At 70.7% G+C, this 56582-nt stretch carries 49 protein-coding genes and 2 pseudogenes (1 of these 51 running past the window's edge); 29 read left to right on the forward strand and 22 right to left on the reverse strand.

The window, feature by feature from the left end; translation table 11 throughout:
* From ABD810_RS22060 to ABD810_RS22085, 6 genes and pseudogenes are all read left to right on the forward strand, one after another.
* Window positions 1–245 (forward strand): annotated as a pseudogene (locus ABD810_RS22060) (ArsR family transcriptional regulator); the annotation flags it as partial.
* Between the two features lie 70 nt (window positions 246–315).
* Entirely contained in the window at window positions 316–882 is a 567-nt protein-coding gene (locus ABD810_RS22065) for a GNAT family N-acetyltransferase (RefSeq protein ID WP_344943437.1), read from the forward strand.
* On the forward strand, window positions 852–1250 hold the full coding sequence (locus ABD810_RS22070) for a hypothetical protein (RefSeq protein ID WP_344943440.1): 399 nt from the start codon (window positions 852–854) through the stop codon (window positions 1248–1250). Before ABD810_RS22065 ends, ABD810_RS22070 begins: the two co-directional genes overlap by 31 nt.
* Window position 1251: 1 nt before the next feature.
* Complete coding sequence (locus ABD810_RS22075) at window positions 1252–1659, forward strand: hypothetical protein (protein WP_344943444.1); 408 nt, start codon at window positions 1252–1254, stop codon at window positions 1657–1659.
* Window positions 1660–1743: 84 nt separating this feature from the next.
* Entirely contained in the window at window positions 1744–2184 is a 441-nt protein-coding gene (locus ABD810_RS22080; RefSeq protein ID WP_344943447.1) for a hypothetical protein, read from the forward strand.
* Between the two features lie 608 nt (window positions 2185–2792).
* Entirely contained in the window at window positions 2793–2987 is a 195-nt protein-coding gene (locus ABD810_RS22085) for a hypothetical protein (RefSeq protein ID WP_344943450.1), read from the forward strand.
* A gap of 106 nt (window positions 2988–3093) precedes the next feature.
* Here the strand turns inward: ABD810_RS22085 and ABD810_RS22090 are convergent, their stop codons facing one another.
* Both ABD810_RS22090 and ABD810_RS22095 read right to left on the reverse strand, forming a co-directional pair.
* A complete protein-coding gene (locus ABD810_RS22090; protein ID WP_344943452.1) occupies window positions 3094–3270 on the reverse strand; it encodes a hypothetical protein in 177 nt (58 codons plus the stop codon).
* A 183-nt stretch (window positions 3271–3453) separates the two neighbouring features.
* Window positions 3454–4539: an exo-alpha-sialidase gene (locus ABD810_RS22095; protein WP_344943455.1), complete on the reverse strand. Its 1086-nt coding sequence runs from the start codon at window positions 4537–4539 to the stop codon at window positions 3454–3456.
* 499 nt (window positions 4540–5038) lie between these two features.
* Here ABD810_RS22095 and ABD810_RS22100 point away from each other — a divergent pair, with 499 nt between their 5' ends.
* On the forward strand, window positions 5039–8239 hold the full coding sequence (locus tag ABD810_RS22100; protein ID WP_344943458.1) for a glycosyl hydrolase 115 family protein: 3201 nt from the start codon (window positions 5039–5041) through the stop codon (window positions 8237–8239).
* A gap of 135 nt (window positions 8240–8374) precedes the next feature.
* On the opposite strand, the gene ABD810_RS22105 is transcribed toward ABD810_RS22100, so the two are convergent.
* The 3 genes from ABD810_RS22105 to ABD810_RS22115 all read right to left on the reverse strand — a co-directional run bounded on the left by ABD810_RS22105 (window position 8375) and on the right by ABD810_RS22115 (window position 12943).
* Window positions 8375–9466, reverse strand: a complete 1092-nt coding sequence (locus ABD810_RS22105; protein WP_344943461.1) for a WD40/YVTN/BNR-like repeat-containing protein — start codon at window positions 9464–9466, stop codon at window positions 8375–8377.
* A gap of 204 nt (window positions 9467–9670) precedes the next feature.
* The gene (locus ABD810_RS22110; protein WP_425566934.1) at window positions 9671–10177 is read right to left on the reverse strand and encodes a lytic polysaccharide monooxygenase; all 507 of its coding nucleotides are present in this window, start codon (window positions 10175–10177) and stop codon (window positions 9671–9673) included.
* 153 nt (window positions 10178–10330) lie between these two features.
* Window positions 10331–12943: a helix-turn-helix transcriptional regulator gene (locus tag ABD810_RS22115; protein WP_344943463.1), complete on the reverse strand. Its 2613-nt coding sequence runs from the start codon at window positions 12941–12943 to the stop codon at window positions 10331–10333.
* A gap of 142 nt (window positions 12944–13085) precedes the next feature.
* Here ABD810_RS22115 and ABD810_RS22120 point away from each other — a divergent pair, with 142 nt between their 5' ends.
* A complete protein-coding gene (locus ABD810_RS22120) occupies window positions 13086–14264 on the forward strand; it encodes a DUF6777 domain-containing protein (protein WP_344943466.1) in 1179 nt (392 codons plus the stop codon).
* A 204-nt stretch (window positions 14265–14468) separates the two neighbouring features.
* Window positions 14469–16304 (forward strand): 3-oxosteroid 1-dehydrogenase, encoded by a 1836-nt coding sequence (gene kstD, locus ABD810_RS22125; RefSeq protein ID WP_344943468.1) that lies wholly within the window; start codon window positions 14469–14471, stop codon window positions 16302–16304.
* Window positions 16305–16365: 61 nt separating this feature from the next.
* On the opposite strand, the gene ABD810_RS22130 is transcribed toward kstD, so the two are convergent.
* Window positions 16366–18081, reverse strand: coding sequence for an IlvD/Edd family dehydratase (locus tag ABD810_RS22130; protein ID WP_344943472.1), 1716 nt, complete (start codon window positions 18079–18081; stop codon window positions 16366–16368).
* A 181-nt stretch (window positions 18082–18262) separates the two neighbouring features.
* Between ABD810_RS22130 and ABD810_RS22135 the strand changes: the two genes are divergently transcribed.
* The 5 genes and pseudogenes from ABD810_RS22135 (at window position 18263) to ABD810_RS22155 (ending at window position 22046) form a co-directional block, all read left to right on the forward strand.
* A complete protein-coding gene (locus tag ABD810_RS22135; protein WP_344943475.1) occupies window positions 18263–19270 on the forward strand; it encodes a zinc-dependent alcohol dehydrogenase in 1008 nt (335 codons plus the stop codon).
* Window positions 19271–19390: 120 nt separating this feature from the next.
* Window positions 19391–19999: a TetR/AcrR family transcriptional regulator gene (locus ABD810_RS22140; protein ID WP_344943478.1), complete on the forward strand. Its 609-nt coding sequence runs from the start codon at window positions 19391–19393 to the stop codon at window positions 19997–19999.
* Between the two features lie 166 nt (window positions 20000–20165).
* Window positions 20166–21335, forward strand: coding sequence for an acyl-CoA dehydrogenase family protein (locus tag ABD810_RS22145; RefSeq protein ID WP_344943481.1), 1170 nt, complete (start codon window positions 20166–20168; stop codon window positions 21333–21335).
* A 2-nt stretch (window positions 21336–21337) separates the two neighbouring features.
* Window positions 21338–21823: pseudogene (locus ABD810_RS22150) on the forward strand (CoA-binding protein); the annotation flags it as partial.
* The gene (locus ABD810_RS22155; protein WP_344943592.1) at window positions 21816–22046 is read left to right on the forward strand and encodes a hypothetical protein; all 231 of its coding nucleotides are present in this window, start codon (window positions 21816–21818) and stop codon (window positions 22044–22046) included. The pseudogene ABD810_RS22150 and the gene ABD810_RS22155, both read left to right, overlap by 8 nt.
* A 26-nt stretch (window positions 22047–22072) precedes the next feature.
* On the opposite strand, the gene ABD810_RS22160 is transcribed toward ABD810_RS22155, so the two are convergent.
* On the reverse strand, window positions 22073–24520 hold the full coding sequence (locus ABD810_RS22160) for a M14 family zinc carboxypeptidase (RefSeq protein WP_344943485.1): 2448 nt from the start codon (window positions 24518–24520) through the stop codon (window positions 22073–22075).
* Between the two features lie 287 nt (window positions 24521–24807).
* Here ABD810_RS22160 and ABD810_RS22165 point away from each other — a divergent pair, with 287 nt between their 5' ends.
* The 4 genes from ABD810_RS22165 to ABD810_RS22180 all read left to right on the forward strand — a co-directional run bounded on the left by ABD810_RS22165 (window position 24808) and on the right by ABD810_RS22180 (window position 33380).
* Window positions 24808–25542 (forward strand): hypothetical protein, encoded by a 735-nt coding sequence (locus ABD810_RS22165; RefSeq protein WP_344943488.1) that lies wholly within the window; start codon window positions 24808–24810, stop codon window positions 25540–25542.
* A gap of 331 nt (window positions 25543–25873) precedes the next feature.
* Window positions 25874–27496, forward strand: a complete 1623-nt coding sequence (locus ABD810_RS22170; RefSeq protein WP_344943491.1) for a TIGR02677 family protein — start codon at window positions 25874–25876, stop codon at window positions 27494–27496.
* Entirely contained in the window at window positions 27493–28932 is a 1440-nt protein-coding gene (locus tag ABD810_RS22175; RefSeq protein WP_344943494.1) for a DUF2398 family protein, read from the forward strand. Before ABD810_RS22170 ends, ABD810_RS22175 begins: the two co-directional genes overlap by 4 nt.
* Entirely contained in the window at window positions 28929–33380 is a 4452-nt protein-coding gene (locus tag ABD810_RS22180; RefSeq protein ID WP_344943496.1) for an SbcC/MukB-like Walker B domain-containing protein, read from the forward strand. The genes ABD810_RS22175 and ABD810_RS22180 overlap by 4 nt, the downstream gene beginning before the upstream one ends.
* A gap of 243 nt (window positions 33381–33623) precedes the next feature.
* On the opposite strand, the gene ABD810_RS22185 is transcribed toward ABD810_RS22180, so the two are convergent.
* From ABD810_RS22185 to ABD810_RS22195, 3 genes are all read right to left on the reverse strand, one after another.
* A complete protein-coding gene (locus ABD810_RS22185) occupies window positions 33624–34559 on the reverse strand; it encodes a CHRD domain-containing protein (RefSeq protein WP_344943499.1) in 936 nt (311 codons plus the stop codon).
* Window positions 34560–34713: 154 nt separating this feature from the next.
* Window positions 34714–35433 (reverse strand): anti-sigma factor family protein, encoded by a 720-nt coding sequence (locus tag ABD810_RS22190; protein WP_344943502.1) that lies wholly within the window; start codon window positions 35431–35433, stop codon window positions 34714–34716.
* Window positions 35430–35999, reverse strand: a complete 570-nt coding sequence (locus tag ABD810_RS22195; protein ID WP_425566935.1) for a sigma-70 family RNA polymerase sigma factor — start codon at window positions 35997–35999, stop codon at window positions 35430–35432. Before ABD810_RS22195 ends, ABD810_RS22190 begins: the two co-directional genes overlap by 4 nt.
* A gap of 335 nt (window positions 36000–36334) precedes the next feature.
* Between ABD810_RS22195 and ABD810_RS22200 the strand changes: the two genes are divergently transcribed.
* On the forward strand, window positions 36335–36586 hold the full coding sequence (locus ABD810_RS22200) for a WhiB family transcriptional regulator (RefSeq protein ID WP_425566936.1): 252 nt from the start codon (window positions 36335–36337) through the stop codon (window positions 36584–36586).
* A gap of 10 nt (window positions 36587–36596) precedes the next feature.
* The gene (locus ABD810_RS22205; RefSeq protein ID WP_344943509.1) at window positions 36597–36998 is read left to right on the forward strand and encodes a hypothetical protein; all 402 of its coding nucleotides are present in this window, start codon (window positions 36597–36599) and stop codon (window positions 36996–36998) included.
* Window positions 36999–37012: 14 nt separating this feature from the next.
* Here the strand turns inward: ABD810_RS22205 and ABD810_RS22210 are convergent, their stop codons facing one another.
* The 6 genes from ABD810_RS22210 to ABD810_RS22235 form a co-directional block, all read right to left on the reverse strand.
* A complete protein-coding gene (locus ABD810_RS22210; protein ID WP_344943512.1) occupies window positions 37013–37939 on the reverse strand; it encodes a carbohydrate ABC transporter permease in 927 nt (308 codons plus the stop codon).
* Between the two features lie 10 nt (window positions 37940–37949).
* Window positions 37950–38894: a carbohydrate ABC transporter permease gene (locus tag ABD810_RS22215; protein ID WP_344943589.1), complete on the reverse strand. Its 945-nt coding sequence runs from the start codon at window positions 38892–38894 to the stop codon at window positions 37950–37952.
* 231 nt (window positions 38895–39125) lie between these two features.
* Window positions 39126–40553, reverse strand: a complete 1428-nt coding sequence (ngcE, locus tag ABD810_RS22220) for an N-acetylglucosamine/diacetylchitobiose ABC transporter substrate-binding protein (protein WP_344943515.1) — start codon at window positions 40551–40553, stop codon at window positions 39126–39128.
* Window positions 40554–40699: 146 nt separating this feature from the next.
* Complete coding sequence (locus ABD810_RS22225; protein WP_344943518.1) at window positions 40700–41452, reverse strand: sugar isomerase domain-containing protein; 753 nt, start codon at window positions 41450–41452, stop codon at window positions 40700–40702.
* Between the two features lie 5 nt (window positions 41453–41457).
* Window positions 41458–42333, reverse strand: a complete 876-nt coding sequence (locus ABD810_RS22230) for a MurR/RpiR family transcriptional regulator (protein WP_344943521.1) — start codon at window positions 42331–42333, stop codon at window positions 41458–41460.
* 88 nt (window positions 42334–42421) lie between these two features.
* The gene (locus ABD810_RS22235; protein WP_344943524.1) at window positions 42422–43552 is read right to left on the reverse strand and encodes an FAD-dependent oxidoreductase; all 1131 of its coding nucleotides are present in this window, start codon (window positions 43550–43552) and stop codon (window positions 42422–42424) included.
* A gap of 70 nt (window positions 43553–43622) precedes the next feature.
* Here ABD810_RS22235 and ABD810_RS22240 point away from each other — a divergent pair, with 70 nt between their 5' ends.
* From ABD810_RS22240 to ABD810_RS22250, 3 genes are all read left to right on the forward strand, one after another.
* On the forward strand, window positions 43623–44270 hold the full coding sequence (locus ABD810_RS22240; RefSeq protein WP_344943527.1) for a TetR/AcrR family transcriptional regulator: 648 nt from the start codon (window positions 43623–43625) through the stop codon (window positions 44268–44270).
* Between the two features lie 234 nt (window positions 44271–44504).
* Window positions 44505–44927 (forward strand): cupin domain-containing protein, encoded by a 423-nt coding sequence (locus tag ABD810_RS22245; protein WP_344943530.1) that lies wholly within the window; start codon window positions 44505–44507, stop codon window positions 44925–44927.
* Window positions 44928–45178: 251 nt separating this feature from the next.
* Entirely contained in the window at window positions 45179–45691 is a 513-nt protein-coding gene (locus ABD810_RS22250; RefSeq protein WP_344943532.1) for a DUF2087 domain-containing protein, read from the forward strand.
* A gap of 16 nt (window positions 45692–45707) precedes the next feature.
* Here the strand turns inward: ABD810_RS22250 and ABD810_RS22255 are convergent, their stop codons facing one another.
* The 5 genes from ABD810_RS22255 to ABD810_RS22275 form a co-directional block, all read right to left on the reverse strand.
* Window positions 45708–46424: a GntR family transcriptional regulator gene (locus ABD810_RS22255; RefSeq protein ID WP_344943535.1), complete on the reverse strand. Its 717-nt coding sequence runs from the start codon at window positions 46422–46424 to the stop codon at window positions 45708–45710.
* Window positions 46421–47938: a purine-cytosine permease family protein gene (locus ABD810_RS22260; RefSeq protein ID WP_344943537.1), complete on the reverse strand. Its 1518-nt coding sequence runs from the start codon at window positions 47936–47938 to the stop codon at window positions 46421–46423. The genes ABD810_RS22255 and ABD810_RS22260 overlap by 4 nt, the downstream gene beginning before the upstream one ends.
* Complete coding sequence (locus ABD810_RS22265; RefSeq protein ID WP_344943540.1) at window positions 47928–48926, reverse strand: DUF72 domain-containing protein; 999 nt, start codon at window positions 48924–48926, stop codon at window positions 47928–47930. The genes ABD810_RS22260 and ABD810_RS22265 overlap by 11 nt, the downstream gene beginning before the upstream one ends.
* 84 nt (window positions 48927–49010) lie before the next feature.
* Window positions 49011–50321, reverse strand: coding sequence for an NAD(P)/FAD-dependent oxidoreductase (locus ABD810_RS22270; RefSeq protein WP_344943543.1), 1311 nt, complete (start codon window positions 50319–50321; stop codon window positions 49011–49013).
* 327 nt (window positions 50322–50648) lie between these two features.
* Complete coding sequence (locus tag ABD810_RS22275; protein ID WP_344943546.1) at window positions 50649–50807, reverse strand: hypothetical protein; 159 nt, start codon at window positions 50805–50807, stop codon at window positions 50649–50651.
* 288 nt (window positions 50808–51095) lie between these two features.
* Here ABD810_RS22275 and ABD810_RS22280 point away from each other — a divergent pair, with 288 nt between their 5' ends.
* The 3 genes from ABD810_RS22280 to ABD810_RS22290 are packed head-to-tail and all read left to right on the forward strand — an operon-like array spanning window position 51096 to window position 54089.
* Window positions 51096–52400 (forward strand): extracellular solute-binding protein, encoded by a 1305-nt coding sequence (locus tag ABD810_RS22280; protein ID WP_344943549.1) that lies wholly within the window; start codon window positions 51096–51098, stop codon window positions 52398–52400.
* Window positions 52400–53275, forward strand: coding sequence for a carbohydrate ABC transporter permease (locus ABD810_RS22285; RefSeq protein WP_344943552.1), 876 nt, complete (start codon window positions 52400–52402; stop codon window positions 53273–53275). Before ABD810_RS22280 ends, ABD810_RS22285 begins: the two co-directional genes overlap by 1 nt.
* Window positions 53265–54089 (forward strand): carbohydrate ABC transporter permease, encoded by an 825-nt coding sequence (locus tag ABD810_RS22290; protein WP_344943555.1) that lies wholly within the window; start codon window positions 53265–53267, stop codon window positions 54087–54089. The genes ABD810_RS22285 and ABD810_RS22290 overlap by 11 nt, the downstream gene beginning before the upstream one ends.
* Window positions 54090–54140: 51 nt before the next feature.
* Here the strand turns inward: ABD810_RS22290 and ABD810_RS22295 are convergent, their stop codons facing one another.
* Window positions 54141–54998: an SDR family oxidoreductase gene (locus tag ABD810_RS22295; protein ID WP_344943557.1), complete on the reverse strand. Its 858-nt coding sequence runs from the start codon at window positions 54996–54998 to the stop codon at window positions 54141–54143.
* A gap of 117 nt (window positions 54999–55115) precedes the next feature.
* Between ABD810_RS22295 and ABD810_RS22300 the strand changes: the two genes are divergently transcribed.
* The 3 genes from ABD810_RS22300 to ABD810_RS22310 form a co-directional block, all read left to right on the forward strand.
* Complete coding sequence (locus ABD810_RS22300; protein WP_344943559.1) at window positions 55116–55523, forward strand: winged helix-turn-helix transcriptional regulator; 408 nt, start codon at window positions 55116–55118, stop codon at window positions 55521–55523.
* A 96-nt stretch (window positions 55524–55619) separates the two neighbouring features.
* Entirely contained in the window at window positions 55620–56159 is a 540-nt protein-coding gene (locus tag ABD810_RS22305) for a hypothetical protein (RefSeq protein ID WP_344943562.1), read from the forward strand.
* A gap of 131 nt (window positions 56160–56290) precedes the next feature.
* Window positions 56291–56582, forward strand: the 5' portion of a protein-coding gene (locus ABD810_RS22310; RefSeq protein WP_344943565.1) for a toxin-antitoxin system YwqK family antitoxin. It continues 92 nt past the right edge of the window; 292 of the gene's 384 nt are visible here — the first part of the coding sequence; the start codon lies at window positions 56291–56293; its stop codon lies beyond the right edge, outside the window.

The following is a 56582-nucleotide window of genomic DNA, read 5'->3' on the forward strand; positions in this document are numbered from 1 at the left end:
TTGGCTACCTGCTCGATCTGATGGAAGAGGTGCAGGCCGACATCGCCGCGCTGGACCGCACCGCTCCCGAGTTGCCCTCGGTGGGGGTGTCGGGGGAGATCCGGGTGCCGCCCGAGCGCCGCCAGGAGTTCCTCAACGATCTGCAGTCGGTGCTGCAGGACCTGTTCACCCGCTACGGCGGAGCCGAGGGCGATGCCTTCAAGCTCACCGTGGCCTGCTATCCCAAGGCGGCACCCCGTGAGTGAGCCGATGACGCCCCACTCGCCCGCCCCGAGCCCACCGTCGAGGAGCCGGGGAGACAGGAGAGGAGAAGAGGTGTTCCTGGAGACCGACCGGTTGGTGCTCCGTCCGTTGACCGAAGCGGACGCGGACGACCTGTTCCACCTCGACAACGATCCCGATGTCATGCGCTTCATCAACGGCGGCAAGGCGACCTCCCATGAGGAGTTCCGCCGCGAGAGCCTTCCCCGGCTCCTTCACTTCTACGAGAGCCTCGGCAGACACGGCTTCTGGGCCGCCGTCGGGAAGCCGGACGGTGACTTCCTCGGATGGTTCGAGCTGCGGCCGCTGAAGGACGACGATCCCGGCGAGGTCGAGCTCGGGTACCGCCTGCGCAAGGCGGCCTGGGGCCGGGGCTACGCCACCGAAGGGGCGCGGGCGCTGATCCGCAAGGGCTTCACCGAGCTCGGCGCGCTCCGGGTGGTCTCATCGACGATGACGGTCAACACCGCCTCCCGGCGCGTGATGGAGAAGGCGGGGCTGACCCACGTACGGACCTTCCACCAGTGGTGGCCCGACATCATCGAGGGCTCGGAGGAGGGGGACGTGGACTACGCGCTGGACAAGGCCGGATGGGAACGCGGCCGGTCCGCCGAGGAGTGATCTTCCTGATCCCCCTGGTCGCCCTGGCCGCGATGGCGCCCGGCCCCGCCCACTCGCCGGACCAGCTGTCGGCTCGCTGGCTGCTGGCGGTCGCCTCCCGGATGGTGCGCGATGTCGGCGAGCTGGTCGGCGCCGCCGCCAAGGCGCGCCGCAAGGTCGCCACGTTCGCCATCGACGGCCAGGTCCGGTTCGCCTCGGCCGCCGACCGCGCCGCCTTCGCCGAAAGGCTCACCAAGGTCGTCACCGAGCTCGCCGGTGAATACCACGACGAGACCGCCGAAGGCGGGCGCGTCCACCGCATCATCGTCGCTCTTCACCCGCACGTGAAAACCGAGACCTCCGAAATATCAGAGAACAAGGAGTTGTGAGATGAGTCATCGATTCGAGCTGGACCGGGGCTGGGACATGTACCTGCACACTCTGGATAAGTATCTGACGCATTTCCCCGGGCAGTTCGCGCTGGTGGTGTTCGAGACCGGGCCGCGTGAGGGCGGTGAGCCGGTGTGGCAGGCGCTGCGGGCGGGGCTGGGGCTGCGCGGTGAGGTGGTGCAGGGCGATCGGGTGCGGCTGACCCCCGAGGGCATGGACCCGATCGAGGGCGTGGCCGACTACGTCGCGCCGGGGTTCCTGGGCGTGCGCACCGGTGAGGGGTTGTACCGGTTCATCGAGGGCCTGCACAACACGGTGGTGGTGGGACACCACATCTTCACCGACGGGGCCGAGCCCCTGGAAAGCGAACAGGCCTGGCAGGACTGGCTGTCCAAGCTGTTCGCCTGACGGCACCTGTGTCCACACAACGAGGACGGCGGCCCGCCGACCGGTCAGAACCACCGCGAAACCGCCACGAAGGTCACCAAAGCAATGGATGAGATCACGAACCCCGGACACGCCGACGAGGATGAGCCCGCCGGCAACGACTCCCAGGCGGCCGAGCCGCGCGGCCGCCTGGGCCGACACGAGGGCGAGAGCCGCACCGCAGAGGACCACCCCGGCGGCGCCGATGACCGCGCCGCCACCGAGGGCCACGACGACGCCGGTGACGGCCCGGCGGAAAGGGACGACCGCGTCACCGTCGAAGACCACCGCGACGACGCCGGTGACGGTCCGGCAGAGGGCCACCGCGCTGATGCGGGTGAGGATCCGGCTGAGGGCCACCGTGATGACGCGGGTGGACAGGACGACCGCGCCGGCCGGTCCGGTGACGACGACCCGGACGACGAGCGGCCGCCGGATGACGACGCCGGCGCGGACGCCCAGGGCTCCGGCAGGTCGTTCCTCCTTGGCCTGGCCTGGTGGCCGTGATGCCACAGCCCTTCCCCGTGGTCACGCCGTGACGCCACAGCCCTTTCCCGTGGTCACGCCGTGACGCCGCCGCCCTTTCCCGTGGTCACGCCGTGACGCCGCCGCCCTTTCCCGTGGTCACGCCCGTGACGCCGCCGCACTTTCCCACGGTCACGCCGTGACGCCACCGCACTTTCCCGCGGCCGCGCCTGGAGGGCGGCCGCGGGGAACTAGACGCGACCGGGGATGACCCGGCCGCATCCGCACCGACGAGCCGGTGCCCGCCACATGGTGCGGTTGGTGGGTACCCGGCTCGTCGGTCTGATCGGTGCCGGTCCCCCCGGTGGCGGCCCGGCGCCGGGGATCACCAGGCGAGCGAAAACCCAGGGAAACGTATTTGTCTTAGGTTTACCGACGATCGGGGAAACCACCCCGGTCCCCATGTCCCCGCCTTATCCGGCCGCCGGCACGACAAAATAGTGAAACGGTGAATCCCCAGCTCAGGACGGCTTAGCGAATCAGAAGCCAGTCGATAACAACTGGATAGCGACCCCTCATACCTTCGTAATCAAGCGAGCAAGGAAATGAAGCGGATGCGAGCCGCCGCCACAAATGAGGGGTCAACCGAAATGACGAACATCAAGTTCACCGCCGCCCGGATCATCGTCCTTACCGTCATCGCCGCAGGCGGTTTCACCGCCGTCGGCACCATGGCGGCCGCCGAGGCCACGTCCACGGCCACGGTTTCGACCCCCACGATCACCCCGAGCCCGACCCCGACCCCGACCCCCCCGGGTACGGACGGCCACACGCCTTGGGGCTGAGCCCTCGGCGAGCGGGCTTGCGCACGGCCGGAGCTGTACGGCTCCGGCCGTTTTCATGTTCCGGATGGCGGGAGGAGCGCGCGCTCGCGATCGGCACGCGTCTCACTCAGTCCCAGGTGGTGCCCATGGCAGCGGCGCGGGATGCCGGACCTCCGGTGCCACCGGCGGTGAGGTTGAGGTGGCGGCGTACCGCGCCACCAGAGGCGATGGCGGCCGAGACGATCGCGGCGGACACTTTCGCGCCGACGGTGAGGCCCACCGGGGAGACGGTCGGGTGCGTCATCGCGTTTCTCTTTTCCGAGTACTGCGCCTGCGCGCCGGGCGCTGTGGCGGCGCAGGGGATACCCCGCCGTCACCTCGCCGGCGGGACACCAACTGCCCCTCTCTGACCCCGCGAATCCTCTCGCGCCACAGATCGGACATTCAGCGCTATCTCAAAGAAACGCGCGCCCGAATGCGCCTCGGTTCACACCATCGCGGCGCGGACGCACAGCACATCGGGAAGGTGGGCGGCCACCTGCGCCCACGAGTCGCCCTCGTCGCGGCTGGCGTAGACCTCTCCTGACCGGGTGCCGAAGTAGACGCCCGCCGGGTCGGCGTCGTCGGTGCACATCGCGTCGCGCAGCACGGCGGGGTAGAACGGCTCGGCGGGCAGCCCTTCGGACAGGCCCTCCCAGGTCTTGCCCGCGTCCTGCGAGCGGTAGACCCGGCAGCGCTGGTCGGGTGGGAACCGCATCGAGTCGGCGATCAGGGGGAAGTTGTAGATCACGTCAGGGCGTCGCGGGTGGGCGATGATGGCGAAGCCGAAGTCGCTCGGCAGGCCGTCCGCGATCGACTCCCAGTGGGCGCCGTCGTCGTCGGAGCGGTAGACGCCGTGGTGGTTCTGCGCGTACAGCCGGTCGGGGTTCACGGGGTCGCGGGCGACCTTGTGGACGCACTGCCCGAACTCGGGGAACCGGTCCGGCAGGAAGGGGGCCTGGATGCCGACGTTGCCGGGATTCCAGGAGGCGCCGCCGTCGGCGCTGCGGTAGACGCCTCCGGCCGACATGGCGACCAGCAGCGTCTCCGGATCCCGCGGGTGAGGCAGGACGGTGTGGATCGCCTGCCCGCCGAACCCCGCCTCCCACTGGGTGCGGTGAGGATGGTCCCACAGGGCGCGGACGAGCTCGAAGCTGACGCCGCCGTCGTCGGAGACGAACAGCGCCGACGGCTCGGTGCCGGCGTAGACGCGCTCGGGGTGCCCCGCCGGGTCGGGGGTGAGCTGCCAGACCCGCTCCAGCGCCGTCTCGGTGTCCTGCGGGAACGCGACCGGCGGCCGGGGCGGCTCCTGCCAGGAGGCGCCGAGGTCGTCGCTGAAGGCCACGCTCGGCCCGAAGTGCGAGCTGGTGACCCCCGCGAGCAGGCGGGGCGAGGCCCCGCGCTTGTCGATGCACAGGCCGTAGACGCCGGTCATCGGAAAGTGCGGGCCGCTGATGTCCCATGACTTGCGGTCATCGTCGCTGCGGGCCAGGAAGAGCCCTTTAGCGGTTCCCAGGGCCAGGAGGACGGTCATCGCGATCCTTTCCGATTCGGTGGCATGGCGACTGCGTGGTCAGTATCCATGCGCCGGCCACCGTTCTGGAAGTGCCGACGTGTCATCACCTTATAGAACGAGTGTTTGGATCGGAAGGAGGAATCGCACGTCGGCGACCTCCGGCCGGCGACGTCCTCGCCTCGCCCCGGCCGGCGCCCTCACTCGGCGGGGAGCGCGATCCGAAGGCTCACGGTTCCCCGAAGGTCGAGCCGGGGGGTGTCCGGCCCCCGCATCAGGCGCATCACCACCTCCTCACATCCGGGGCGGTGGCCTGTCCCTCCCGTAGAGACCGCCGGGTGTGAAACTTTCAACGCCGGGGGCGCGCCCCGTCCTGCCGGGCCCGCTTCCGGCCGTCCGAGTGTTGACCCCATGATGCGGCGTGGTTAGCATCCGGTTAATTTGACCTCCTCCGAAACTTTCGAAATTGTCGAGAAAGTTTTCAGCGCGTCACCTCACCCTCTCTCATGGAGACAGCGATATGAGAAGGTACGCCGCCGGTTCGCCGGCCTGTCCCCCCGCGATCCGGCGAGCGCCGGCGCGACATCCGAGGATCCTGCTGTCGCTGGTCGTCGTGGCCGCCGCCACAGCGCTGGCCGCCCCCGGCTCCGCCGCCGCGGGGACGGACGCCGCGCACGGCGCGCCGGCCCAGACGGGCACGTACATCTCCACCACCGCGGGGCCGGGGCGCTTCCCCCTCGTGGCGGATCGCAAGGCGGCCCCGCTCGTGGTCAGCGCGAGCGACCATACGGGTGTCACACGGGTGGTGAACGACCTCCAGGCCGACATCGAGAAGGTCACCGGCGTCCGGCCCGACGTCTCCCTCGACAGCGTCCCGAAGCGGGACGACGTGGTGATCATCGGGACCATCGGCAGAAGCCCGCTGATCGACGCGCTGGTCGCCTCGGGAAAGCTCGATGTGACCGGGATCGCGGGCAAGTGGGAGACGTCCCTGGAGCAGGTGGTGCGCGATCCGCTGCCCGGCGTCCGGCGTGCGTTCGTCATCGCCGGCAGCGACCAGCGGGGAACGATCTTCGGCGCCTACGACGTCTCCAAGAAGATCGGCGTGTCGCCGTGGCACTTCTGGGATGACGTGCCCGCCAAGCACCAGAACGCGCTGTACGTGCTGCCCGGCCGCCACACCCAGGGCACCCCGGCGGTCAAGTACCGCGGCTTCTTCATCAACGACGAGAACCCCGCGCAGGGCACCTGGGCGCCACGCTATTTCGGCCCCGGTCTCGCGCCGGGCCACGAGGGCGGCTTCAACAGCAAGTTCTGGTCCAAGATCTTCGAAGTGATGCTGAGGCTGAAGGCCAACTACCTGTGGCCCGCCGTCTGGGGCCGCGCGTTCGCCGAGGACGACCCGCTCAACCACGCGACCGCCACCAAGTACGGCGTGGTGATGGGCACCTCGCACGAGGCGCCGATGATGCGCGGCATCGAGGAGTGGAACCGGCACGCCGTGGCGGCGGTCCGCGACAGCGCCGGCAACATCGTCACCCCTGGCCGCGACCCCTACGGCGGCACCGGTGAGTGGAGTTTCCGCCGCAACGGCGAGGCCATCAAGAAGTACTGGGCCGACGGCATCCGCCGGATGAAGGAGCAGGACTTCGAGGGCGTCGTCACGCTTGGCATGCGGGGCAACGGCGACGTCAGCCTCCCCGACGGCGACGGCATCGAGCTGATGCAGAGCATCCTGGCCGCCCAGCGCGAGATCCTGGCGCGGGAGAGCGGGGAGGCGCTGGAGAGCATTCCGCAGGTGCAGACCCTCTACAAGGAGGTCCAGCGGTACTGGGACCAGGGCCTGCGCCCGCCGGACGATGTCACCGTGGTGTTCTGCGATGACAACTGGGGCAACATGCGCAAGATGCCCGACCTGCGGCTGCCCAAGCGCGCCGGTGGCTACGGCATCTACTACCACTTCGACTACGTGGGCGGTGGCCGCAACTACAAGTGGGTCGACACCATCAACCTGGTGAACACGTGGGAGCAGCTCAACATGACCTACTCCTACGGCGTCGACCGCCTGTGGATGGTCAACGTGGGCGACATGAAGAACGAGGAGATGCCACTGCAGTTCTTCCTGGACTACGCCTGGAACCCCTCCTCCATCCCGCTGGACAAGCTGGAGGACTGGGAGCGCGACTACGCGGCGCAGAACTTCGGGTCCGACAAGGCGCCGGCCATCGCCGAGGTCCTGCATGACTACGGCGTGCTGCAGGCCCGCCGCAAGCCCGAACTGCTCAACCGCAAGATCACGCTCGACCCGGCCAAGAACCCCGCGACCGACTCCAGCGCCATCGTCTACGACGACAAGGCCTCACCGATCAGCCTGACCGCGTACCAGGAGATGGCGAGGTTCGCCGGGGAGTGGAAGCGTCTGGCCGACAAGGCGGAGAGGATACGCAGGCAGCTTCCCGCCGCCTGGGACGACGCGTACTACCAGCTGGTCTTCTACCAGGTGAAGGCGTCGGCCAACCTGTACGCGCTGCGGGAGGCGCAGTTCACCAACCTGCTGTACGCCGAGCAGGGCCGCGCCGCCACCAATGACCTGGCCGACCTCGCGCAGGCGCGGTTCGACGAGGACCAGGCGATGTCGGACTATTACCACAACGACCTCGCCGACGGTAAGTGGAACGGCTGGCAGCTCCAGCCCAAGATCGGCTACGGAGACATCGAGCGCTACGGCCCGAACGCGCCCTGGCAGCAGCCGGAGCAGAACAACGTGGCCCTGCCCGACGCCTTCTACCCGCATCTGAAGCGCATCGAGGTGCCGAGCGGCGCCGATATGGGCGTGGCCATCGACGGCTCTGAGAAGTGGTGGCCGAATTCGGCGACCCCCGCGACCCTGCCGGCGTTCAGCCCGTACCAGACCTCCCCGGCCCAGTACATCGAGGTGTTCAACCGGGGCACCACCGCGTTCGGCCACACCATCAGGCCCTCCGTGCCGTGGGTGTCGGTCACGCCGTCGCACGGCACCGTCACCAAGCAGGTGCGCGCGACCGTCAAGGTCGACTGGTCGCGGGCGCCGAAGGGCAGGACCGAGGTACCGATCACGGTCACCGGCCCGGGCGGCGCGAGCGTGGTGGTCACCGCGGTGGTGGACAATCCCGACGTGCCGCGTCACCGTCTCAAGGGCTTCGTCGAGGCCGGCGGGTACGTCGCCATCGACGCCGCCCACTACAGCAAGGCCGTCGGCGCCAACGGCGTCGGCTGGAAGGTGCTTCCGGACATCGGCAAGTCGACCGACGGTGTGACGCCGAGCCCGGTCACCGCGGCCCGTCAGACCCCGGGCGGGAACAGCCCTCGCCTCGAGTACACGATGACGACCTTCACCACCGGCCCGGTCAAGGTCTCCACGGTGCTGTCGCCGCGGAACAACGTCCTGCCGACCGACGGCCTGAAGTACGCCATCTCGATCGACGACCAGGCGCCGCAGATCGTGAACATCACCACCACGACCGGCGCCAACGACACCACGATGAACCGGCAGTGGGAGCGCAACACCTCCGACAACGCCAACGTGACCACCACCACCCACACGATCGCCACCCCCGGCGTGCACACGCTGAAGGTGTGGATGGTCGACCCGACCGTGATCGTGCAGCGGCTCGTGGTGGACACCGGCGGCGTCCTGCCGAGCTATCTCGGCCCGCCGGAGAGCCTCCGAGCAGACCGCTGACCCGCGCGATCCGGGGCGGTCGCGAGGGGACCGCTCCGGGTCGTCGCGTGAACCGCCCGTCCCGTCAGGAAGGATGCCTGGCCACGCGCCCGCCGAACGGGCGCGGCGCACGGCAGGTCACGCGCGGCGGCGTGCTCACGGCAGGCGAAGGGCGAGCCGTGCGACCCGGCCCTGCTCGCCCGAGGCCCAGCAGCTGAGATCGCGGGTGCAGGCCACCGTGTCGAACGATCCCTCGTCGAATCTCGTCCAGTGCCTGCCGGACGACGTCGTCACGTCGCTGCCGGAGGGCCCGACCGCGATGGCCGCGAACGGCAGGTGGGGCAGCCAGGTGACCCCGGACCGGTAGGCCTCGGGCGGCGTGGCCGCGGCCTCCCAGGTCGTGCCCCCGTCCCGGGTCAGCGCGGCGGCGCTGGGGGAGGGCCGGTCCGGCTGGAAGTCGCCGCCCACGGCGATGCCGTGCCGGGGGTCGCGGAACGCCAGCGCGAACACCCCTCGTGCCGGGTCGCCCGCGGGGATGGGGGTGTCGGCCACGGTCCAGGTGAGGCCACGGTCGCGGGAGTGGAACACGCGCGAGCGGTCGCCTCCGCCGCTCGCCATCCACACGTCCCGCCCTCCCGCCGTGACCAGGCACTGGCCGCTGGCGGCGAATCCCGCCTCGCCCGGCAGCGCGTCGGGCATCCCGGTGGAGGGAAGGACCTGCCAGCTGCGTCCCCCGTCACGGGTGGACAGGATGCGGAACTTCCCGTCGACGGGGTCGCTCATGGCCAGGCCGTGCCGGCGGTCGAAGAACGCCATGCAGTCGTAGAAGGCCCTCGGCTCATCGTTGCGGAACGTCTCGGCCCAGGTCTCTCCGCCGTCCTCTGTGCGGTACACGCGGGAGGCGTCGCCCTCGCCGATCGACAGGACCAGGGCGGTGCGGGAGTCGAAGGCCTCGACGTCCCGGAACTGCAGGTCGGCGGTGTCCGGGGGAGAGACCCCCGCCCACGTCCTTCCGCCGTCGACGGTGCGGAGCACCGTGCCGAGGCTGCCGGACGCCCACGCGACCCCGCGGCTGACCGGTGACAGCCCGCGAAGGCGCGCCGTCACACCGGTCGGTTTGAGTTCCCACGTCAGAGCCGGGACCCGGGCCTCGGGCGGAGCGGGGGGTGTCGCGTCAGCGGAGGCGGGGGTCGCGGTGACGACCACGCCCACGGCGGCGATCATGCTGAGTGCGGATCGGAACATCATGGGTGGCAACGTAGGCCAAAGCGATCAAATCCGTCCACGGTGCCGGAACAACACCTGAACACGGCCGCTGCAACCGCCCGCGATGCGGGGTACGGCGGCCGGAGGACGACGGTGGTACGGCCCCGCCCCCGCCATGCGGAGCCATACCTCAGGGCCGGACGGTACGGTCGGGTCGCCTTCGCGTGGGACCGTACCCGGGCCTGGTCAGCGCTGGAGGTCGACGCAGGAGTAGAAGGCGTTCGCGGTGTCGGCGATGTTCCAGATCGCGAGCACCTTCTGCCGCCCGGTCCTGCCGCCGAGGTTCACCGTGTGGGACACGGTGGCGCCAGGCTGGCGGCCTCCGTCGTTGAACACCGCGATGCGGGTGCCGCCGATGTAGTACTCCCAGGTGCTGGTGGCGTGGCGGGCGGTCAGCACCCAGTTGAAGGTGACGGTGTTCCCGACGCTGGTGGCCGGCCAGTTCTTGCTCTCGTCGCTGAGCTGGGCGAACCGGGCGTTGCCGCCATGGCAGCTGCGCAGGCCCTTGGGCCCTTCCACGCTCTGCGGCTCGTAGATGATCTGGCCGCAGTTAGCGACGCGGCCCTGGGCGCACATGGCCTGCCGGCTGGGCGGCGAGGAGATGTAGCCGTGGGCCATGGCGGGTGAGGCGACGAACACCGTGGCTCCGATGGCGAGAACCATGGTCGCGAGGAAGGTGAGCGATCTTCGCATGTCCTGCTCCTTCGCTGGGGGGTGAGGTCAATTGTGTAAGAAAGTTTCCTAAGAGTAAATCCCGGCATGACAAGATTTTCCGGCGTCGGTCAGGTGACGGAAGGCGCGGTCAGGCCGGTGGCCGAGCCGCGCGAGGACCGCCGGGGCCCGGGCTCACTCGTCGCCGAGGAGCGGGCCGAGGTCGGTCCGGCCGCCGGCTCCCAGCTTGGCGTACACCGCTCGCAGATGGTTCTCCACCGTTCGCTCCGACACCACCAGACGCGCGGCGATCTCCCTGTTCGCCAGCCCGCCCGCCGCCAGCCGCGCGATCTCGTACTCCCTGGCGGTGAGGCCCGGCGCGCTGAGGCGTTCCAGGGCGGGAGTGCGCGCGCCCTCGCAGCGGCGCCCGAGCGCCCAGGCCCGAGCCGCGGCCGCGCGGGCGGACGCCGCCCGGCCGGCAGACGCGTGAGCCCGGGAGGCCTGGGCGGCGGCCTCCGTGGCGTGCAGGATCATCCCCAGCGCCTCGAACCGCCGGGACACCTCCGCCAGTCCCGGCCCGTCGTCCTGGAGGGCGGCCCGCGCGTGGTCCGCGCAGAGCCCGGCGAACGGCCCATCCTGGAGGGTGGCCAGCTCGGCGAGCCGCTCCGCCACCGGGCCGGGGGCGCCGAGTCGTACGGCGGTGTGCAGGGCGAGGGTCTCGAAGCTCGGCCGGCCCCGGCTCAGCGCGGCGCTTTCGGCGGCGTACTCGACCGCGTGCGCCAGTTCCCCGGCGGCGGCCGCCGCCCAGGGGTACGCGAGGCCGATGAAGCCGTACCCCAGTGAGGCCGAGATCTCAGGCAGCCGGTCGGCCGCACGCTTCGCCGCCGTGACCGCCGCTTCGGCACCCGGGCCGTCACCGAGCATGGCGCGGGCGAGCGAGTACACGGCCTGGCGCGCCGGGGTGAGTCCCATCGTCGACGCCCGGTCCTCCAGCTCGGGAGCGACCACGCCGTGCAGCAGACGGGCCGCCTCGCGCGGGAGGCCGCGCATGAGGGCGAGCTGGCCGCGTAGCAGCGACAGCGTGTCGGTGGCGCGGTCCCAGTCGGCCGGTCCGGCCATGGCCGTCTCCAGGGAGACGATCGCCTCCTCGGCCGCGACCAGGTCACCCTTGGCCTGAGCCGCCGCACACCAGTTCATGTGAAGGCCGACGGTGATCACGGGTACGGCGTGCCGCCAGGAGTCGGCGTCGGCCAGCGCGCGGCGCGCCGAGGCGACGGACTCGTCGTAACGGCCGGTGTAGAGGCCGCAGGCGGCGTAGGTGCTCAGCGCCTGCGCGCGCACGGGGGGAGTGGAGGACGGGTCGGCCAGCAGATCGGTGCCGATGCGCATGGCCGCGGGGAAGTCGCCGATCATGCTGGCCAGGATCATGAGCAGCACGGTGAGATCCTGGCGGAAGGTGGGGCCGGTCACCGTCTCGAGCGCCTGGTCGAGTATCTCCTTGGCCTCGGCGACGCGTCCCAGCCCGAATCCAAGGCTCCAGGCCCGCGACAGAACCAGCTCCGTGCGCCTGCGCTCGTCGCACGGCTCGTCCCAGACCCGCGCCAGGATGTCCTCGGCCTCTTGCGATCTCTCGGTGTAGTTGAGCAGGGTGGCGAGGAGGATCGCGGCGTCGACGCCGCCGCCGTGCTCCCAGGCTCCGTGGCCGAGGCGGAGCGCCAGCGGATAGTCGTGCGCCACCCAGGCCAGCCTGCACGCTTCGACCAGCGGGGCGGGGTCGCTCACGGTGTCGCTCTCCAGCCTCCACAGCGCGATGCGCGTGATGTCCTCGGGATGCGGTCCACCGCGCTCGAGCGCCTCCGCCAGATCCCGGTAGTGCCGCCGCATTCGCAACGACGGCATCCGTGTCCGGACGATCTCGCCGTACAGGGGGTGTCCCAGGCGCGCCAGGACGCGGCGACCCGAAGAGCCCAGACTGATCAGTCCTCGGGCCTCGGCGCGCTCCACCGGCTCCGCTCCGGTCAGGGGGATCAGTTCGGGCAGGTCGACGGGCTCGCCGAGTGCCACCAGTTCGATCACGGCCCGCTCCTGCTCGTCGACCGTCCCCATCCGCTGCTGGACCAGGTCGGTCAGCCGGGACGCGTGGCGCAGGAGCTCCCGCCGTAACCGCCAGACGTCACCGTCGTCACGCCGCACGGCGGCGGCGACCAGCTCGCTGAGATACAGCAGATTGCCCTCACTGAGGTGGTGAAGTTGGTCGACCAGCGAGGGCGCCACGACTCCGGGGAGCGCCTGGGCCACGAGGGCGGCGGTCCCGTCTCGGTCGAGCGGGGTCAGGTCGATGCGTTCCGCGGAGTCCTGCCTCCACAGTGCCGTCACCGGGTCGGGGCAGCTCTCTCCTGTCCTGAGCGTGGCAAGGACGGTGGCCTGCCGGGTGAGGTGGTGCACCAGCGCCGCGGAGGCCGGATCGAGCAGATGGGCGTCATCGGCCACGAGCACGATGGGCCTGCCCCCGGCGCTCCCGACGATCGCGTCCATCGCCCAGGCCAGCAGGTTCGCCCTGGGCCCGGGAGCCGCCGCCGGGAGCAGAGGCGCCATCGCGCCGAGCGGGAGGGTACGGGCGGCCTGGGTGGCGTGCACCCACACGACGGCGTGCGTCTCGGCGAACCCGCTCGCCGACTCCGCCACCAGCCGGGTCTTGCCGGCCCCCGCCGGACCGGCGAGCACGACCGCCGGGCAACCGGGATCGCGCAGCAGCCCGACGATGCGGGTCAGCTCCGCCTCACGCCCTATGAGTGGCCATCTGCGCACCTGCCCGCCCTATCTGAGTACTGCGGCACTCATGCCTGATGGACCCGGCACAGTCATTGTCGGCCTCACGGCTCGCGGAGCCAACCGTCATCGAGCCGCCTCGAACCCTGCCTGCACCGGCAGGGCGGACCTGGGAGGTCACATGAGAGTAATCACGGCAGGTCGCGCCGGGTCCACGGCGGCGGTCACGGCGGGCCCGCCGGCCACAGGGCGGCGGACGCCCGGGCGGGCGGGCGTCGCGATGCTGGCCGTCGCCTGCCTGCTGGCGGCCCTGGCCGTCACCGGCTGCCGGCACGTGGCGGCGGGGAAGGTCCTGGCGGTGGCGGTCGACGTCCTCGGCCCCGACCCCTTCTCGGAGACGGCCTTCGGCCAGGACACGCGCTCGGTGGTGCCGAACCCCGTGGGGGGGACCCGAGCCGGTGACGTCGCCGGCCTGTATGGCGGCTCCCTGAACAAGAGGGCCTGCGACAAGTCCTCGCTGGTGAGGTTCCTCACCGCGGCCGGGAACCGGGCGAAGGCACGGGTGTGGGCGGAGGTGCTGGGCATCTCCGCCGACCACATCGCGGGGTATGTCAGGACGCTGACTCCGGTGCTGCTCCGGAACGACACCCTCGTGACCAACCACGGCTTCAAGAACGGCGCCAAGACCGTGTTCCAGGCTCTGCTGGAGGCCGGCGTCGCCGTCCTCGTGGACCGGCTCGGCCGGCCGGTCGTCAAGTGCAACTGCGGGAACCCTCTGGCGGACCCGATCGAGCGCCCGGACGACCTCACCCCGGACCTGATCTCCGACCCGCGGTGGAAGCCGAGATTCGAGGTGAGGAAGGTCACCGTCGTCAGGCGGAGCACGACCAAGCGCGTCCGCAGATTCCACCTCGCCGACATCGGCAGCGGCCGGGGCATCGGACGCCCCGCCGGCTCCGACGGTGGACGGGACCTCGCCCTGCCCGCCCCGCCGGTGCTCTCCTCCGTACCGGAGGAGCCCGCCGCGTCCCCGCCGCTGTCCGGTACCTGGCGTGCCTCCTCGTACTCCTCGTCGCTGATCCGGGTGGAGCCCGCGGGCCCTGGCACGTTCACCGGGGTGATCGCACGCGAGCTGAGGATCGGCGACGGCTGCGTGCTCGAGGAGGGCAGGAAGATCTGGAGCGTGGAGGGCACCGGTCCCCACTACGCGGGCTCCCTCGTCCCGGTGGCGGTCGAGGACTGCCGTGACCTCCCGGAGGTCCCGGTCACCTGGGAGCTGAAGGACGGGGACACCCTGGTCGTCTGCGTGACCCTCGACCGGCGACGATGCGAGACGTGGGTGAGGTCGCCTGAGGCCTGAGGCCTGAGGTCCGCCTGATGCCGCGAGCCGGTGATTGACAGCCCTGCCAACCAAGCGCATGCTTGTTGGCAGCGTGACGGGGGCCATGATCCCCCGAGCTCTTCCGCAGCAGCGCACCGGGCGCGAGGTGCCATCGCGGTTCTCTCTGCCGCTTCACCGAGGTCTCCGCCCCGCCACAGCGCACGCACGCCGAAGGGATCCACCATGGTCGTCCCGCAACCCCAGCCCTCCGCCCGGCCTTCCTCGCCCGCGACGGAAGGGGCCGCACCCGGTGCCACCCCCGGCGGGCACAGCCGCCGCGCCGTGCTGCGCGGCGCCGTCGTCGCCGGCGCGTTCCTTGTGACGAGTGGAGCGCTGGACCGCGCCGGCGTCCCCGCGCACGCCGAAGTCGAGTACGACGTCGTCGTGATCGGCGCGGGAGCCTCGGGGATGACCGCCGCGCTGACGGCGGCCAAGCGCGGGCTGCGGACCGTGGTCATCGAGAAGGCGCCCACGTTCGGCGGCTCGGCGGCGCGGTCGGGGGCGGGGATCTGGGTGCCGTGCAACGAGGTCATCCTGGCCGCCGGGGTGCCGGACACTCCGGCCAAGGCCGCCGCCTACCTCGCGCGCGTCGTCGGCGACGTGGTGCCCGCCCAACGGCAGGCGGCCTACCTCGCCAACGGCCCGGCGATGATCTCCTTCGTCATGAGGAACAGCCCGCTGCGGTTCCGGTGGATGGAGGGCTACTCCGACTACTATCCCGAGTTCCCCGGCGGGATGCCGGACGGCCGCTCCATCGAGCCGGACCAGCTCGATGGGAACATCCTCGGCGCGGAGCTCGCCCACCTGAACCCCTCCTACATCCCCACCCCGGACGGCCTGGTCGTGTTCAGCGCCGACTACAAGTGGCTCACCCTGAGCGCGGTCAACCCCAAGGGGCTCGCGGTCTCCGCCGCGTGCGTCCAGAGGGGCGTGGAGGCCGCGCTTCGTGGGGAGAAGCCCCTCACCATGGGCCAGGCGCTGGCCGGCGGGCTGCGCGCCGGGTTACTGTCGGCCGATGTGCCGGTCTGGCTGAACACCCCCTTCTCCGACCTGCGGGTGGAAGGGGGCCGCGTCACCGGTGTGGTGGTGACGCGAAACGGTCAGCAGACCCTGGTCAGGGCAAGGCGCGGGGTCATCGTCGGCTCCGGCGGCTTCGAGCACAGCGAGACCATGCGCAGGGAGTTCCAGCGGCAGCCCATCGGGACCGGCTGGACCGTGGGCGCCAAGGAGAACACCGGCGACGGGATCCAGGCGGGGGAGCGGGCCGGGGCCGCGCTCGACCTGATGGACGACGCCTGGTGGGGACCGGCGATCCCGCTGCCGGACCAGCCGTACTTCTGCCTGGCCGAGCGCACCCTGCCCGGATGCATCCTGGTCAACGGCGGCGGCAGGCGGTTCGTCAACGAAGGCGCGCCCTACAGCGACGTTGTGCACGTCATGTACGAGCGCGACAGCGCCACCTCGCCGCACATCCCGGCCTGGCTGATCACCGACCAGCAGTACCGCAACCGCTACCTGTTCAAGGACGTCGCCCCGCTCCTGCCGCTGCCCGAGGAGTGGTACCAGAGCGGCGCCGCCTTCAGGGCCGCGACACTCGACGAGCTGGCGCGGAAGATCGGCGTACCGGCCCAGGCCCTGCGCGCGACGGTGCTCAGGTTCAACGGCTTCGCCCTGACGGGCAGGGACCTGGACTTCCACCGGGGCGACAGCGTCTACGACCGCTACTACGCCGACCCCTACGTCAAGCCCAACCCCTGCCTGGCCGCGTTGTGGCTGCCGCCCTTCTACGCGTTCAAGATCGTCCCTGGTGACCTGGGCACCAAGGGCGGGATGCGCACGGATGCCCGGGCGCGCGTCCTGCGAGCGGACGGCACGGTCATCCCCGGCCTGTACGCGGCGGGCAACGCCAGCGGCGCCGTCATGGGACACAGCTACGCCGGGGCCGGTTCGACCCTCGGCCCCGCCATGACCTTCGGCTACGTGGCCGCCAACGACATCGCCGCCTCGCCCGGCGCCTGAGCCCCTCCGAACGCCACTCCGGCGCCTGGTGACCTCGGGCGGGCGCCGGAGTGGCAGGGGCTCAGTGCGATTCGCGGGCCACCTGGTGACCGCTCGACCCGAGCAGGAAGTCCAGGTCGGCCCCGGTGTCGGCCTGCATCACGTGGTCGACGTACAGCCGCTCCCAGCCTCGCGACGGGTTCGCGAACGCCTCGACGGCAGCGGTGGCGGGACTTCGCGTGGCGAGTTCGCCGGCGGGCAGGTCGACGTCCAGCCTGCGGGCCTCGACGTCGAGCACGATGGGATCGCCCGTGCGGACCAGCCCCAGGGGCCCGCCCGCCGCGGCCTCCGGCGAGACGTGCAGGACCACCGTCCCGTACGCCGTCCCGCTCATCCGGCCATCGCAGACGCGGACCATGTCCCTGACCCCGCGCGCGAGCAGCTTGGGGGGCAGCGGCAGGTTGGCCACCTCGGGCATCCCGGGGTAGCCGCGCGGACCGCACCCGCGCAGGACGAGCACGGAGGTCTCGTCGACATCGAGGTCCGGGTCGTTCAGCCGGGCCCGCGCGTCCTCCACGCTGTCGAACACCAAGGCCCTCCCGCGGTGCCGCAGCAGCTCGGGAGAGGCGGCGGCGGGCTTGATCACCGCACCGTGCGGTGCCAGGTTGCCGCGGAGCACGGCGATGCCGGCGTCGTGGAGCAGCGGCCTGTCACGGGGCCGGATCACCTCCTCGTCGAAGATCCGCGCGTCGCCGAGATGGGCGGTCAGCGGAGTGCCGTCCACCGTGACCGCCTCCGGGTCGAGCAGGTCGCGGACCTCGCGCAGGACCGCGAGCAGGCCCCCGGCCCGGTAGAGGTCGTCCATCAGGTGGCGGCCCGCGGGCAGCAGGTCCACCAGCAGCGGCACCCCGGACCCCGTCCTGTCGAAGTCGTCCAGGGAGAGGTCGACGCCGAGGCGGCCGGCGATCGCGAGCAGGTGCACCACGGCGTTCGTCGAGCCCCCGATCGCGGCCAGCGTGACGATGGCGTTCAGGAACGAGGCGCGCGTCATCACCTCGCTCGGACGCCGCCCTTCGGCGATCATGCCGACCGCGAGGCGCCCGGTCGCGTGGGACAGTTCGAGCAGCCTGCTGTCGGGGGCGGGGGTGCCGGCGATGCCGGGAAGCGACATGCCGAGGGCCTCGGCCAGCAGGCCCATGGTGGAGGCCGTGCCCATCGTGTTGCAGTGCCCCCTGCTGCGGATCATCGAGGACTCCGAGGCGGTGAACTCCCGCTGCGTGAGGGTGCCCGCCCGTACCTCCTCGCTGAGCCGCCACACATCGGTGCCGCATCCGAGCGGATGGCCTCTGAAGGTGCCGGTGAGCATGGGTCCGCCGGGCACGACGACGGCGGGCAGATCCACCGAAGCCGCGGCCATCAGCAGTGCGGGGATCGTCTTGTCGCAGCCGCCGAGCAGCACGACGCCGTCGATCGGGTTGGCCCGCAGCATCTCCTCGGTGGCCATGGCCGCCATGTTCCGCCACAACATCGCGGTCGGGCGCACCTGGGTCTCGCCGAGCGAGACCACGGGCAGGTTCAGCGGCACGCCTCCCGCTTCCCAGATCCCGTTCTCGACGCTCCGGGCGACCTCGTCCAGATGGGCATTGCAGGGGGTGAGCGCGGAGGCGGTGTTGGCGATCGCGACGTGCGGGCGCCCGTCGAAGGCGTGGCCCGGAAGCCCGCGGCGCATCCAGGCCCGATGGATGTAGGCGTTACGGTCGCCGCCGGCGTACCACTGCTGACTTCGCTGTCCACTCATGGGGCGATCTTCCCCTGATTGCAGCGTATGTCTACATTGTGGGGTAGCGAGAGTTTGTAGCGGCATGTGCCAGGGGTCGTCGTCGCATGGCCGGGCTCGTGCCGAGTGGAGGGGTTCGCATGCGCCTTGTCCCGGGTCGCTCAGGATCCGTGGTCCCCGTCGTGCCGGCGACGTGACGGCGATGCGGGCGCTCGTCCTGCGCGGGCCCCGCGTGGCCGGGGTGGAGGAGGTCCAGGCGCCGGCGCCGGGCGCGGGACAGGTCGTCGTGGACGTCCACCGCGCCGGGGTGTGCGGCACCGACGTCGAGCTGTTCACCGGGGACATGGCCTACTACGCGCAGGGCAAGGCGGCGTTCCCCCTGCGGCCCGGCCACGAGTGGTCCGGCGTCGTCTCGGCCGTGGGGGCCGGAGTCGGCGAGAGCCGCCTCGGCGAGCGCGTCACCGGAGAGACCATGCTGGGGTGCGGCGCGTGCGCGCGATGCCGTGCCGGCCACGGGCACGTGTGCTCCCACCGCCACGAGGTGGGCATCCTCGGCGGCTGGCCGGGCGCGCTGGCCGAGAAGGTATGCGTGCCCGCCGCGAGCCTGCACCGCCTGCCGGACTCGGTGGACGACCAGGCCGGCGCCCTCGTGGAGCCCGGAGGCAACGCCTGGCGCGCCGCGGCCGCCGCGGGCGCCGGCCCGGGATCTCGCGTGCTGGTCTGGGGACCGGGCACCATCGGCCTGCTGACCGCCGCCTTCGCGCGTGCGGCCGGCGCCGAGGTCCACGTCCTCGGGCTCGACCACCGCAACCGGGAGCTGGCGCGAAAGCTCGGGGCCGACCGGTTCTGGACGCGTGACGAGCCGCCCGACGTCACGTTCGACGCGATCGTGGACTGCACCGACGACCGGAGCATCCCGGCCGCCGCCCTCGACCTCGTCGAGCCGGCCGGGCGCGTCGTCCACATCGGCCTGTCCAGCGCGCCCAGCCTGATCGACACCCGCGAACTCGTGCTCAAGGAGGTCACCGCCGTCGGCCTCCTGGGCGGCTCCGCCGGCATGGGGCCCGCCATCGAGCACTACGCCGGAGGCCTGGTCGCGCCGGGCGTCCTGGTCGGGGCCACCGTCGGGCTGGACCAGGCGGCCGGCGTGCTGGCGGGCGAGTACGAGGGCGACCAGGGCACCAAGATCCACATCGACCCGCGCCTGTGACCTGGCCTGGTCCCGCGCCGTGCCGTCTGGGCGGGCCGGGTGACGGCCGCGTGCGGGGATGCCCGGCGTCTCCGATGTGCGATAGTTGACTGACCCGTCATCTCGCCGAGCAGGGGGATCATGCCGCGTCCGAGCGTCGAGGCGGAGCGCCGGGAGCAGATCCTGCTCGCGGCCTGCCAGGTGATGGCCGAGGTCGGCCTGCGAGCCCTGCGCGTCGGCGACGTCGCCAAACGGGCCGGCACCAGCCACGGCACGGTGCACTACTACTTCGCCACCAAACGTGACCTGGTCCACGCCGCGTTCGCGTTCAACTTCCAGCGCTCGCTCGACCGGCGCCGCCCGATCCTGGACGCGGCCGGCGACCCCCGCTCCCGGCTGCGCGCCTTCGTGGACTCCTACCTCCCCGGCGGCGACCCCGACACGGCGCTCGCGTGGCGGGTCTGGATCGAGCTGTGGAACGAGGCGCTGCGCGAGCCCGACCTGCAGGAGCTCAACGAGCGGGTGTACGGCGAATGGCGGCGGGTGGTCGCCGGCATCGTGCGCGACGGCCAGGACCGGGGGCAGTTCAGGGACGGGGACGCGGTCGAGACGGCCAACCTGCTCATCAGCATGATCGACGGCCTGGCCATCCAGGTCCTGCTCGGATCGCGCAACATGACCGCCGAGCGGATGCGCGCGAGCTGTGACACCTTCCTGCGCGGCCTGGAGGCCCGGCCTCCCGCAGCCTGACCATCCGGCCATGCCCGGTCCCGGTCCGTTGCGGCCTGCGGGATCGATGGCGCCGCATCTGGACGAGCGGCCATTGACAGCCTGCCACCGGACGCGCGAGAGTCTCGAAATAACTGACTCATCAGTTAATTTACATAGACGCCCGCGACCGATGAGGAGTACGGCCATGCCGCGTTCCGTCCGTGACGGACTGGACCTCAGCGTCGAGCAGCGAGACGCCGTCGCTCTCGCTCGCGAGTTCGCTCTCAAGGAGATCCGGCCGGTGGCCCGTGCCGTCGACGAGGCCGACCACGAGTTGCCCGCCGAGGTGTGGCGCAGGGCCGCCGAGACCGGGCTCACCTCCTTCATGCTTCCCGCCGAGTTCGGCGGCGGGGGGGTGACCGATCTGACCACGCAGTGTCTCGTGCAGGAGGAGCTGTGCCACGGCGACATCAGCATCGGCAACCTCGTCACCTCGAACGGGTTCTTCGCCACCCCGGTGGAGACCCTCGGCACCCCCGCCCAGCGCAGGCGCTGGCTGGAGCCGCTGTGCTCGTCGGAGCCGCCGCTGACCTCGCTGGCGGTCACCGAGCCCGGCGTCGGCTCCGACGCGGCGTCGCTGACCACCCGGGCGGTGCGCGACGGCGACGCCTACGTGCTGAACGGGCAGAAGTCCTGGATCTCCAACGCGCCGTTCGCCCAGTACTTCGTGGTCTTCGCCACCGTCGCTCCCGGCACACGTTCCAGGGGCGTCACCGCGTTCGTCGTGGAGCGGGACACTCCCGGGTTCACCATCGGCGCCGCGATGCCGAAGATGGGCCAGCGCGGCATCGGCTGCGCGGAGCTGTTCTTCCAGGACTGCCGCGTGCCCGCGGAGAACCGCCTGGGGGAGGAGGGGCAGGGCTTCTCGGGGCTGATGCGCACGTTCGACGCCTCGCGCATCCTCATCGGCGCCGCCTGCACCGGACTGGCCAGGGCGGCCCTGGACGCCGCGCTCTCGTACGCCCGGGAGCGCGAGCAGTTCGGCGTCAAGATCATCGAGCATCAGGCGGTGGCGTTCCGCCTCGCCGACATGGCGGCCAAGGTCGACGCCTCCCGCCTGCTGACCATGCGCGCCGCCCGGCTGTTCGACCTCGGCGAGCAGGTCACCGAGGAGGCGGCCATCGCCAAGCTGACCGCCTCGGAGAACGCCATGTGGTGCACCTGGGCGGCGGTCCAGACCCACGGCGGCTGGGGGTACTCCCGCGAGTACCTGGTCGAGAAGTGGATGCGCGACGCCAAGCTGGAGGAGATCGAGGAAGGCACCTCCGACATCCAGCGCATGATCATCTCGCGCTCCCTGGCGCGGAACGCATGACAATGCGCGTGTTCTCCGACCCGAGGTCCGTCGCCGTGGTCGGCGCGTCCGCCAGCCCCGCCAAATGGGGGTACTGGCTGGCGCGCGGCGCGCTGCGGGGCGCGCATCGGCGCGAGGTGCACCTGGTGAGCCGGTCCGGAGCCGTCGTCGACGGGGTGGCCAGCGTCCCCGGCCTGGGCGACCTCGCGGAACCGCCCGAGCTCGCGGTGCTGAGCGTGCCGTCGGCGTCGTTCGGCCGGGTCGTCGACGAGGCACTCGCCCTCGGCGTACGCGGTCTGCTGGCCATCACCGCCGGAGTGCGGGACCCCGGCCTGGCCGAGCGCGTGCGCGCTGCTGGGGCCCGGATGGTCGGGCCCAACTGCCTCGGCATCTACGACGCCGCCACGGACCTGGAACTCGCCTGGGGCGGATTCGTGCCCGGCTCGCTCGGCATCGTGTCACAGTCCGGGCAGCTCGGACTGGAGCTGGCCGGGTTGGCGCGTGAGGCCGGCATCGGCGTCTCGCGGTTCGTCTCGGTGGGCGACCAGGCCGACGTGTCGGCGCGGGACGGAACGGCCGGACATCGTCGAGTGCGAGGTCAACCCGCTGCGCGCGGGCGCGGACGGCGTGCTGGCCGTGGACGCGCTGGCGGTGGTCGCCCCCGTGGAGAACGAGCGGCTGGTGGCAGAGGTGTTCGCCCAGCCCGCGCGGCGGTGGCCGCCGGTCGAGTGACCGGCGGCCACCTGTTCACGTCCGGGTCACGGGGCCCTGCCCACCACCACCTTCTGGCTCCGGTAGTTGCCGCCGTGGCCGTCCGGGCGGTAGTTCCGCTCGACGTTTCCGGCGATGTCGACCGCGAACCAGTGCACGTCGGTGGTCCTGGTCACCGTGAGCTGCTGGGTCCCCTCACGCATCCCCGAGGAGGTGAGCTTGGGGGAGCTGAGCGTCGGGCGGCTGCCGTCCAGCGTGTAGTAGACGTTGGCCGGCTCGTCGATCTCGAAGGTGAACGTGGCCGAGGTGCCGGTACGCCCGGTGACCTTGAGCCTTGAGTCGGGGCGGTCCTTGTCGGCCGCGAACGCCCGGGCGACCTCCAGGATGGCGATCTGCCCGGTGGCGAACTCCATCGCCTCCTCGTGGCCCTCGGCGAAGGGCGGCTGGAACCCGACGGCCTCGAACTGCTTGGTCGTCTGGTTGTAGACGTCCGCGCCGACCTCGAAGTCCCACCCGATGATGCCGCGGCTGTACCAGTGCTCGTCGGCGCTGTTGCCGGCCGCCGAGTACAGCACGTCCGGGACCGGCCCGGTACGGCCCGGCCAGATGCCCGTGCCGCGCCACTCCTGCACGGAGGACAGGATGTGGCCGGAGGCGTCCCAGAAGAAGTTCTCCGTGCCGAAGTCGACCCGGGGCAGCAGCTCGCGTCCGGGGAGCTTGTACGCGCCGGGAGGCCACATGAAGTAGCCGCCGTAGGAGTGGGTGTTCATCGCGAACTTGATGTTCGGATAGCGGGTGGTGAGCCAGACCTCGTTGCGCGCTTCCGGCTCCGACAGCTCGGCCGGGCCGGCGAACGTGCCGCTGATGCAGTTCGTCGAGGCGCCGCTGTATCCGTCGAACAGCGACCCCACCGAGAAGTTGCGGTTCAGGTCCACGCCCCAGGAGTTACGCGTGGCCGGGTCGCCCGCGCTCGCCGCGCAGTGGTTGGTCATGTTCTTGCGCTGCATGTTGAAGTCGTACATCGAGTAGTGTCCGCCGTCGGGGTTCACCGACGGCAGGACGAAGATGTCCAGGTCGTCGACCAGCTTCCGCGTGCGCGGGTCGTGGGCGTAGTTCCGCAGCAGCCGTTCGGCCGCCTCCACGCAGACCAGCGGGGTCACCCACTCGCGGGCGTGCTCCTGGCAGTAGAGGAACACCCCGAGCTTGGAGCCGTCCCGCTTCTTCCCGATGCGCAGCGCCTTCATCTGGAACGGCTCACGGGCGATGGACGGCGGCGCGTTCAGGTTGTCGGCCAGCTTCGTCGCCTCGGCCGCCGCCACGACGCCGCCACCGGCGTTGCCTCGGTAGGTGCTGGCGGTGAGCAGCGCCGACGCCGCCGCGTCGGCGTTGAGCGCGTCCACCACCTGGCGGGCGGTACTGCCGATGGCGGCCGATCCGTCGGTGGCCAGGGTCACCACGACGTTCTCGCCGGTGACGGATACGGCGAGCGCGCTGGAGGCCGCGTCCGGCTTCACCAGGGCCACGCTGATGTCGTTGCCGCCCTGCGAGCCGTAGGCCTTGGAGGTGACGTATAAGGTGCTCGCCGCGTCGGTGCCGAACTGCGCCTGGGCGGCCCGGCGGTAGCCGTTGGTCTTGTACGGCAGGTCGACGATCTGCGCGAGCTTCGGGAACTGTGAGGCGAGGGCGGTGATACGGCCGGTGGTCTCGGTCGGGTCCATGTAGTGGTCGACGAAGTCCGCGACGTAGTGCCTGCTCGGGGGCTTGCGCCTCTCGCCCAGCCACTTGGTCACCGGAACCGTGACGGTGCCGCCGCGGCTGCTCGTGATCGTGACCCTGGAGGGCGTCGCGGCGACGGACAGCGGCGCGTTGAACCGGTGGTACATGTACTGGCCCGCGTCGGTGAACCGCGACATCGTCGCCGTGCCACCGGAGCCGGGGGCGGTCCCCCGGCCGCTGTCCCAGCTGGCGGTGAGCACGGTCTCCGCGTCGGTGGCGCTCGACTTCACCTCCACCGAGAGGAAGCGCTGATCGTCAAGGCTGGTGAACCACTCGGCGCGCAGCGGGGTCAGCGTGTCGACCTCCGACGCCGCCTCGTCCGCGGACTTGATGGCGGACTGCCGGTCGGCCTCGTTCGCGGCGAGATCCGACGGGTCGGAGATGGCGCCGCGCACGTCGAATCCCCGGGCGCGGAGGTCCTCGGCCTCCTTGGGGCTCAGTACGGCGTGCACCTCGATGCCGTTGTCGAGAGGCTTCTTGTATTCGGCCAGGTCGACGCCCAGGGAGTTGAGCCGGTCCACCGCGGCCTCGTCGGGGACGACGATGCGCAGCAGGGAGACCCCGTCCTTCGCGGTGCTGGACTGGCGGTCGGGCGTGACGGAGCTGGGAGAGGGCGGCGGCGCGGCCAGGACCGGGAGCGCGCTGAAGGTGAGGGCGAGGGGTAACACGAGCCCGGCCGCGAGGCGGCCGGCTCGTCTGCCGGCGAGAGAGCTCCTCATGAGGGTTTCCTCCAGTTGGCATGCTGCCCGGTGAGGGAGTCGTCCCGGGCGTGAGCACGCAAGTGGAGAGGAGTCTTGGCCAAGTAAAGATCTTCGTCAAGGCCCAAAAGAGACATACATCGCGATCAGTTATCGATAGCCATGTTGATATGAAATTTCCGGTCATACCGCTCACAGCGTTGCTGCCAAGGTGGGCGGCGTTCACGTCGTTCCTGGGCTATTGACCCGGACGCCCGCGTCGTTCGAGGGTGGCAGTGACACGGGGATGGATGTCGACGGGGTGACGGGTGGACATGTACCAGGAAAGGCTCGTGTTACGCGAGCCGTACCGGCTGGTGAGGTTATGGGGACGGGTGGCGCTGCTGGCGGTGTTGCTCTGGGGTGGTCTGATCACGGCGCTGAGCATGAACCCGCAGGCCCGCCCGATCGAGGACTTCCGGGCGTCGCTGCGGGGAGGTGAGGTGGCCTACGTCCTCCACTCGGAAGGCCGGGCCCTGTCCGACCTCCGCTGGTCCACGGCGCCGTTGTTCTGGTACCGGTTGGAGACGTACCAGTACGACGCCGGAGGGGCGGAGGGGGCGTACGACCGTGACGACCTGGCCGCCGATCTCGGCGCCGTGAAGGCACGACCGATCGTCGCGGAGATCTCGAGTGGCTCCAAGGGCGGCCAGCCGATTCCCTACTGGCCGTTCCACGTCCCTGTCTTCCCCGGGGGATGGCTGGTCGGGGCCGCGTGGGTGATCACGCTCCTCATCATGCTGAGCACGGCACGGCCCCGTCTGGGCAATCGGTGGGCGTGGTTCTGGCTGTTCACATATGGGCAGGCCGGAGCCGTCCTGTTCCTCATGTCCGAGCCCCGGCCTCTCTGGCGGGGGCTCGACCCCGAGGTCCCGGTCGTATCCCGGATGGGGGGACGCCAGGGCTGCCTCGTCTCCATCGGGCTCGGGCTCGTCTCCATCCTCGCCGTCCTGGCGGTCTCCTTGCTGGCCCACGCGCTGATCACAGTCGCGACGGGCGGCTGACGACCTGTCCGCACGAGCCGGCCGCCAGGCCCTGCCGGGAATTGTCGGTCGGGGGCGCTATCAATGGCCGGGTGCGAGTACCGCCTGAGTGGATGAGCGGACCTGTGGAGCACATCGCGTTTGTCCACAGGCACGCTACGTGTCGGCCATGGAGGTGCGATCTTCGTGTATCCATAGGGGTGATCGATCCTGTGTTCGCACGGGGTGGCTCGCCATGAGCGTGGCGAGGTTCCGGGGAGAGGCGGGCCTGGTGCCTTCTCCCCGTGTAGGGGTGCTGATCGCCGCCTGAGGTCGTTTCCGAGCGGCCTTCCGGGCGGCCGGGGGAGTGGGGATGTCGGAGAGAGCTGTCACGAGCGGGTCGCGCGCGTTCGACCTCGACGCGTTCGCGGTGAGCGACCGGTTCCGGTTGTTCAACTTCACCCGGCGCGACGACCACCTCGTCTACCTCTGGGTGCTCCGCGCCATGGACCGGCTCCGGGCCGTCCACCAGCTTCAGGCCCACCCCGACGACGTCGCCCGCGTGCTCGCCGAGCTCGGCGAGGCGCACGGCGACGCTCCCTCGGCCGACGAGAACCTCCGGTCGCGGCTCGACGCGCTCGCCGAGGACGGCGTCGTCCACCGGCTCGAAGACGCGTCCCGGGCCGGCAGCCTGGTGAGATATCGCAACCGCCAGTCGGTCTACCAGTTCAGCGAGCTGGGTTACCAGGCGTTCGCCGCGGTCGAGGAGGTGCTGGCCGCGCGTCTGCGCGATGCCAACCTGTCGCGGCTGGTCTTCTCCGACATCCTGGAGGATCTCAAGGCGCTGGCGGCGGCCAACCGGTCGGGCCACGGCGAGCAGGTGTGGCGGAGGCTGTCCCGTCTGGACACCGTCATGGAGGACATGGCGCGCCGGTCCGCGCGGTTCCATCTGACCCTCGGGGAGATCACCCGCTCCACCGACGCCTCCCCCGAGACCTTCCTCCGTTACAAGAACACGCTGCTCTCGCACATGACCGACTTCATGGCCGAGCTCGACCGCTACCTGCCCCGCCTCGACAAGGCGGTGCGCGATGTCGAACGCACAGGTGTGGAGACCCTGCTGAGCCGGGCCGCCGTGGCCGATGAGCGGCTCTTCATGGATCGCGGCGAGCGGCTCGAAGACTGGCGCCGCCGCTGGGCGGTGCTGCGCGCCTGGTTCGCGGCCGACGGCGCCGAGTCCTCCCGCGCGGCCGAGCTGCGCGCCGCCACCCGCACGGGCGTGTCGGGCGTCATCGCGCTGCTCCGGCAGATCGCCGAAGCGCAGCGGGGCGGCGTCAACCGGTCGACCCAGCTCCGGCACCTGGCCGAGTGGGTCTTCAACGTGCCCGACGAGGGCGCCGCCCACGCTTTGATGACCGCGGCTTTCAACGCGCGCACGGCACGGCACCTCGGCGGGGCCCACGACGACGCCGACGTCATCTCCGTCCGCTCCACCTGGTGGGACGCGCCCGGTGTGGAGATCTCCGTGCCGCTGTTCCGCCGGGGCAAGGCGCCCACTCCGGGCGTCCCGCAGCCGGTCCGTAGAAGGGCCGGCATGCGCGGCGAGCTGCGCCGGCGACAGGCGACCGGGCGGGCCGCCGAGCGGCAGGCCGCCGAGGGGCTGATGGAGGCCGGGGTCCATGGGCGCGCCCTCGACGAGACGCAGACCCGCGTGGTGCTGAGGCTCCTCACGCGGGCGCTGGAGGCCCGCACCGTCGTCGCGGGCCGGCTGCACGACGCGTCAGGGGCGAACGAGGTGATGACGGTCCGCCTGATCCCCGACCCGTCCGGCAGCACCATCCGCACCCCCCACGGCCTCCTCCACCTCCCCGGCCTCAGACTCGACCTACGCCCGGCCCAACACGTGCCGCGCGACGCGCCGGAGCGGGGTAAGGATTCCGGGGCGGCGGGTGCGGGGGTTTCCCGGCCGGGTGGTGCCGGTGGGGTGACCCGATGAGGGCGGCCGGTGGGCGTGGCGCGGTGGCGCGAGGGCGGGGGGTCGCGGCCGGTGTCCTGCCGAGTGACCTCGGGTCCTACCAGCAGGCCGTGCGTCTCGCCCTGACCAGTGACCTCATCACCTCCGCCCGCCCGCGCCCGGGCGCGCTGGAGCAGGTCCTGCAATGGGCCGACCAGCTCACCCGCGACTTCCGCGAGCTGTTCGGCTACACCGTGATCGCCACGACCCGGCAGGTACGGGTGGTGCGCCGGCTCGACGCGTTCGACGAGACGCAGCGCCACCTGTTCGCGAAGAAGGGCAAGCCGTTCGACCGGCGCCGCCTCGCCTACCTGTGCCTGGTGCTGGCCCTGTTCCAGCGCTCCCGCGTGGAGATCAGCCTCGCCGACCTCGTCGGGGCCTTCGCCCCGGCCGCCAACGCGATCGAAGGGCTCGGCTTCGATCCGACCATCGGCGCGCACAAGGCCGCGGTGGTCGACTGCCTCGACTGGCTGGTCGAGCGTGGCGCCCTGCGGCTCTCCGACGGTTCCCTCGACGCCTGGGCACACGACACCGAACGGGGTGACGCCCTGTTCGACATCGACCACGACATCTGCGCGATCCTGTTCAGGCCCGCGCGCCCGGTGCAGCACCTGACCAGCGCGGCCGGCCTGCTGGAGGGCTTCGCCTCCGGCGGCGCGAGCCGGGCGCGTCCCGAGGACGCCGCGCGCCGTGCCAGGCGCGTCCTGGTCGAGCAGCCCGTCGTCTACTTCGCCCAGGTCGAGCCCGAGGTCGCCGACGCCCTGCGGCATCCCGGCCTCGCGACGGACCTCGCACGCCTGACAGGGCTGGCCGTGGAGCGACGGGCGGAGGGGGTCATGCTCGCCGACCCCGGCGGGCGCTTCACCGACAAGCCGTTCCCCGGCCGGGGCGGGGCCGTCAACCGGGCGGCCGGCCTCCTGCTCGGCAAGATGGCCGACCTGCTGGAGGACCCCGACGAGCGTCGAACGGTGACGTTCCTGGAGCCGCCCCGCGATGCCGACGACCAGCGTGACCTGCTGGCCCGGATCGACTCCGCCCTCCCGCGGTCCGGGGTCGTCCGCGAGCTCGCCTGGGCTCCGCCTCCCGTGACGGAGCCGCACGCCGGTGGCACGCCATCCCCCGAGACCGCCCTCGTGGAACAGGCACGGCTGACGGCGATGCTCGGCGAGCTGTACGAAGAGCTGGGTGCCGCTTCGTTCTCCAGCGCCTGGCAGCATGATCCCGAGGGCCTGCTGGACGCCGCGGTGACCCTCCTCGCCGAGCTCCGCCTGGTGCGCCGGCATCCGGGCGGGGTGCTGCTGCTCCCCGCCTTCGCCCGCTACCGCAACATCGCGCTCGCCCTGCCCGACAGGCGCCGCAGCGAGGCCCAGCTCGGCCTGCACCTCTCACCGTCTCTTCCGGAGGACTCCCGCTCATGACACCCGCAACCGGCCGCTTCAAGCCGTCCCGCGCAGGTGTGATCAACATCTGGGACTACGTCGATGAGGAGTTCGTCTTCGCCGACGGCCGGCTCGTGCTGCGCGGGCACAACGGCTCCGGCAAGACCAAGGCGCTTGAGGTGCTGTTCCCGTTCGTGCTCGACGGGGTGAGCGACGCCCGGCGCCTCGACCCCTTCAGCGGCGAGAACCGCACCATGAAGTCCAACCTGCTCTACCGCGGCCAGGAAGCCGAATACGGCTACGTATGGATGGAGTTCGCCCGCGACTCCGACCCGCAGTACGCCGAGCCCACCGAGCCGGGGGAGCAGGAGGACGGAGAAGGCGATCGGGAGCTTGATGGGTCGGCGGGGCGTGGTGGGGCGGCCGGTGTCGATGGCTGGGAGGCGGGTGCGGGAGGCGAGGCCGTCACGCTGATCATCGGCTTGCGGGCGCACCGGCACCGTGACGGTGTGACGCCGTCGTTCTTCGTGACCGGCAGGCGGATCGGCGTGGACTTCGGGTTGCTGTCCGCCGACTCACGACCTCTCACAGAGAAGCAGCTCAAAGCGGTTCTGGAGCCCGGCGCCCGTTACCGGACCGCCACCGACTACCGCTCGGCCGTGGACGCCCGCCTGTTCGGGCTCGGCAAGGAGCGCTACGCCCAGCTGCTCGACCTGCTCCTGGCGCTGCGACGCCCGCTGCTCGCCAAGGACCTCGACCCCGACAAGGTGTCCGACACCCTCAGCTCCGGGCTCAGCCCGGTCGACCCGGTCCTCGTCGAGCAGGCCGCGCGCGACTTCGAGAACCTCGCCGCGGTGCAGAGGCTCTTCGACGACCTCAGCCTCGCCGACGGCGCGGTCAAGGAGTTCCTGGTCCACTACGGCGCCTACTTGCGAGTTCATGTCCGCCACCAGCTCGACCGCATCGGCGAGCGGCTGGAGGGGTCGGCGGGCTGCGCCGCCCGTATCGCCCAGGCCGCGTCCGAGTTGCGCCGCGCCCGCGCGGCCCGCGCCGACGCCACGGCCCGGCGCGATGCCGCCGAGGCGGAGCTGGCGCGATACGACGGCAGGCTGGCAGCGCTGAAACAGCACGATGCGTACCGGGCCGGAGGGGAGCTCGACGGGCTGCGCCGCCAGATCGCCGACGACAAGGCCGGGATCAGCCGGGAGCGCCGGCGCCTCGACCAGGTGCGCGCCCACGTCGCCAAGCTCGGCGCCGAGGCCGGCAAGGTGGCCGAGCGGCTGAGGGACGCCAAGGCGGAAGCCGACCGGCACCTCAACGAGATGGTGGACGCCGCCGGACGGGCCGGTGTCGCCGACGCCGCTGAGATCGCCGCGGCCCCGCCGCGTGAGAACCTCGCCAGGGCCAGGGCCAGGACCACCGCCCGGCGGGGTGACGTTGAGACGGTGCGCGCCCACCTCGCCGCGCTGGAAGCCGCCGAGGCCAAGCGGAGACGTGCCGAGACCTCCGTCCAGGACGCCGACCGCGCGGTCGCCAACGGTGAGGCCGAGCTGTCCACCGCCCAGGACCGGCTCGACCAGGCACGCCGCACCGCACTGGACGGGCTCACGCAGTGGGCCGACCGATGGGTGACCACCGGAGAACCGGCCCCCACCACAACCGGCCGCCGGCCGGCTACGGCTGGTGGTCTGGGGTGGGGGGCCGGGGGTTCGGTGGTCGCGGTGCCTGGTGATCTGAGGGTGATGGAGGAGGCGCTTGGCCGCATCGGTGACGACGGCGCGCGGAGGCTGCCGGAGGTGTTCGGCGAGCTGACGGAGGAGCGTCACGCCGAGGCGATCGAGGCCAGAGCCCGTGCCGGCGCCGAGGACGCTCGCGTCGCCGCCGTGCTGAGAGACCTGCGCGCCGAGCGGGACGCCGTGGCCGCCGAGCGTGACGACGCGCCTCCTGGCAACGACCTGCGTACGGCCGCTCGTGACGGGCGGCCGGGCGCGCCGCTGTGGAGGCTCGTCCGCTTCGCCGACGGGGTGGACGAGAACGCCGCCGCCGGCATCGAGGGCGCGCTGTACGGGGCGGGGTTGCTCACCGCCTGGATCCATCCCGATCCCGACCTCACCGTGGCGGCGCTGGCCGAGGGGGGCGCCGACGCCTACCTGGTGGCGGTACCCGAGGAGCGGCGGCCCCAGGGCCCGACCCTGGCCGACTTCCTGGTCGCCGAAGACCAGGACATGGTCCCCACCGGTGTCATCGACGCCATCCTGCGCTCCGTCGCGGTAGGCGACGATCTCACCTCGGCGACGCCCACGACGACCACCGTCAGCACCCAGGCCCGGTTCGGCTTCGGCCCCCACCTCGGCCGGCGGCCCAAGGCGGCGGCGGAGTACATCGGGGCCACCAACCGGGCGGCTCGCCGCCTGCTCCGTGTAGCCGAGTACGACCGGCTCATCGCGGCACACGCCGAGACCCGGAAGGCGCTGGCCGAGGAGACCGAGCGTCTCGGCGGGCTCGTCGCCGACTTCGGCAGGGCCAGGAAGGAGCTGCCCGAAACCGGGCTCATCGTCACGGCCGCGCGCGCGGTCGCCGACCGTGCCACCCGGCTCGCGGTCGCACGAGCCAGGCTCGACGAGGAGAGAAAGCAGGCCGACGGCGCGGTGGCCGAGGTGGGCGCCGCGAGCCGGCGGCTGCGCCAGTCCGCGGCCGAGCTGGTGATGCCCCGTGACCCGCGCGAGGTGGACGCCGTCGCACAGTCTCTCGACGACCTGCTGCGCGCGGCGGAGGCGTTGTGCGCCGAGCGGGAGAAGGCCGCCACGGCGCGGGCCGACCTCGTGGAGCGCGAGGAGAGCATCGAACGGCTGAGCCAGGAGCAGGCCGAGGGGGAGGCGGCCGTCGGCGCCCGCGAGGCGGCCCACGCGGTGCTGGCCGAGCGGCTGGAGACGCTGGAGCGCACCTTCGACGCCGACCTGAAGGAGGTGCTCCGGCAGATCGCCGAGACCGAGGATCTGATCGCCCAGGCGCGTGCGATACGCGATGAGCAGGACCGCGGCGCGACAGCCGAACGGGAGGCCGAGGTGCTCGCCGGGGCCGATCTCGAACACGGTCGTGAGTCCCTCACGGGCGCGTTCGTGAGCATGACCGAGCAGATCGCCGAGTTCCTCCCCTACACCCAGGCCGACCTTCGCCCGCTGGTCGGCGTCACCGACCCCACCCCTTGGCCGCTGGAGGACCACCCGCAGGGGCCGGAGCAGACCGGCAAGAGCGTCGCCGACCTGATGCTCGCCGATCCGCCGCCCGATCCGCTGGAGGCGGTCCGCGCGACCCTGCCGGGCGACGCGCTCGCGATCATCGACGCGTACGACTCGGCCACCCGGGGAGGGCGTGCGGTCACCGACGCCACGCTGAAAAGCACGCTCGACCGTGTCTCCAACGCCCTGCGGGACTTCCAGGCGGCCCTGGAGAACTGCCAGGAGGACTACCGGCTCGACTGGGAGCCCGGCGCGGTGCTGACCGTCCACGTCATCGACGCCGACGGGCGGGGCCCGGTGTCCGCGTTCGCCCGGAGTGTCGCCGAGCGGGCGGAGGAACAGGGCGTGCTCCTGGAGGACCGCGAACGCACCGTCCTTGAGGATGAGCTGCTCACCGGGCTGGCCCAGCAGATCCACTCGCGCGTCGTCGCCGCGAAGGAACTGGTCCGGGGCATGAACGCCGACACGCGGTCCAAACCCATGTCCTCGGGGACCACGATCGGGATCCGATGGGTCCAGTCCGACAAGATCGACGACCGGCAGCGTGCCGTGGCGGCGCTGCTGGTGCGCGACACCGCCGCGCTCGGGCATCAAGGGCTTTCAACGCTCCGCGGGCATCTCCGGCAGCTGATCAGGGATTACCGGGGAAGGAATTCCCGCGCGACCTACAAGGAGGCGCTCGCCGGAGTTCTCGACTACCGCTCCTGGTACACCTTCGAGCTGCTGATGGCCCGCCGCGGGGAGCCGGAGGTCCGGCTGACCCGGGCGAAGCACTCGCAGATGTCCGGCGGGGAGAAGTCGGCCTCCATCCATTTGCCGCTGTTCGCCGCGGCCAACGCGCTCTACTCTTCCGGGCTGGCGTCGTGCCCCCGCGTGATCGCGCTCGACGAGGCGTTCGCCGGCATCGACGACAACTACAAGCCCGAGCTTCTCGGGCTGACCGTGCGGTTCGACCTCGATCTGTTCATGACGGGCCATGATCTGTGGTGCACGTATCCCACCGTGCCGATGGTCGCGCACTACGACCTGCTTCACGACAGCGAGTTGCGTACGGTCTCCACGATCCTCGCGCTGTGGGACGGTGCGCAGGTCTTCGACGCCGACGCCGGGTACGCGGGCAACGACGAGCTCGTCAGGGATCTGCTCGGGTTCACCCCACGTCGGCACGCCCCGCCCGGCTCCCCGGACGACACCCTCTACACCGGCGACGACGATGACGACGTGGAGGACCACGACGTCACGACCTGAGTACAGCCCACCTTCTGAGCTGCGCAAAGGCGAACGCCCGCCGCCGGAGCTGCTCCGTACGGCGGGCGTCGTCGTTGTTTCGCGGGGAAGTGGATGGCCTGCGGCTGTACCAGGGGCATGTGTCGTGGTGGGGGCTGGGGCTGTTGCCGGGTCCCGGTGTTGTTGTTTCGCGGGGAGGTGGGCTGGGTCGCCTACCAGGATCCGGCGTTGGTGTTTCGCGGGGAGGTGAGTGGCATGGGGTTGTTACCAGGAGTTGTGGGTGGGGGAGAGCTGGCCGCGTACTGCGCCGCCGCCGAACTTGGTGGTGTGCAGGTTGGCGTACCAGTTCTTCGGGTTCTTCTGGATGCCCTTGGCGATGTCACGCTTCACCGGCGCGGAGCCCGCGATGCCGGTGACTCCGGCGGGCAGGCCGTTGGCGTCGGCGAACAGGTCGACCACGACGGGGCCGTTCGTGCCCTTCTTGCCCCGGTGGATGTGGCCGTTGGTGACCGGGTCGAGCTTGTTCCAGATCGTGGCGTAGTACAGCTTCGAACCCTTGATGCCGAACAGCCACTCCGCGCGGCCGTTGGGGTCGCCGACCTTGGTCCCCGGAGCGGGCACCTCCTGCTTGCCGCTGGCCAGAGCCTTCAGCGAGGCGTGGGTGCCGTCGGCGAGGATGGAGGCCAGGTTGATCCCGTGCGGCAGCCGGTACAGCTGCGCGCGCACGGCGCCGCCGGGGAACTCGCCGGTGTGGACGTTGAAGTACCAGTTCTTCGGGTTCTTCTTGATCCCCGACAGCAGGCCGTCGTCCCCGACCTTCACGGTGCCGGTCACGGCCTTCGCGCTTCCGGGCAGCGCCTCGCCGAAGAAGCCGATCTTGACGTCGCCGTTCACGCCGGCCTTGCCCTTGTGGATGTGGAACGCCGTGGGGGTGGCGGTGCCCTTCCACCGAACGGCGTAGGACACCTGGTTGCCACTGACGCGGATGACGGCGAAGGCGCTGCCGTCCTTGTCACCCACGGCCGGACCGCCCTTGACGGGCACTTCGTTCTTCCCGGTGAGGCGTGCGGCGAAGTAGGTGGGCGCGGTCCGCTCGGCGTCGGCCTGCGCGGAGGCCTGGGCGGCGACCGGAGCAAGGGAGGCGGCGAGCAGGCCCGCGGCGAGCGCCGTGGCGGGGAGTGTGAAAGCGCGCTTCAACATGGTGAACCTCTCATTGGTATGCGGTAACCGACCCTGTTGTGTCGGTACGCACCTTGTACGGGCCCGAAAGCGCGAGAGGTTCAATTCGCGAATCGGTATAAATGCACAGTTCGGAGATGATGGCCGGGCCGGGACGGCGCGTTAAACTGCTGGGTCACATATCGACGACGAGCAGCTTCCGGCCACTGGTCGTGCTGACCTCGAACCGGTCGATGTCGCCCGGTGGGAACGCGATGCCACCGTGTACGTACAGCGGTTCCGGGGACCCCGGAACCCCGTATCCCCTTTCCGGGACCGCCCAGCCGGTGACGACACGTCGTTCGCCTTCTGCCGTGACGGCGATCAGCTCGCATTCCAGCGGTCCCTTCACCCCCTTGAGCTCCAGGGCGGCGTGGGTCCCCCAGTCCTTGGCCTCCAGTACCAGGCCGCCGGAGATTCCCGAGGCACCCGTCGCCGAGACCGGGGTGCCCTGCCGGTAGAGCGCCTCCGCGGGACCGTGCGCGAGGTGGCCAGAGGGCATGGCGCCCTCGCCGCCGGAGACCACGGCGCCCAGGGCGGCCCCGCCGGCCACCAGGGCGACGGCCGCCGCGGCGCCGGCGATGAGCGTCCTCCTGCGGGCGCGCCGGTCACCCGCCTTCCTCCGCCGGACCAGTTCGATCACCTGCGCGGGGACCTCCTGGGTGCCGCCGTCGAGGCCGTCGTCCTCGACGGGCTCGACGCCGGTCAGCGCGTCCGCCGTGCCGTTCAGCTCCGCCAGCTCGGCCAGGCAGGGGGGACACGCGGAGAGGTGCGCGGAGAACGCCTCGCGATCGGCCTCTTCGAGCAGCCCCAGAGCGTAGGCGCCCACGTCGGTGTGCTGGACCTGTGCGGTCACGTCGTCACCCCCCTTTCCTCCAGCGCCACACGCAGGGCGCGGAGGGCGTAGTAGACCCGGGACTTCACCGTGCCCACGGGGATGCCGAGCAGCGCGGCGGCCTCGTTCACCGACCGGTCCCGAAGGATCGTCTCGTTGAGGATCTCGCGGTGAGCGGGCGACAGCGACTTCAGAGCTTCCGACACGACCACCTGACGCAGGAGGTTCTCCGTCTGGTCGGGCATCGGCACGCCGTCCAAGGGTGCGTCACCCGCTTCGGCGGGCCGGGCGTCCTTGCGGCGCCGGTCGTCGATCACGATACGTCTCGCCACCGTCGCCAGCCACGGCATCAGGGACGGGACCTCGGGATCGAGCTCGTCCGCGCTCCGCCACGCCTTGATCATCGTCTCCTGCACCACGTCCTCGGCCCACTGCATGTCGCCGAACGTCAGCCGGGACACGAAGCCGAGCAGAGGCTGGTGGTACTCCCGGTAGAGCTCGGAGACGATCAGCTCGTCATCGGGGGCCCGGACAGGGCGACGGGGCCGGCCGCGCCGTCGGCTCCATCGGTGAAAGGCGTCCGGCACGGGCTTGGCTCCAGGGGGTCGAGCGGCAGAGGAGGACACGTCCCTCACCGCATCATGCCCCTCCTCGCCGCCACGCGCACGCCGGCCCGGCCCGTCCGGCGGCCGGTGTCACGTACGGGACCTGCCGCCGCTCGGGAGGCGCGGTATCGGGCCGTACATATCGGGCACAGAAGTCATGACCTAAACGGCAAAAAGGGCTTGGCAAATTTATCCCCTAAAGCCGTGTTAACCCAATCAGAGCGGGCACGCGACTCCTCGGCAGGAAGCACAAAGCGATTACGGTCACTCACTCCTATGGGAACGCTATGGTCATCCAGGACACCGTCATGCCCGCCATATCCTGGCTGCGTCGTGCCGCCTGCCGCGGTGAGGATCCGGAGCTGTTCTTCCCGATCTCGGCCAAGGGGCCCGGCCATCTCCAGCACGAGCTTGCCAAAGCGGTGTGCCGCCGTTGCCCTGTGCGGACGCCTTGCCTGGAGTACGCGTTGGACAGCCGCGAGGAGCACGGCATCTGGGGTGGCACCGATCCCGACGAGCGCAGGGCCTCCGCGGTACGGCGCCGGGATTGGGGCGCTCGTACGGGGTAGGGGTCACCGCATGAGCGATGATCGTTCCCGTCCGGGCCATCGGCGCCCCGACGGGGTGGACGACACCACCGTCGAAGCGGTCGGCAAGTTGTCGGAGGCCCTGGAGACCGCCGAGCGGGCGCGTGGTCACCTTTACGCGTTCCACCAGCTCACCGGGCGTGCTCATCTGCAGCTGGAGGAAGCGGTGAAGCTGCTCCGAGCCGCGGGACACGCCGACCAGGCGGACGCGGTGTGCGAGGAACTGCTGGGCCGTGACGTGCTCGCCGGCCGGTGGACGTTCCAGATCGTCGAGGAGTACGAGGACGGGTACCGCCGCTGCTTCCTCGACGTGGAGGAGCGGATACGGGCGCAGCTGGTGGGCGGGCGGCGCCACGTCTACGAGGCGGAGATGAAACACCGCCTCCACGGATGACCGCAGAGGGCGGGCTACTTGAGCGCCCCGGTCGTGAGGCCCGTCTGGATCTGGCGCTGGAAGATCGTGTAGACGATCAGCATGGGCAGGATGGCCATGCTGAGCGCCGCGAACAGCGCGGCCCAGTCGGCGTCGTAACCCGCCGCCGTGGAGATGTCCGCGATGCCCTGCGTCAGCACCCACTTGTCCTTCGACTGCCCGCTGAGCAGGACCAGCGGTATCTGGTACTGGTTCCACTGGCCGAGCACGTTGAAGATGGTGATGCTCACGATGCCGGGCTTGGCCATGGGCAGCATGATCTGGAAGAACACCCGGCTGTGGGACGCCCCGTCCACGAACGCGGCCTCGGCGACCGCCCCCGGTAGCGTGCGGAAGAACGCCGACAGGAAGAACACCGTGAACGGCAGTGAGTAGGCGATGTACACCAGCACCAGGCCGCCACGCGTGTCCAGCCCGATGAACTGGCCGATCAGCGGGATGGTGCCCATGTTCTGGACCACGAAGAACAGCGGGGTCAGCGCCAGGTAGACCGGGAAGGCGAGCCCGGAGACGAACAGCAGGTAGATCGCCCGGTTGCCGCGGAACCGGTATCGCGCGAGCACGTACGCCGCCATCGAGCCCAGCAGCATGGTGCCGAACGTGCCGAACGCCACGACGACGACGCTGTTGATCATGTACTGGCCGACGTGGGCGCTGTCCCAGGCACGGGCCCAGTTGTCCCAGCGCAGCCTGGCCGGCAGCGACCAGGCGCTGCCGAAGATCTCGTCCTCGCTCTTCACCGAGGCGAGGAACGTCCACACGATCGGCACCACGACGAGCACCGTCCACACGACCAGCGCCAGGTGGGACAGCCCCGACAGCGGGCCGAGCCGGATCCTGCGCTGCTCGCGGACCGCCTCACGGCCGAGCGTCACCTTTTCCACTTCCACCTGCGAGACCATCGTCGCCCCCTCAGAACTCGATCCGCTCGCGACGCGACAGGCGCATGGCCAGCACCGCGAAGGCGACCGTGAAGAAGAACAGCACCACGCCCATGGCCGAGGCGTAGCTGAACTTGAAGTACTGGAAGGCGTTGCGGTAGATCTCGGCGGCCATCACGGTCGTGGAGTGGTCCGGCCCGCCGTGCTCGGCCGTCATCACCCACACGATGGCGAAGACGTCCAGAGCGGCGATGCCGAGATAGATCCACCCGACCTGCACGGTGTCCCAGAGCAGGGGCAGCGTGACCCGTACGAAGAGCTGGACGCGTCCGGCCCCGTCGATCTGGGCCGCCTCGTACATCTCGCGCGGGATGGACGCCATGCCCGCGGAGAAGAGCACCACGTAGAAGCCGACGGCCTGCCACACCAGCACGCCCAGGATCGACCAGAACGCGATGTCCGGGTTGGACAGGAAGCCGATCGGCTCCAGCCCGAAGGCCACCAGCGGCCCGTTGAGCATGCCGCTCCTGTCGGGCCGGAACACCTGCTGGAACAGGACCGCGACGATGGCCACGGCCAGCACCTGTGGGAAGAAGAACACCACGCGGTAGAACCCCGACCCCCAGATGCCCGACATGCCCCCACCGGATCCGCCCGCGTTCAGCAGGAACGCGAAGAACAGGGCGATCGTCACGGTGAACAGGGGCAGCAGGATCAGCAGCAGGCCGTTGTGGCCGACGGCCGTCCAGAAGACGTCGTCGCCCAGCAGTCGCTCGAAGTTCTCCAGCCCGACGAACTGAGGGTTGGCGTTCACGCCCCGCCAGTTGGTCATCGCGATGTAGAACGCCTGCGCGTAGGGCGAGATCACGTACACCAGGTAGAGCAGCACCGGGGCCGCGAGGAACCCCACGATGAACCGGGCCCTGGTGAAGCCGGTCCTGTTCACCAAGGTGAAACCCATCTTGCCGTTCATCATCCTGCTCACCGCCTTTCCCCGGGTGACCCGGCATTCATGTGACTCCGCCGCCACCCCGGCCGCCTCGCGGCCGGAGCCCGCCGCACGCACGCCGCCGTACGGCCGGAGCCGGTACGGCCGATCTCGGTCACGTACGGCCGGAGCCGGTACGGCCGGCCCCGGTCACGTACGGCCGGAGCCCGTACCGCCGGGCCGCCGCGGAGACGGCCCGGCGGAGGGACAGGCCGCGGGTCAGCGGGTGAACTTCTTGACGGAGGAGTCGTTCTTGATCGCGTCGGACTTCTTCTGGATGCGGTCGGCCCACTCGTCGACCTTCAGCCGGCCGGACATGAGCTGGCCGGTCGCGGCCGCCACCTCGTCGTGCAGTTCCTTGTACCACTGGCGGAACCGGAAGTAGGTGACGTTGCTCCCGGCCTCCTTCAGCGCCGCGGCGGCGCTCTGCAGGCCGGGCTTGAGCGTGCGCCCCTCCGCCGCCCCGTTCACCACGGTCAGCGTGCTGACCAGCTCGGTGAACTTGCCGGCGCCGTCCTTCGACAGCATGGCGCGCATGTACTCCATGCCGGCACGCGGGTTGGCCGACTTGGCGGCGACGAAGTACTCCTCACCGGGCCGAGAGTGCAGCGTGCCGTACGGCAGGGCGTCGGAGCCGTCGAACGAGGGCAGCGGGAACATGGCGTAGCCGAAGTCGGCCGGGGTCGTGTCCTTCTGCTCGTTCTCCAGCCACGACCCGCAGGGCAGCATGGCCACCTCGTACTTGTTGTGCGCCGTCTGGGTCTGGATGTGGTCCAGCCCCGCAGTGCCCTGGAGCAGGTACTTCGAGCCGATCTCGGCGAAGGCGCCCGCGGCCTTGGCGACCGGCTCGGCCTTCCACGCGCCCTCCGCCAGGTTGTCGATGTTCTTCAGCACATCGGCCCCCCCGATTTTGGCGGCGAGCGTGAGGATCGTCTCGTAGATGTAGAACGGGTGCTTGCCGGCGTAGGTGAACGGCGCGGCCTTGCCGGACTTCTTGATCTTCTCGCACAGGGCGGTGAACTCGTCCCAGGTCTTCGGCACCTCCCAGCCGTTGTCGTCGAAGAGCTTCTTGGAGTACCAGATGCCCCACACCGTGCTGGCGTAGTTGAGCACGGAGAAGGTGCCGTCGTAGGTGCCGATCTCGATGGCGGTGGGCAGGATCGTGTCCCGCACCTTCACGTTCGGATCGTCCCAGCTCGGCGCGTCCAGTAGCTCGCCGAGGTCCTGGAGCTGGCCGTCCTGGGCGAGGGCGCCGAAGTCCATCGCGTTGTCCCCCGAGTTGTTGATGAACTCGGGCGGGTTGCCGCCGGCGAACCGGGGCTGCAGCGTCTTGGCGATCTCCTTGGTGGCCGAGTGCTTGATCTGGACCTTGGCGTGCTTGCTGGTGAAAAGCGGCTGGTGGATGTCCCGGGCGTACGCGTCGCCGAACCCGCCGTCGAAGATCACCACCTCGAAGGGCTTGTCCTCGGCGATGCCGAGCGGGTTGGTGGCCGTCTTGGCACCGGTCGCCGGCGCCTGCGACCCGCCGGGGTTGCCGCCGCCGGCCGGGGACGCGCACGCCGACAGCGCGCCGGCCGCGGGTACGAGCAGTCCCGCGAGAGCGGCGCTGCGCAGTAGTTCGCGCCGGGAAAAGGAGTGGTCCGCCATGAAGTCCTCCTGGGGGGCTGGAGCGTCCCCGCGCCCGGTGACCCTCTTCGTCGAGGGCACCATAGGGATGCGGGGGTCTTTGGTCGTGGTTCTTGTACGTTGATGGCAATGCGGTGGTTCGCGCCCGGCCTTGGCGCTGCGGTCGATCAGCCGCCGCGCCGGATGCGCCCCGCGTAGCGGCTCTCGAGCTCCTGGTTGTGCTCGTCGCCCCCGACGACGTTGGACGAGCGGTAGATCGGCGGCACCTCTCCCGCCTGCAGCAGTTTCCTGACCACCTCGGCGATGACCATCTGCGCGAGCAGGGCCGAGGTGATCGTGGAGACCGCTCCGAACGTGCCGCCCTCGGGAAGCGGCATGATCGCGTCGCCGTACGGAGCCCCGTTGTCGAGCACCACGTCGGCGAGGTCGAGGAGTTTGAGCCCGGAGGGGTGGCGGGACTTCATCTCGGTGCTGTGCCGCACCGACGTCAGGGCGACCAGCCGGTGACCGCGCTCCTTGACGATCGAGGCCAGCTCCACCACCGAGCCGTTGACCCCGGAGCTGGAGATGATGACGAAGGCGTCCTGCGGCCGTACAGGCGCGAGCTCGTAGATGCGGCGGGCGATCGACGGGTCGCGCTCCAGCTCGGGGGAGCCGAGCACGCTGGGCGGCTCCCCGCCGTACAGCACGAGGTCACGCAGGGCGAGCCGGTTGGTGGGCACCAGCCCGCCGGCGCGGCCCGCGATCTCCATGGCGATCGCCTCGGAATGCCCGGAGCCGAACGCCTGGATCACCCCGTCGCCGCGCAGGCAGGCACACAGCAGGTCAGCGGCCTCGCCCACGGCCGCCGCCTGGCTCGTGGCGACGTCGCGCACCAGCCTCTCGGCCTTCTGGACGTAGCCGGCGGCACTGATGTCCAATCGTCTCAGCTCCTCTCCACGCGGTGGCCTTCGACGGCCCTCATCGTCAGCTCGAACGCCTGGTTGGCGCGCTCGTAGGTGCGCTGCGCGACCACGACGTACACCACGTCGAGGACCAGCAGCTGTGAGTGCACGGCGGCCAGGCCGCCGGGCCGGAAGGTGGTCGCCCGGCTGGCGGTCGTCAGCACCAGGTCGGCGGACTCCGCGAGCGGCGAGCGGGCGAAGGACGTCACGGCCACGGTCGTGGCGCCGTGGCTCCCGGCCTCGTCGAGCGACTCCAGGACCTCGCGGGTGCGCCCGCGATGGGAGATGCCGATCGCCACGTCGCCCTGCCCGAGCAGCGCGGCGTCGGCCAGCGCGTCGTGCGGGTCGGTGAAACTCCAGCACGGCACCCGGATGCGGCGGAGCCTGCCTTCCAGCATGCTCGCCACCGCGCCGCTGGCGGACACGCCGAACAGCAGGACCCGGTTCGCCTCGATGATCGCGTCGGCCACCTTGCCGACCACCCCGAGGTCGAGCTGGGCGGCGGTCTCCTGGATGAGCCGGGCGTCGGCGATGGCCATCACCTCGACCACGGAGTCGAGCGGGTCGGTCCGCCCGATCTCGCGTCCCACCTTGACGCCCCAGTGCGCCTGCGCGGCCCGGCCGGTCTCGGTGGCGATGGCCACGCGCAACTCGGCGTATCCGGTGAAGCCGAAGAACCTGCAGAACCGGGTGACGGTCGCGGGCGAGCTACCGCTGAGCTCGGCGAGAGCGGTGATCGTCGACCCGGCGGCGCCTGCCGGATCGGCGACGATGGCCTGGCCCACGCGTCGCAGGGCCTCCGGCAGGCCTGGCAGTTCCGTCTGGATACGGCCCAGCGCACCTCCGGCCACAATCATTCCTTTCACGCATGGGCGATTGGATGAAAATAATTGCCCACGATCGCCCGCTTAGCAAGAGCGACTCTGGTGACGCGTTGATGTCGGCTCAGGCGGGCTCGGTCGCGAGGTAGTCGCTGACCCGCTTGAGCCACCGCGTGTAGTAGCGGCTGAGCAGGACGTCGGGGAGGAGCCTCGCGAGCGTCGGCCGGTACTTGTTGGTGGACTCCGACCCCGCCTGCCGGGCGACCACACCCGCCCGGCGCGAACGCGCCCGCTCGTACTCCCGCAGGACGGCGGGCACGTCGCGCGCTTCGCGCAGGGCGGTGGCGAGTGCCCACGCGTCCTCAAGTGCCTGGTTGGCCCCCTGTGCCCGGGTCGGCGGCATGGTGTGCGCCGCGTCGCCGACCAGAGTGGCCCGCCCGCTGCCCCACCGGCGCGGCACCCGATGCCGATGGTGGGGGAACCACTCCACATCGGCGTCGCCGACCGACGCCAGGACGTCCCCGACCGGCGCCCCCCAGCCGCCGAAGCGCTCCCGCAGAGCGGCCACCGGCGAGGCCGGGATCGGGTCGCCGGGGGACCAGCGCAGGTCGAACCACCACTGCAGCAGGCCCTCCCCGGCGGGCATCAGGCCGCACAGGCCTTCCCTGCCCACGATCATCAGGCCGCGCCGGGAGGTGACCACGTCGATCGGCACCGGCCCGAGTCCTTGCCAGGTGGCCCAGCCGCTCGGCTCGGTGGGGTCGCCGCCCCACAGGTGGTCGCGGACCGCGGAATGGTGCCCGTCGGCGCCGATCAGCAGATCACCCTCGGCCGAGGTGCCGTCGGCGAACTGCGCCCGCACCCGGGCGCCGTCCTGGCCGATTCCGGTGCATGCCTTCCCGAACGAGATCACACCGGGCGCGAGCCCGTCCGCCAGCCGTTCGAGCAACCTGCGGCGGGGCAGCGAGATGTGCGGGTGCCCGTACGTGCCGGCGGCGTGCGCGACGTCGACGCTCATCAACAGGCCGCCATGCGCGTCCCACTGCTGGAGGACGTCGATCGCCGCGCCGACCCCCTCCAGCGAGACCCCCAGCTCGGCGAGGATGCCGGTGCCGTTGCTCCACAGCGTCAGCGCGGCGCCCGTGGTTCGCAACCCGGGGGCGCGCTCGAAGACGGTGACCTCGTGACCGTCCGCGCCCAGCGCCCGGGCGACCGCGAGGCCGCCGACTCCCGCTCCGATGACCAGCACCCGCACGACGACCTCCAGGCAGTATCCGGTTGGTACTACGATGATAGTACTATCGCCATCTTGGTAAGCTGGCGGGGTGCCTCCACCACCGAACGTGCGACGCCGCCAGGCTCTGGCCGACGCCGCGATCGAGGTGCTCGGCCGGTCCGGGATCCATGGCCTGAGCCACCGCGCGGTGGACGAGCGGGCGGGCCTGCCCGCGGGCACGGCCTCCAACTACTTCCGCAGTCGCGACGCCCTCCTGCGGGCGGCCGCCGAACGGGTCGTCGAGTTGCACCAGGCGGACATGCGGGAGGCGAACGGCCTGGCCGGCGCGCCGATCGACACCGGAGGGCTCATCGAGTTGATCGCGGGCTCGCTGCACTACTCGGCGACCGCCCACCGGGCCCGCTATCTCGCGATCTACGAGCTGAACCTGGAGGCGACCCGGCGCCCCGAGTTGCGGCGAGCGCTGGACACGGTCGCGCGGACGACGCTGGACTTCACCGTCAGGCAACACCGCGACCTCGGCCTGGCCACCACCCGCGAGGAGGTCCAGACGCTCGTCACCCTGTTCGGCGGCGCGCTGCTCAACCTGGCGGCCGGCCCGCCCGAGGAGGTGACCCCGGAACTCACCCGCACGCTGGCCCGGGCCATGGTCACGGGTGCGATGGGGCGTACGGCCGGTGACGGATGCCCGCCGGCCGGGGAATCGGAGCCCGGGCCGGAGTCAGGGCTCAGCTGAGGCGGTCGCTCTCGGCGGCGTCGGCGCGAAGGACGGTGTCGAGCAGCCTGGGGAACAAGGCATCGAGATCGCGGCGCCGCAGGGTGTTCGCGCGAGCTGGGCGCCGAGCGTCGCTGGCCGGACCAGTACCACCGCGCGGTGTGACGATCCGGTCTTCACCGGGAAGTGGAGATCAAGTTAACTGGACCAGGCGCGGTCGCGCGGGTCGAGTGGGTCTTCACAGGGGAGGTCGCGATGAGGTTCGTGGGCGAGGGTGAGGTCAGGGCCACCAAGCCGGGGCCCGAGAGGTTCACCGGCGGGGTCTGGGAGACCAGGATCCTGGAGGAGGTACGGCCCGACGGGTTGCGGGCGCAGCGGTTCTCGTACGAGCCGCACGCCCGGTCGGGGTGGCACACGCACGACGGCGAGCAGGCGCTGTACGTCATCGCCGGGCGCGGGGTGATCACCCGCGAGGGCGAGACGAAGGGCACCCAGATCGGGCCGGGCGACTGGGTGCACGTCGAGCCGGGGGAGAGGCACTGGCACGGCGCCACCGCCGACGCCACGCTGGTCCACATCGCCGTGACGGCCAACGGGAAGACCCACTGGCACGGCCCGGTCTCCGACGAGGAGTACCGCTCGAGCCACGACACCCTGGACCAGGAAACCGGCCGGTAGACGCCTTCGCCTCCTACGTGCCGGGCGCCGGCGTCGTACATCCGGGAGATGTAGGGCATGCCCGCCTGTACATCCTGCGGAGCCGTGTCGTGTGGGGGCGCGGTTGTCTTGGTCCGACATCGAAGATCAATCCAGGGCCGGTACTAGGGTGAATTCCAGCCCGAAGTTCGAACCGCGCGGTCTCGGAAGGAAGGGCATGACCGGGAGGGCCGAGCCCTCGGGGCCAGATTCGTGTCGATTGGCTGGAGATCATGAGTGAGCTAGAGATCAGGCGGGTCCTCGGACTGCTCTATCAGGACGACACTCTGCGCGTCCTGTCCGCTCTGGTCCTGCACGGCAAGGCGGAGGACTGCGGGCTCGACCAGGACACCGTACGACGCGCGCTCGACCGGCTCGAACGTGGCGGCCTCGCCGTGCGGGCCGAGGACGGCTGGCAGGTCAGGCGGGAGCGGTTCCGCGAGTTGCTGCACGCCACCGCCAGACCGGTCGCTCCGGTGTCCGCCGAGGACAGGGTCATCCAGAACTTCCTCGTCGAAGGACGGCTCCGGGCGATCCCGTCGCGGCGCGAGAAGCGGCTGGTCGTGCTCGACTACATCGCGCGGGTCTTCGAGCCCGGCGTCCGCTATGCCGAGAAGGACGTCAACGTCGCTCTGCGCGCCTTCCACGACGACTACGCCGCGCTGCGCCGCCACCTCGTCGACGAGAGCCTGCTCAGCAGGGAGAACAACGTCTACTGGCGCAGCGGCGGCTCCGTGGACACCTGAGACCCTCGGTAGGCGGTCATGGGGCGTTCTCGTTGAACGATTGGTAGAGCTGGAAGTGTTCGGGGTCCAGCAGGCTGTTCACGTGCTCGACGAAGCGGCCGTCGGCCGTCCAGCTCGTGCGCTCGGTGCTGAGGAACCACTCACCGGGCTCGCGTTCGAGCAGTGCCGCCTCGCGGTGGTCGAGGCGGCGCCCGCACAACCTCTGCTCGCCGTGGGCGGCGTACAGCCTGGCGCGCAGGAGCGCCTCGGTCAGCGACTCCCCTTCCAGGCCCCGGGCCGGCAGCTCGGCCAGGCACGCGACCGCGGGGACACAGCTGCGCTCGTACGCGATCACGGATCCAGGGCCGGTCTCCCGCACCCGCTCGATGGCGATGACCTCGGGTGATCCGAGGTCCAGGCGCGCGGCGAGCTCGTCGTCCCGGGTGGCGGTGATGCCGAGTGTCCGGACCCGCGACTCGACGCCCTTGGCGGCCAGCGCGCGGGCCAGGCCCGGCCGGGTGTCCAGCGGACGGCCGTCGAACAGGACGAACGACCCCCTGCCCGTGCGTGTGGCGATCAGCCCCGCCTCGCTCAGCTCCGCCAGGGCGGTACGGACGGTGCTGCGGCTGACCCCGAAGCGCCGGGCGAGCGACATCTCGCCGGGAAGCCGCGCCCCGCGGGGGACCCGGCCGGAACGGATCTCCCTCTCCAGCTCGACGGTGATGCGCTGGTGCTTGAGAGGGGGGACGGTCATGGCCGGGTCACCGAGGTGGGGGTCGGTCCGTGATCGGCCGGAGTGGCCTGTTCCTGCGCCCGGACGGCCGGCCGGTTGAACAGCCAGGTGACGGCGAACCCGAGGACGAGCGCGAGCAGCACTCCCAGGTTGGCGAAGGCCCACGAGCCGTCCTTGCCACCCAGCCCGAGCGGCCCGAGCAGGTAGCCCTGCCAGCCCAGCCAGCTCGCGGCCGTGTTGGTCACCAGCCCCCACCCGATGGCGGTGCTGACGACGATGACCGCGACGGGCAGCGGCCGGAGGTCTCCGTATCGCCCTGAGGGGCGGTAGAGGTCGATGTCGTCGTAGTCACGGCGGCGCAGCGCGACATCGGCCAGCATGACACCGCACCACGCGGCGATCGGGACGCCGAGCGTGGTCAGGAAGCCGATGAACTGGCCGAGGAAGTTGTCGGCGATGAAGACGATGTACACCGTGCCCGCCACCATGAGCACGCCGTCGATCAGGGCGGCGATGTAGCGCGGCGCCCGCAACCCGGCGGCCAGCAGCGCGAGGCCGGAGGAGTAGATGTCGAGGACGGCGCCGCCGACCAGGCCGAGGACCGCCACGGCCGCGAAGGGGATGAGGAACCAGGTGGGCAGGATGGTGGTCAGCGCACCGATCGGGTCGATCTCGATGGCCTCGTTCAGCCCGGTGGACGACCCGGCCAGCAGCAGCCCGAACACGAGGAGCACCAGCGGCGCCAGGGAGGCCCCGAACGTGGTCCAGCCCACCACTCCGGCGCTCGACGACCGTCTCGGCAGGTAGCGCGAGTAGTCGGCGGCGGCGTTCACCCAGCCGAGGCCGAACCCGGTCATCATGAAGACCAGCGCGCCGATGAACTGCTGCGCCGAGCCGCCGGGGACCGCCGCGACGGCGTCCCAGTGGATGTGGCCGGCGACCAGGAAGATGTAGACCACCGTCAGCACGCCCGTGACGATCGTGATGACCGTCTGCATGCGCATGATCAGGTCGAAGCCCATGACGCCGCCCGCGATGATCAGCAGCGTGACGACGATCAGGGCGGTCACCTTGGTGGAGGTGCCGCCTCCCCAGCCGAGCCGGTCGAAGACGGTCGCGGTCGCCAGCGTCGCCAGGGCGGTGAGCACCGTCTCCCAGCCGAGCGTGAGCATCCACGAGATCGTGGACGGCAGGCGGTTGCCCCGGACCCCGAACGCCGCCCGGCTCAGCACCATGGTCGGAGCCGAGCCGCGCTTGCCCGCCACGGCGACGAAGCCGCACAGCAGGAAGGAGAACAGGATGCCGATGACCCCGGCCGTCAGCGCCTGCCAGAACGAGATGCCGAAGCCGAGGGCGAACGAGCCATAGCTCAGCCCGAGGATCGAGACGTTGGCGCCGAACCACGGCCAGAAGAGCTGTCTCGGACGGCCCTTGCGCTCGGCGTCACTGATCACGTCGAGCCCGTGCACCTCGATGCCGAGCCGCCGGGCGCCGCCGACCACGCCGTCCACCTGTTCACCCTGCTCACCGGCCATGGAACCTACCTGTCTGGACTTGTTCAGTGGAGAGTAAGGTCAAGGCCTGTGCGGCGTCAAGGCCGTCACGGCCGGGCCGTACCACCGGGGCGTCCATGCCTTCCAGCAGGGCGGTGAGCTGGGCGGCGTTGCGCTGGGCGTTGTCGGCGCAGCAGTTGTTCATGAGCACGTGCACCCCCTGTACGCGCCTGGCCAGGTCGTCGATCTCGGCCGCCCACTTGCCCAGCTCCTCCTCCGAGTAGAGGTAGCCGAAACGCTCCTCGATGATCTTGCTGGTCCACTTGGCGGAATGGCCGTGGAAGCGGACGACGGCCAGGTCGGCGGTCCTGGCGACCACGGGTGGGATGGAGGATGGGTGCCCCTGAGGCATGTCGACGTTCACGTACGGGATGCCGTGCGCGGCCAGGAACCCCAGGGTGTCCTCGCGGCGCTCCTCGGTCATCCACGCGGCGTTGCGGAACTCGACGCAGGCCCGCATCGGCAGGCAGCGCCTGACGCAGTCGAGGATGTACTCCCTGCTCCGGGCGCCAGGGGGGAACCACGGCGGGAACTGCAACAGGATGGCGCCCAGCTTTCCCGCCTCGTGCAGCGGGAGCAGCGTCGTGACGAAGCGCTTCCAGACCTCCTCGGCGATCTCCTGGCCGACGTCGCGCAGGTAGAGCGTTCCCTGGGACGCGCCGAGCCTCTCGCGCAGGTCCTTGTAGAGCGCCTGCGCCCGGGTCGGGTGCTGGGTCAGCAGCGAGAACGCCTTGATGTTGAAGGTGAAGTCCGGGGGGGTCCGGTCGCGCCAGGCCTCGACGGTGCGTATGGACGGCGGGTGGTAGTAGGTCGCGTCGACCTCGACGAGCGGGAAACGCGACGCGTAGAAGGCGAGCCGCTCGGCCGGGGTGTGCACATCCTGCGGATACCAGCCGGAGGACAGCAGGCTCTTGTCGGTCCACGACGCCGTCCCCACCAGGATTCCTTCGCGGTGATCATCGTCAGGCATCCCGCCCTACTACCACCGATGGGGACGGTGAACCAAGGCGGCGAGAGGCCGCTGGTCAGCCGGTGCGCGGGCCCCGAGACGGCGTCACCCGGCGGTCCCGTGAGGCCGTTCAGGGGTGTCAGAGGTGAGGGGGACGGCCTTGCTCCGCACGAGGTCCAGCTGCACGGTCTGGCGGGGCAGCACGGCGTCCAGGAGCCAGTTGCCGGCGATGCGCGTACGGCCGGCGGGGACGGCGAGCAGGTGGTAGCCGCGCGTCACCACCTTGGCCGGCAGGCCGGACAGCGGGACGCCGAGCGGGTTGGCGGCGGCCTTCAGGCCTCCGAGGTCGACCACGAAGCCAAGGTCGCTGTGCCGGTACGGGCGCCGCTCCCCGCGGCCGTACGACGCCGCGACGTTGTCGGCCGCGCGCTTGCCCTGGCGGCTCGCGTGCTGGGCGGTCATCGCGGTGTACTCGCCCGGGCGGGTGAGGTCGGGAACCGCCGCCGCGTCGCCGCAGGCGAAGATCTCCGGATGGCCCGGCACGGTCAGGTACTCGTCGACGAGAAGCCGGCCCTTCTTGGTCGCCAGCCCCAGCGACTCCACGAGCGGGTCGGGCCCGACGCCGACGCACCAGATCAGCGAGCGGGTCGGCACGAACTCCCCGTCGGACAGCCGCACACCGTCGGCGGAGGCCTCGGCCACCGTGGTGCCGGTGCGGATCTCGACGCCGCGTTCGGCCAGGGTGCGGTGTGCCGTACGGGAAAGGCGTTCGTTCAGCTCGGGAAGGATGCGCGGGGCCTTGTCGACCAGCACCCAGCGGATGGACTGATCGTCCGGCAGGGACCTGCGGCGCTTGGTGTCCAGCGTGAGCAGCTGCCCCTGGGCCGCGACCTCGGTGCCGGTGTAGCCGGCGCCGACCACCACGAAGGTGCAGCGCGCCTTCCGCTCCTTGGGGTCGTCGGTGGCTTCGGCGAGCTCGATCTGGCGGATGAGGTGGTCACGCAGGTACAGCGCCTCGGCGATGCTGCGGAACCCATGGGCGTGCTCGGCCACCCCCGGCACGGGCAGCAGCTTGTTGACGCTGCCGACCGCGATCACCAGGCGGTCGTAGCCGAGCTCGCGGTGGTTGCCCTCGGCGTCGGTGCATTCGACCCGGCGTCCCTCGATGTCCACCTTGTCGACGCTCGCCAGCAGGTGACGGACGCCGCGGCAGATCCCCGCCAGCGGTATGGCCACCTTGCGCGGGTCGAGGATCCCCGCCGCCACCTCCGGCAGGAGGGGAAGGTAGAGGAAGTAGTCGGTCGGATTGACCAGGACGATCTCGATCGCTCCCTTGGCCAGGCGGGACAGGCGGCGTGCCGCGGTGTAACCCGCGAATCCTCCGCCGACGATGACGACGCGCTGCCGGTTGGGCATGGGCGGGTCCTAATCAGTGTCAGCGGGTCGCCTTGCGGCAGACCCGGTGGTTGGTAGCCGTCCTTCAGCTCGGCTCCGGGCGGTCAGTTCTCTCGCGTACCCGTCTCCCACCACAGGAACCCACTTCGCCCGCACGACTCGAGTTGGGCCGGCAGGTGGCGGCGATCGCGTCCACTCCCGGATGGATCTTCGACTCCTTCGGGCATCCCGAGGTCCGCGATCTGCTGTAACCCATGCCGACACCGTGATCTGGCTCTCAAAGCGGAACGGGCTCACGATCACATGTGTGATCGTGAGCCCGCCGCGTTCTGATCCTGCCGGACCGGCTTACACGTCCATGCACCACATCCAGCCGTGTCCGCTGATGTAGCAGCGGTACCACTCGGGCGCCATGGCGCTGGCGGGGGCGCTGGTGGCGGCGATCGCCGTGCCGGCGATGGCGATCGCGGCAATGGTCGTGGCGGCGCGTCGGACAAGAGTGCGCATGTGTCTCTCCCTGAGGTCGTCTTGCAACGCCCTCAGGTAACCGCGTGGGCCTTGGAATCTTCTTGCGGATGACTGCAGGGCCGGTACACGTCCGGCTCGAGGGCGTCAGCGCTTTAGTGATCGGGTTTCTTCTGGAAAGAGCGGGATAAGAAGTCATCGCTTGGGACGACACGGGGAGATATTTACCTACTATTTAGCTAGGTTATTATGATCCACTGACTCAGCGACGACGGGTTTCGGTCAGGCGCGCTACGCGCCATGTGGCAGCTCCAGGGAGCGACGACACACATGATGATCAGGAAGAGGGTCGCCGCCGGCGCGATAGCGCTCGGCCTTGTCTCCGCCGTCGCCGCGTGCGGCGGCTCCAGCGAGCCGGCTGGTTCGGGTGCCGGTGGCGGCTCCGGCGCGGCCGGCGGCACGTTCACCTACTGGACCAGCGGCTGGCAGCCCGACCAGATCGCGGAGATCGACGCGGCCTTCGCCAAGGCCCATCCCGGCCTGCACGCCAAGGGCCAGTACATCGCCAGCTCCGACCAGTACCTTCCCAAGGTCATCTCGGCGCTCAAGAACGGCACCCACCCCACGGTGCTCCTCACCCAGAACCCCTCCGACCTCCCGGTGATCGCCCAGAGCGGGAAGCTCATTCCGCTCGACGGCAAGCTGACCGCCGAGACCGACGCCCTCTATCCGGGCATCAAGGAGTCGCTCTTCTACAAGGGCCACCAGCTCGGCATGGCCCTGGCCGGCGTGGGCGACATCGTGCTGTTCTACAACAAGAAGGCCTTCGCCGACGCGGGGATCGCGGAACCGCCCGAGACGTGGACCGACCTCGTGGCCACCGCGAAGAAGCTGTCCGATCCGGGCAAGAACAAGTACGGCTTCTACGTGCCCCTCGGCGAGGCGGAGTGGATCTCCTTCGCGTGGGCGCCGATGCTGTACGCCGAAGGCGGATCCTTCCTGAACGGCGACGGCACGGCGACCGCCTTCAACAGCCCCGCGGGGGTGAAGGCGCTGACGACCTGGGTCGACCTCATCAAGTCCAAGGCGGCGCCCGGCACCAGCTACGCCCAGGCGGGCAGCTTCGACGGGGCGCCCGCGTTCGCCAGCGGCACGGTCGCGATGATCGTCAACGGCCAGTGGGCGGTGCCGACGTTCGAGAAGGCGGGTGTGGAGTTCGGCGTGGCCCCGATGCCCAAGGGCGCCGCCGGCACCTCGACCAGCATGGGCATCGGCGTGGCGGCGCTGCTGAAGACCGACGCGCAGGCCGAGAAGGCCGGTCTCGCGTTCCTGAAGTTCCTGTCGACCCCCGAGCAGGGCGCCGCCCTGGCGGTCAAGAACGGCGGCCTGCCCTCCGACCCGGCCCAGCTCGAACAGCAGGTGCTGAAGGACCACATCGCCGACAACCCCACCTATCCCGTGTTCGCCGAGGCGGAGAAGACCGGCAAGGTCCGCCCGATCACCCCGGCCTACAACGCGATCTCCCAGAGCCTCTGGACGGAGATCAACGCGGCTCTGAAAGGACGGAAGACCCCCGCCGAGGCGCTGGCCGAGGCGGCGCGAGAGGGAGACGCGGCGCTGAAGAAACTCGGCTGATGCGGCAGCGCCACCGCACCTGGGCGCTCGCGTACGCCTTCGTGGCGCCCACCGTCGTGCTCACCGTGCTGTTCTCCCTGGTCCCGCTCGCGATGCTCCTCTGGCGCAGCCTGTACAGCGGCGGGGTGTTCGACACCTCGCCGCGGTTCGTCGGCCTCGACAACTACGAGCAGATGATGGCGGAGGGCGGCGGCCACGCGCTGGGCGTGACCGGCGTCTACACCGTGGGGTTCATCCTGCTGACGATGGGGGTGGGCCTCGGGCTCGCGCTGCTGCTCAACTCGAAGGCGCCCGGCGTGGCCCGGATCCGGGCGCCGTTCGTGATCCCTCTCGTCGTGCCGGTGGTCGCCACGGCGCTGATCTGGGCCAACATGTTCGCGCCGCGGTTCGGGCTGATCAACAGGCTGCTGAGCGCCGTCCACCTGCCGCAGGCCGACTTCCTGTCGTCCCCAGGACCGGCGCTGGTCGCGGTGCTGACCTTCGGCGCGTGGCAGTTCTTCGGACAGAACGTCATCCTCTACGTGGCCGCCCTGAAGTCGGTGCCCGGCGACGTCCTCGACGCGGCAAGCGTCGACGGAGCCGGCGCCTGGCGCAGGTTCGTCCACGTCCAGTGGCCGATGATGCGCAGGCACACCCTGCTGATCTGGGTGGTGACGACGCTCACCGGTCTCCAGACGTTCACCCAGATCTACGTGCTCACCCAGGGCGGGCCGGACGGCGCCACCCAGACCGCGCTCTACTACGTCTACAACGAGGGGTTCGTCCAATTCGACACCGGCCGGGCGAACGCCATGGGCGTCGCGCTGTTCCTGCTGTCCCTGCTGATCACGATCACGCAGATCTGGCTGCTCGGGCGGGTCGACCGTGCCCGCTAGCCTGATCGCCCGCCGCTCGGTGGTCTACCTGCTGCTCGCCCTGGCCGTTCTCGTCGTGGCCTTCCCGCTGGTGTGGATGGCGGTGAGCGCGCTGAAGACCGACGCCGAGATCATCAATCCCGCCGCGCCGCTGTGGCCGGAACAGCCCCAGTGGTCCAACATCGGGCGGGCCCTGTCACAGGCGCCGTTCGGCCGCTGGTACCTCAACACCGCGATCTTCGGCGTGGCCGCCACCGCGGGTCAGCTAGCGAGCGGGCTGCTGGCGGGATACGCGTTCGCGATGCTGGACTTCCCGGCCAAACGGTGGCTCTTCCTGGTGGCGCTGAGCGGCCTGATGGTGCCGTTCAGCGCGATCATCGTGCCCATGTCCCAGCTCCTCGGCGACCTGCACTGGCTGAACACCTACCAGGGCCTGATCGTCCCGAACATCGCCTCGGCGCTGGGCGCCTTCCTGTTCCGCCAGTTCTTCCTCGGCACGCCACGGGAGCTGGGGCAGGCGGCCCGCATCGACGGCGCCTCGGAGCTGCGGGTCTTCTGGAACGTGTACGCCCCGCTGGCGCGGCCGGTCATCGCCGCGCTCGCCATCATCCTGTTCCTGCAGAACTGGAACAACTTCCTGTTCCCGCTGATCGTGGTGAACACCACCGAGATGGCCGTCCTGTCCCAGGGGCTGTCGGTGTTCCAGAGCCAGTTCACCACGCAGTACAACCTGATCATGGCGGCGTCGCTCATCACCATCGTCCCGGTGCTGCTGGTCGCGGTCGCGGCGCAGCGCCACATCATCGAGGGCATCACGCTCGGCGCACTCGACTGACCGGTTCCCGGTGGCCACGCAGGGCGCGGGCTCGGTGGCCACCGGAGACGGTCAGGCCTGCTTCAGGATGGCGGCCAGCGCGTCGCGCAGCGGGGTGGTGGGACGCCCGGCCAGCTCGCTGAGGTGGCCGCTGGTGTGGCCGAGGTGTCCCCGCGCGATGTCGAGGTCGATGCCGGCGTACATGGCGGCGGCGGGCTCGGGCAGGCCGGCGCCGATCAGGATCCGCTCGTACTCCTCGCGCGGGAGGTCCTGGTAGGTCACCGGCCTGCCGGAGAGCGCGGAGACCTCCGCCGCCAGCTCGGGCATGCTCCACGCGGTGTCACCGGACAGCTCGTAGATCGTGTTCTCGTGGCCCTCACCGGTCAGGACGGCCGCCGTGGCGGCCGCGTAGTCGGCGCGGGTGGCGCTGGCGATGCGGCCCTCACCGGCACTGCCCACGATCGTGCCGTGCTCGGCCCCCTGGGCGGCGGCCGCCGCGTAGTTCTCGGTGTACCACCCGTTGCGCAGGAACGTGAACGGGATCCCCGAGGCGCGGATGTGCTCTTCGGTGGCCTTGTGGTCGGGGGCCAGTGCCAGGGGGGTGGTATCGGCGTGCAGCACGCTGGTGTAGGCGATCAGCGCGACTCCGGCCTCGGCGGCGGCGTCGACGACGGCCTTGTGCTGCGGCAGCCGGTCTCCCACGGAGTCACTGGAGATCAGCAGGACGCGGTCGCCGGCGGAGAAGGCGGACTTCAGCGTCTCCGGCCTGTCGTAGTCCGCCTCCTGGACGCCTACCCCGCGCGCGGCGAGGCCGGCGGCCTTCTCCGGGTTCCGTACGGCGGCCACGATCTGGTCGGCGGGAGTGGTCTCCAGCAGGCGTTCGACGACGAGGCGGCCGAGGTGTCCGGTGGCCGCGGTGACAACGATCATTTTAGTACTCCAGAGTCAGAGGTTCGGCATCAGGTTAGTACTAACTTTTAGAAAGTACAACCACGGTAGCTAGCACATCCTTTCGCCACAGTGCGGTGAGAACGTAAGCTGGAGAGCATGGAAGACCAGGCGACGATCGCGGGCGACGAACACGGGCAGATCATCTTCGATGTGTTCGCGCGCGGATGCCCCTCTCGCGAGACCATGGAGCACATCACCAGCCGGTGGGGCATCCTCGCCATGGCGGCTCTCGGCGAGGGCACCTACCGCTTCAACGCCCTGCGCCGCCGGGTGGACGGCGTCAGCGAGAAGATGCTCGCCCAGACCCTGCAGGCTCTCGAGCGCGACGGCCTCGTCCACCGCGAGGCGCAGGCGACGATCCCGCCCAAGGTCGAATACAGCCTGACCCCCCTCGGCCGCGAGGCGTCCCGGCGCCTGCTCGACCTCATCGAATGGCTCGAAGGCGAGATGCCGCAGGTCATGGCGGCCCGCGAACGCCAGGACGGCGGCCCCACCGGCGGGTGACGCGGCGTCCACCTGGGGCCCGGCGCGGAAGGGCTGGAGTGACGGGTGGCGGAACTCCTGGAACGCGCGCCCGTCCTGCGAGACAGTGAGAGCGTGATGCGACGAGCGGTCCTCCTCGCGTCGCTCGGGGTCGGGTTCCTTTCGGGCTGTGGCGGCGGCGTGGCGCTCAGCCGCGAACGGCTCGAAGACCTCCGGGCCCAGGGGGTGGCGCCTGATTCGGTCTACCTGGTCGATCTGCCGGGGTACGAGCTGGCCGAGCAGTCCATGAGCGTGTACAAGGACGAGGGGTTCCAGACGTTCTACTACTCCTCCGAGGGCAGGCAGGTGTGGTTCGGGGTCGATCGGGGCGCCTTCGGCGACGACGTGTGCCAGGAGTCGCCCCTCCACGACGCCGGGCCGGTGACCGCGCCCATCTTGTGCGAGTTCGACGAGGTCGGCTGGTATCGCACGAACGGCCCCCGGCACGAGTACGCGATCACCGACGCCGGTCACGTCATCCGCATCAGCGGGCTGGTCGCCGACGTGGATCGCGTGAGGCTCAAGGAGGCCATGGCCGGTGTCCGGCAGGTGGCCGGAGACGGCGTCCCCGTCACCTCATCGCCCGGCGGCCCCGCCGCCGGTCCCGTGGATCGATGACCTCAAGGCGAGTTCACCCGCGCGTACGGCCGGAGTCGCGAGAAGATGTGGCCCGGCCGCGAACCGCCCCCCTCGTACGGGCGGTCGCGCGCGGGACGGACTCAGAGACGGCGGAAAAGTGGATGGTGCCTATGGCTATGGACGACACGGGCGAGGACCTGCCCCGATCCGGGCCGGCGGAGGAGCGCTTTCGCGACGGGAAGCTGTCGGCGGCCGGTGACTACGTGGACGGCGAGAAGTGCGGCGAGTGGAAGTACTACTTCCGCAACGGGAGGCTGAAGGCCATCGGCCGGTACACCGCCGGCAGGCTCGAAGGGCGGTGGACGTGGTACCGCGAGAGCGGGAACCTCCTGCAGACCGGCGAGTTCACGGGCGGGGAGCAGAGCGGCGTGTGGAAGAGGTACCACCCCGGCGGGGAGCTGT

Source organism: Sphaerisporangium flaviroseum (assembly GCF_039537005.1).
GTDB lineage: Bacteria > Actinomycetota > Actinomycetes > Streptosporangiales > Streptosporangiaceae > Sphaerisporangium > Sphaerisporangium flaviroseum.

Coding starts and splice junctions, on each gene's coding strand:
- ABD810_RS22160 (WP_344943485.1), bottom strand. CDS start 24,520: ATGAGGAGCTCTCTCGCCGGCAGACGAGCCGGCCGCCTCGCGGCCGGG.
- ABD810_RS22215 (WP_344943589.1), bottom strand. CDS start 38,894: ATGATGAACGGCAAGATGGGTTTCACCTTGGTGAACAGGACCGGCTTC.
- ngcE (WP_344943515.1), bottom strand. CDS start 40,553: ATGGCGGACCACTCCTTTTCCCGGCGCGAACTACTGCGCAGCGCCGCT.
- ABD810_RS22270 (WP_344943543.1), bottom strand. CDS start 50,321: ATGCCCAACCGGCAGCGCGTCGTCATCGTCGGCGGAGGATTCGCGGGT.
- ABD810_RS22130 (WP_344943472.1), bottom strand. CDS start 18,081: ATGAGTGGACAGCGAAGTCAGCAGTGGTACGCCGGCGGCGACCGTAAC.
- ABD810_RS22305 (WP_344943562.1), top strand. CDS start 55,620: ATGCGACGAGCGGTCCTCCTCGCGTCGCTCGGGGTCGGGTTCCTTTCG.
- ABD810_RS22260 (WP_344943537.1), bottom strand. CDS start 47,938: ATGGCCGGTGAGCAGGGTGAACAGGTGGACGGCGTGGTCGGCGGCGCC.
- ABD810_RS22265 (WP_344943540.1), bottom strand. CDS start 48,926: ATGCCTGACGATGATCACCGCGAAGGAATCCTGGTGGGGACGGCGTCG.
- ABD810_RS22230 (WP_344943521.1), bottom strand. CDS start 42,333: ATGATTGTGGCCGGAGGTGCGCTGGGCCGTATCCAGACGGAACTGCCA.
- ABD810_RS22180 (WP_344943496.1), top strand. CDS start 28,929: ATGACACCCGCAACCGGCCGCTTCAAGCCGTCCCGCGCAGGTGTGATC.
- ABD810_RS22185 (WP_344943499.1), bottom strand. CDS start 34,559: ATGTTGAAGCGCGCTTTCACACTCCCCGCCACGGCGCTCGCCGCGGGC.
- ABD810_RS22280 (WP_344943549.1), top strand. CDS start 51,096: ATGATGATCAGGAAGAGGGTCGCCGCCGGCGCGATAGCGCTCGGCCTT.
- ABD810_RS22110 (WP_425566934.1), bottom strand. CDS start 10,177: ATGCGAAGATCGCTCACCTTCCTCGCGACCATGGTTCTCGCCATCGGA.
- ABD810_RS22100 (WP_344943458.1), top strand. CDS start 5,039: ATGAGAAGGTACGCCGCCGGTTCGCCGGCCTGTCCCCCCGCGATCCGG.
- ABD810_RS22245 (WP_344943530.1), top strand. CDS start 44,505: ATGAGGTTCGTGGGCGAGGGTGAGGTCAGGGCCACCAAGCCGGGGCCC.
- ABD810_RS22105 (WP_344943461.1), bottom strand. CDS start 9,466: ATGATGTTCCGATCCGCACTCAGCATGATCGCCGCCGTGGGCGTGGTC.
- ABD810_RS22170 (WP_344943491.1), top strand. CDS start 25,874: ATGTCGGAGAGAGCTGTCACGAGCGGGTCGCGCGCGTTCGACCTCGAC.
- ABD810_RS22135 (WP_344943475.1), top strand. CDS start 18,263: ATGCGGGCGCTCGTCCTGCGCGGGCCCCGCGTGGCCGGGGTGGAGGAG.
- ABD810_RS22120 (WP_344943466.1), top strand. CDS start 13,086: ATGAGAGTAATCACGGCAGGTCGCGCCGGGTCCACGGCGGCGGTCACG.
- ABD810_RS22275 (WP_344943546.1), bottom strand. CDS start 50,807: ATGCGCACTCTTGTCCGACGCGCCGCCACGACCATTGCCGCGATCGCC.
- ABD810_RS22085 (WP_344943450.1), top strand. CDS start 2,793: ATGACGAACATCAAGTTCACCGCCGCCCGGATCATCGTCCTTACCGTC.
- ABD810_RS22175 (WP_344943494.1), top strand. CDS start 27,493: ATGAGGGCGGCCGGTGGGCGTGGCGCGGTGGCGCGAGGGCGGGGGGTC.
- ABD810_RS22095 (WP_344943455.1), bottom strand. CDS start 4,539: ATGACCGTCCTCCTGGCCCTGGGAACCGCTAAAGGGCTCTTCCTGGCC.
- ABD810_RS22075 (WP_344943444.1), top strand. CDS start 1,252: ATGAGTCATCGATTCGAGCTGGACCGGGGCTGGGACATGTACCTGCAC.
- ABD810_RS22250 (WP_344943532.1), top strand. CDS start 45,179: ATGAGTGAGCTAGAGATCAGGCGGGTCCTCGGACTGCTCTATCAGGAC.
- ABD810_RS22140 (WP_344943478.1), top strand. CDS start 19,391: ATGCCGCGTCCGAGCGTCGAGGCGGAGCGCCGGGAGCAGATCCTGCTC.
- ABD810_RS22255 (WP_344943535.1), bottom strand. CDS start 46,424: ATGACCGTCCCCCCTCTCAAGCACCAGCGCATCACCGTCGAGCTGGAG.
- ABD810_RS22070 (WP_344943440.1), top strand. CDS start 852: ATGGGAACGCGGCCGGTCCGCCGAGGAGTGATCTTCCTGATCCCCCTG.
- ABD810_RS22210 (WP_344943512.1), bottom strand. CDS start 37,939: ATGGTCTCGCAGGTGGAAGTGGAAAAGGTGACGCTCGGCCGTGAGGCG.
- ABD810_RS22090 (WP_344943452.1), bottom strand. CDS start 3,270: ATGACGCACCCGACCGTCTCCCCGGTGGGCCTCACCGTCGGCGCGAAA.
- ABD810_RS22285 (WP_344943552.1), top strand. CDS start 52,400: ATGCGGCAGCGCCACCGCACCTGGGCGCTCGCGTACGCCTTCGTGGCG.
- ABD810_RS22080 (WP_344943447.1), top strand. CDS start 1,744: ATGGATGAGATCACGAACCCCGGACACGCCGACGAGGATGAGCCCGCC.
- ABD810_RS22145 (WP_344943481.1), top strand. CDS start 20,166: ATGCCGCGTTCCGTCCGTGACGGACTGGACCTCAGCGTCGAGCAGCGA.
- ABD810_RS22205 (WP_344943509.1), top strand. CDS start 36,597: ATGAGCGATGATCGTTCCCGTCCGGGCCATCGGCGCCCCGACGGGGTG.
- ABD810_RS22295 (WP_344943557.1), bottom strand. CDS start 54,998: ATGATCGTTGTCACCGCGGCCACCGGACACCTCGGCCGCCTCGTCGTC.
- ABD810_RS22300 (WP_344943559.1), top strand. CDS start 55,116: ATGGAAGACCAGGCGACGATCGCGGGCGACGAACACGGGCAGATCATC.
- kstD (WP_344943468.1), top strand. CDS start 14,469: ATGGTCGTCCCGCAACCCCAGCCCTCCGCCCGGCCTTCCTCGCCCGCG.